This window comes from Exiguobacterium sp. 9-2, from assembly GCF_036287235.1.
GTDB lineage: Bacteria > Bacillota > Bacilli > Exiguobacteriales > Exiguobacteriaceae > Exiguobacterium_A.
In genome coordinates, this window is record NZ_CP142850.1 from 37,501 (window position 1) to 95,171 (window position 57,671).

The window sequence follows — 57,671 nt, forward strand, 5'->3', positions numbered from 1 at the left end:
TGAAACTGTTTTCCCTCCAGAGTGGATCCTGAGTACGGCGGGACACGTGAAACCCCGTCGGAATCCGGGAGGACCATCTCCCAAGGCTAAATACTCCCTAGTGACCGATAGTGAACCAGTACCGTGAGGGAAAGGTGAAAAGCACCCCGGAAGGGGAGTGAAATAGATCCTGAAACCGTATGCCTACAAGTAGTCAGAGCCCGTTAACGGGTGATGGCGTGCCTTTTGTAGAATGAACCGGCGAGTTACGATAACGCGCGAGGTTAAGCCGATGAGGCGGAGCCGTAGCGAAAGCGAGTCTGAACAGGGCGTTCAGTGCGTTGTCGTAGACCCGAACCCAGGTGATCTACCCATGTCCAGGATGAAGGTCAGGTAACACTGACTGGAGGTCCGAACCCACGCACGTTGAAAAGTGCGGGGATGAGGTGTGGGTAGCGGTGAAATGCCAATCGAACCTGGAGATAGCTGGTTCTCCCCGAAATAGCTTTAGGGCTAGCCTCGAGGTTGAGAGTTCTGGAGGTAGAGCACTGATTGGACTAGGGGCCCCCACAGGGTTACCGAATTCAGTTAAACTCCGAATGCCAGCAACTTATACTCGGGAGTCAGACTGCGAGTGATAAGATCCGTAGTCAAGAGGGAAACAGCCCAGACCGCCAGCTAAGGTCCCCAAGTGTATGTTAAGTGGAAAAGGATGTGGCGCTGCCTAGACAGCTAGGATGTTGGCTTAGAAGCAGCCACCATTCAAAGAGTGCGTAATAGCTCACTAGTCGAGTGGCGCCGCGCCGAAAATGTAACGGGGCTAAACATACCACCGAAGCTGCGGATTCCGTAAGGAAGGTAGGGGAGCGTTCCAAACCGCTGTGAAGCTGTACCGGAAGGAGCAGTGGAGCGTTTGGAAGTGAGAATGCCGGTGTGAGTAGCGAAAAGAGGGGTGAGAATCCCCTCCGTCGAAAGCCCAAGGTTTCCTGAGGAAGGCTCGTCCGCTCAGGGTTAGTCTGGACCTAAGCCGAGGCCGAAAGGCGTAGGCGATGGATAACAGGTTGATATTCCTGTACCGCCGATCCACCGTTTGAACAATGGGGGGACGCAGGAGGATAGTGACGCATGCGGATGGAAGTGCATGTGCAAGTTTCAAGACCGTCTGATTGGCAAATCCGTCAGGCATCACAGTCAAGGAACGATGCGGAGTCCCGTAGGGACGTAGGTCACGATTTCACACTGCCAAGAAAAGCCTCTAGTGAGGGGGAAGGCGCCAGTACCGTAAACCGACACAGGTAGGCGAGATGAGAATTCTAAGACGCGCGGGATAACTCTCGTTAAGGAACTCGGCAAATGGTCCCGTAACTTCGGGAGAAGGGACGCTCTACACATGTAGAGCCGCAGTGAATAGGCCCAAACGACTGTTTAGCAAAAACACAGGTCTCTGCTAAATCGCAAGATGACGTATAGGGGCTGACGCCTGCCCGGTGCTGGAAGGTTAAGGGGATGGGTTAGCGCAAGCGAAGCTTTGAACCGAAGCCCCAGTAAACGGCGGCCGTAACTATAACGGTCCTAAGGTAGCGAAATTCCTTGTCGGGTAAGTTCCGACCCGCACGAAAGGCGTAACGATTTGGGCACTGTCTCAACGAGAGACCCGGTGAAATCATAGTACCTGTGAAGATGCAGGTTACCCGCGACAGGACGGAAAGACCCCATGGAGCTTTACTACAGCCTGATATTGAGGCTTTGTGCATGATGTACAGGATAGGCGGGAGACGTCGAGCCCGGAGCGCCAGCTTCGGAGGAGTCACCCTTGGGATACCGCCCTTCATGCATAGAGTCTCTAACTCTCGCAGCCGTGATCCGGCTGGAGGACCGTGTCAGGCGGGTAGTTTGACTGGGGCGGTCGCCTCCTAAACAGTAACGGAGGCGCCCAAAGGTTCCCTCAGAATGGTTGGAAATCATTCGTAGAGCGCAAAGGCAGAAGGGAGCTTGACTGCGAGACCTACAAGTCGAGCAGGGACGAAAGTCGGGCTTAGTGATCCGGTGGTTCCGCATGGAAGGGCCATCGCTCAACGGATAAAAGCTACCCTGGGGATAACAGGCTGATCTCCCCCAAGAGTCCACATCGACGGGGAGGTTTGGCACCTCGATGTCGGCTCATCGCATCCTGGGGCTGGAGTAGGTCCCAAGGGTTGGGCTGTTCGCCCATTAAAGCGGTACGCGAGCTGGGTTCAGAACGTCGTGAGACAGTTCGGTCCCTATCCGTCGTGGGCGCAGGAAATTTGAGGAGAGCTGTCCTTAGTACGAGAGGACCGGGATGGACGCACCGCTGGTGTACCAGTTGTTCCCGCCAGGAGCATCGCTGGGTAGCTACGTGCGGACGGGATAAATGCTGAAAGCATCTAAGCATGAAGCCCCCTCCAAGATGAGATTTCCCTTTGAGTAATCAAGAAAGACCCCTCAGAGACGATGAGGTAGATAGGTCACGGGTGGAAGCATGGCGACATGTGGAGCTGAGTGATACTAATCGGTCGAGGCCTTGTTCTAGCAGATGCTTGTTGATGACTTCAGTTTTGAGGGCGCGAGCCCGTCGTCTGGTGACGATAGCCAAGTGGTCACACCCGTTCCCATGCCGAACACGGAAGTTAAGCACTTGAACGCCGAAAGTAGTTGGGGGCTTCCCCCTGTGAGGATAGGACGTTGCCAGGCACTTGACCGATCTGCAGATTGCAGGTCGGTCTTCTTTTGTGTAATTATTTTAAAGGAAAAGGAGCTTTTTCATGAAACACGAACTTCCTATTGTACATGCACTTCAACGTCACTTAGATCGAACGCCCATCTCATGGCATGTTCCTGGACATAAGAATGGAACTCTGACACCTCTTCCTGACTTTTTTAAATGGGACGTCACAGAATTACCTGGTCTAGATGATTTTCATCATCCGGAAGAGGCTATTGCAGACGCAATAGCTTTGCTTCAAAAAGTCTACGATGCAAAAGCGAGTCATTTCCTTGTGAATGGTTCGACTGTTGGGAACTGGGCGATGCTTGCAGCTGTAGCAATAAGAGGAGAGCGTGTTTATGTACAGCGTAATTCGCATAAATCGGTATTTAATGCACTCGAATGGTTAGGAATCGAACCGATCTTTCTTGAACCAGATACCCATAAAGAAACGGGAATCAGTGGTCATGTTTCACGTGAAACATTAAAGGAAGCGTTTACGAAATATCCAGGAGGAGTTAGCGTGTTTATCACTTCACCGACATATTACGGAGAAGTGGCTGATATCACGTCACTCGTTCAGCTCACGACGTCGCACGGACTCCCTTTATTAGTGGATGAAGCACACGGTGCACACTTCGGTAAAGCATTTGGTGTTCGTTCTGCATTTGAATTAGGAGCAACTGCTGTTGTCCAGTCTGCCCATAAAACGCTTCCTGCACTGACGATGGGAGCATGGATGCACGAGCGATTTTCGGAAAAGATGAGAAGAAAGTTACAGCGAGCGCTCCAAGCGTTTCAAACCTCAAGTCCTTCGTATTTGTTACTGGCTTCATTAGACTATGCCCGTTCCTATCGTGAACAATGGACAGTTGAAGGTATGTCAGATATTCAGGTTAGTCACGATGCGTTTATCGAATCACTTCAACGGTTCGATCATATGACCGTCCTTCGCTTCGATGATTGGTCACGGATGACATTAACGTATGAGGGATATTCAGGAGATGCGTTGTTGCACGCGTTACGAGCTGTTCAACTCGATGCGGAATTTGCTCTAGGAGATCACGTCGTCTGTATTTTGCCACTTCGTCCGCTAGCAAAGTCTGAGCAGGATGACTGGGTTCATCGTGTCGAACGCGCCATTCAAATGATGAAATCAGAAGGAATTCCTTTGAAAAGGTATATCGAGCAACCAATTATGGGTAAAATACAGGTATCTGCTTTAGCTTGTTCTTATGAACAGTTAGAACAAGCAACAGGTACGTTCCGTCAGCTGGATGAGTGTATCGGTCATGTTTCACTCGAAACCATTATTCCGTACCCGCCAGGCATTCCGTTGATCGTCAGAGGCGAACGCATTACGGCGGAACAGGTACTACGTTTACGACATTATCAAACCGTAGCCGTTCATTTGCAAGGGGGCGAACAATTGCAACAAGGAGCGTTACGCGTCATAGAGGAAGGGTTTGAAAGATGAAAGGTACGTTCATTACTGTCGAAGGACCGGATGGTGCCGGGAAAACGACACAACTACAATTGCTTAATGATGTGTTAAAAGAAAAGGGCTATAATGTCATGATGACCCGTGAGCCAGGTGGCACACGCGTTGGGAACGAAATTCGTCGTCATTGATTTTAAATCCTGATTTTGAAGAAATGAAAGAGATGACGGAAATTCTGCTGTATGCAGCGTCTCGTGCCCAGCATGTCGAAGAATTGATTCGACCGGCGTTAGAGGCAGGCACAATCATCTTATGTGACCGATTCGTTGATGCCTCACTTGCCTATCAAGGATATGGACTTGGACATCCGATTGATCTCGTGCGTCATATTAATGATTCTGCAACAGGTGGATTAGCGCCAGACCGGACGTATTTATTTGATTTAACGGTAACGGATTCTAAAAAACGAATGATGGACCGGGGAGCACTTGATCGAATCGAGCAACGAGATGATGCGTTTCGTGCCCGTGTCTATGATGGTTTCAAACAGATTGCGGCATCGGACCCAGAACGGGTACAGATTGTACAAGCCAATCGATCGATTGAAGTGATTCATCAGGACTTAGTGGAAGATGTCATTACGTATTTAGAAGAAAAGGAGAGATTCTCATGAAAATGGTCATTACGATTGTTCAAGATAAAGACAGCTTACGTTTGGCGGAAGCGCTTGTCGAGCATGATTTCCGAGCAACGAAACTAGCAACGACAGGTGGTTTTCTTAAAGAGGGAAACACGACGTTCATGATTGGTGTACAGAGTGAGCGTCTCGATGATCTGTTAAGATTGATCAAAAAGAATTGTTCGAGTCGTGAACAGATGGTCTCTCCAATCTCACCAATGGGTGGTCATGCCGATTCTTATATCCCGTACCCTGTTGAAGTCCAGGTAGGCGGGGCAACGGTCTTCGTCTTGCCAATCGAAGGGTTTCACCAATTCTGATGCAGACGTTTCATGAACTGGAACAGACACAATCGGTCATTTCGACGATTCTTCAAAATTCGTTACGAAACGATCGAATCAATCACGCTTATATCTTCACTGGAGACTATGAGCCGCTTCTACTTGAAGCGGCTCACTTGTTCGCGAAAAGCCTTTTTTGTGAGACCCCGGTCGATGTGGAGCCATGTGGTGTCTGTCGTAGCTGTCGGCGGATGGAAAGTGGTAACTTGGTCGATTATTATGAAATCGAACCAGATGGCGCGACCATCAAAAAAGAACAGATTCAACAATTGATGCATGATCTCTCACTCCGAGGACTTGAAGGCGATCGTCAGATTTATGTCATTACACAGTCCCATAAGATGACTCCCCAAGCAGCGAACAGTTTGCTGAAGTTCTTTGAGGAACCAGGAGAAGGAAAAGTTGCCTTATTGTTGACGAATCAACCTCAACTCCTTTTACCTACGATTCGATCGCGGGGACAGTTATTAAGTTTTCGTCCAGCAGATCGTCAAATGATTGGCGAGGTTTTATCTGAAAAAACGGGACGGGACCACGAGTTGACGCAACTGGCAGCGCGTGTCTATCCAAAAGTCGAGGATGCAGAAGAAGCATTACTCGAAGACTGGTTTGTAAATGCGCGAGCGTCAGTGTTACAATTGATGGAGGAATTAGCGAATCTCGTCCGGCTGATTTACCACTGTTCGTACAAGAGAAATGGATGGGACAATTCAAGAACCGTCAGGATGTCCGAATTGGTCTTGAACTCGTCACTTGTTTCTTCGAGGATGTCTTACGCCTGAAACTGAATCCGGCGTGGGAAGGTATGACCTATACGAATAGTAAACCCCAACTTGAACAGATGGGGTCCAAGAGCCAGACGACGATCACCCCCTGGTTACAAGCTGTGCTTGCCGCAGTCCGACGGGTCGAAGCGAATGTTAATCCCCAATTAACAGTTGAGCGTCTCATGTTTGACTTACAGAAAGGGTAGAGCGACATGCTAGAAGTAGTAGGCGTTCGCTTTAAAGAAGCGGGCAAAATTTATTATTTTGCACCTGGACAAGAGTCATTATCACGAGGACAAGCAGTCATCGTTGAGACGGTACGGGGCATTGAATATGGCGAAGTGGTCATCGCCGATAAACAAATGGACGAAGAAGATGTGGTGTTGCCACTGAAATCCATTCTTCGAATTGCTGACGATAAAGATGCAATGATCGTCCGCGAAAATAAAGTCGCAGCGCTTGATGCGCATGCGGTATGTGTCGAAAAAATCCGTGAACATAAACTCGATATGAAATTGGTCGATGTCGAGTACACGTTTGACCGCAATAAGGTCATCTTCTACTTCACGGCAGAAGGACGTGTTGACTTCCGTGAGCTCGTCAAAGATTTAGCGGCTGTTTTCCGGACACGCATCGAACTCCGTCAAATCGGTGTTCGAGATGAAGCGAAGTTACTTGGAGGCATTGGACCATGTGGTCGTGTCTTATGTTGTTCATCTTTCCTTGGTGAGTTCGAACCGGTCTCGATCAAGATGGCAAAAGATCAAAACCTATCGTTGAATCCGACGAAGATTTCAGGGGTGTGTGGTCGTTTAATGTGCTGTCTAAAATATGAGAACGATACGTATGAAGAGATGCGCCGTGACTTGCCGGACTATGGAAAACGTTTGACGGACCTGAAGGCGAAGGACGCGTCGTTGGCTTGAACATCCTCGATCAAGTCGTTCAAATTGAACTGAAGGATCGTTCCCGCGTCTTGACGTATTCGATGGAAGAACTATTATCCGTTGGTGCCGTAAAACCAAAACGACCAAAAGAATAACGGGGTGCATACGCGTGGAGAGAGTCGATAAAAAAAAAATCATTACGCGTGTCGATGCGATTGAGCAACAGATTCATTTGCTGACTGAGCATCTGAGCGTGTTAAAGGATCAGCTGGCTTACATGATGGAAGAGAACCAACATCTGTATCTGGAGAATCATCATCTTCGGGAAAAAGTCGAACGCGATGAACAACAGCCGGTCACGGAAGCGGAAGAAGCGGAAGCAGGCATTGGTGCGGGCTATGACAATCTCGGACGATTGTACCAGGAAGGGTTCCACATCTGTAACTTGCATTATGGACAAGTACGAAAAGACGGCGATTGTCTCTTCTGCTTATCCATGTTAACGAAACATTGAGAGGCTGACTTCTACATGAGTCAGTCTTTTTTTCGGAAAGGAAGGCACGACATGTTTGAACTATTACCAGACGAACGACTTGATTATCTCTTAGGACAAGAAGGGAAAATCATTCAAAGTCCATCCGTCTTCTCCTATTCACTCGATGCGGCATTGCTCGCACGATTTGCATGGGTTCCAATTCAACAGGGGCGGATTGCCGATCTTTGCTCTGGGAACGGTGCGATCCCACTCTTTTTATCCTACCGGACGAAAGGGCAGATCACGGGTCTTGAAATTCAGCCGCGACTAGCGGAGATGGCGCGACGTAGCATTAACTTGAATGAACTGAACGACCAGATTGAGATGATTGATGGTGACGTCAAAGAGGCGGGGGCACGTCTTGGATACGGCATCTATGATGCTGTCACCTGTAATCCGCCTTATTTTTTAGCCAACGAGACATCAAACCAAAACCAAAGTGAACATTATACGATCGCAAGGCATGAAGTCCTCTGTACACTTGAAGACTGTATTCGTGGTGCATCTGATTTGTTAAAACAAGGCGGAAAGGCAGCGTTCGTGCATCGACCGGAACGACTGCTCGATATCGTCACTTTGATGCGAACATACCGCTTGGAACCGAAACGGATGCAGTTGATTTATCCGAAGGCAGGGAAGGAAGCGAACATGCTTTTGATCGAGGGGATCAAGGACGCAAAACCTGGACTGAAGGTTCTTTCCCCGTTCATCGTCTATGAAGCGGACAACTCGTATGCGGCTCAGATGAAGGAACTGTTCGATGTCTGAGCATGCAGTCTATATCGTTCGTTGCCAAGATGATACGTATTATACGGGTTACGCGGTAGACGTCACGCAACGCATCGCAACACATAATGCAGGCAAGGGGGCGAAGTATACACGTGCCCGTCTGCCGGTCGTCCTCGTTCATGAGGAAATTTTCGCGACAAAATCAGAAGCGATGAAGCGGGAATACGCGATTAAACAATTGACACGTTCACAGAAAGAGCGTTTGATTCAAGGAGGAACCTCATGAAAGCGACAAGTAGCTATCAACAGCAAGGAGTCGGTCTCTATATCGTCCCGACACCAATCGGCAATTTAGAAGACATGACGTATCGAGCCGTCCGGATCTTACAGGAATCTGATATCGTCGCAGCAGAAGATACTCGGCAGACGATGAAACTGTTTCGGCATTTTTCGATTGAGACGAAGCTTGTCAGTTACCACGAACACAATAAACAAACAAGTGGCGAACGACTACTCGCTGATTTAGAGGCGGGAAAGCAAATTGCCCTCGTCTCCGACGCCGGGATGCCCGGTATTTCGGACCCGGGAAGCGATTTGATCCGCCAAGCGATCGCAGCAGATATTCCTGTCATCGTTCTTCCGGGTGCGAACGCTGCATTGACAGCCCTTGTGGCGTCCGGTCTGTCGACAGAACGCTTTTTGTATTATGGTTTTTTGCCACGAAAGAAAAAAGAACGCCGCGAAGTGTTAGAGCAATTGAAATACGAATCAGGAACACTCATCTTTTATGAAGCACCGCATCGATTGAAAGAGATGTTGCAAGGGATCGAAGAAGTACTTGGTGATCGCCAGGTGACGTTAGCCCGAGAACTAACGAAACGGTATGAAGAGTATATTCGTGGAAGTGTGAGTGAATTACGCGCTTGGGCAGCAGAAGACGTTCGAGGTGAGTTCGTCGTCCTTGTCGAAGGATCAAACGAAGAACGACCGGATGCCGTCATTCAAGACAGTGATCCGCTCGAGCAAATCCGTCGGTATATCGAAGAGGGCGAAAAGCCGAATGCAGCGTTGAAGCGTGTCGCAAAAGAACGAGGACTGGATCGTCAGGAACTGTACCTCGCGTTTCACGAAGCAGATTAAAAAAAGAAGCCCCGTTAAGGAGCTTCCTTTTTTGTTTATTCGTTGCTTGCGTAATGACGATCGAGGAAATCTTTTAATTCAACGAGAACGCGTTGTGCGCCATCTGGTGAAAGAATCAATTTACCATCAGCCAATTTGAAGTTATCTTCTGATACTTCACCTGTCACTTGGCAAGTCATGTTTGGTTTATATTTTTTAAGGATGATCTGTTCGTTGTCGACATAGATCTCGAGGGCATCCTTTTCTGCGATTTGAAGTGTACGGCGTAATTCGATTGGAATTACGACACGACCGAGCTCGTCTACTTTACGTACAATACCTGTTGATTTCATTTTGTTGTTCCTCCTTTGATGTCATGGATCTCTTTTTCTTTTGAAAAATCGTCAAAATTCGACATCGTTTCTATAGAATGTAGAATACTAGACTTTCCAAAAGTAGTCAACCAATCTGAATAGCTTGAAATCAAAATGTCATTTATTTCTCAAAAAACCCATATTTGAAACGATTTATTAATATATTTTCCCTTTTTAAAGGAAATGAAACTATAGAGTGTGTTTTTTTGTAATTTGATGTCTGATGTCAAAAAATGTTTCGATTCGACAAAAAGTGAATTTCGACATCAGTCCCGTAACAGCGTATAATAGCCTATAATGAAGATGGAAATAAGAGAACGGAGGAATAACATGGCAAAGACATTTTATATCACGACCCCGATTTATTATCCAAGTGCAAAACTACATATCGGTCACGCGTATACGACGGTGGCTGGAGATGCAATGGCACGGTACAAACGACTTCAAGGATTCGACGTCCGGTATTTGACAGGTAGCGATGAGCACGGTCAAAAGATCCAGGAAAAAGCAGCAGAAGCAGGTATCTCGGAACAGGCATTCGTCGATGGTGTCGTCGAGCAGATTAAAGTCTTATGGGATCGTCTCGACATCTCGTACGATGATTATATCCGGACGACAGAACCACGTCACAAGAAAGTCGTCGAAAAAGTGTTCGAGACACTTCTTGAATCAGGCGATATCTACCTAGGTGAATACGAAGGTTGGTATTCGATTCCGGATGAGACGTACTATACGGAATCACAACTCGTCGACGGAAAGAGCCCCGATAGTGGACACCCAGTCGAACTCGTTCGCGAAGAATGTTACTTCTTCCGGATCAGCAAGTACGCGGACCGTCTGCTTGAGTACTTTGAAGCGAATCCGTCATTTATCTTGCCAGAATCACGTAAACACGAAATGATCAATAACTTCATTAAACCGGGTCTCCAAGACTTAGCGGTCTCACGGACGACATTCAACTGGGGTGTACAAGTCCCATCGAATCCGAAGCACGTCGTCTACGTCTGGATCGATGCGTTGACGAACTATATCTCGTCACTCGGTTATGGTACGGACGATCATGGTAATTTCGATAAGTACTGGCCAGCAGATGTTCATCTCGTTGGAAAAGAAATCGTTCGTTTCCACACGATCATTTGGCCGGCACTCTTGATGGCACTTGATCTCCCATTACCGAAGAAAGTCTTCGCACACGGTTGGTTGTTGATGAAAGACGGAAAAATGTCGAAATCAAAAGGGAACGTCGTTGATCCGATCCCATTGACGGATCGTTACGGTCTTGACGCCCTTCGTTATTACTTGTTACGCGAAGTTCCATTCGGTTCAGATGGTATGTTCACACCTGAAGCATTCGTTGAGCGGATGAACTACGATTTAGCAAACGACCTTGGGAACTTACTCAACCGAACGATCGCGATGGTCACGAAATACTTTGACGGTGAGATCCCAGCCTATACAGGCAATGTGACACCGTTTGATGCGACACTCTCGGATCTTGCAAAAGAAACGGTCACGAAAGTCGAAGCATCGATGGAACACATGGAATTCTCTGTCGTGCTATCGAACATTTGGCAATTAATCAGCCGTGCCAATAAATACATCGATGAGACACAACCGTGGGTTCTTGCAAAAGACGAATCCAAAACGGCGGAACTCGGTTCGGTCATGGTGCATCTCGTCGGCGTCTTACGTCACGTGGCGATCATGTTGCAACCGTTCATGACGCGTTCACCAAAAGAGATCTTCGCGCAACTTGGTCTCTCCGGACAAGCGATGGACTGGGCAGCGCTCGAGAAATTCGCAGACATCACACCAGGAACAAAAGTTGGTACAGCGACACCGATTTTCCCACGTCTCGATGTCAAAGAAGAGGTCGAAGCAATCGTCGACATGATGCATCAAGCTTCTGCAGCACGTGTGGAAGAAGAGGAAGTCGAAGAGGCTGATGAAGACATTCGTCCGGAAACGACGATCGATGTCTTTGATCAGATCGAGTTACGTGTCGGTGAAGTCGTGACGGCTGAAAAGATCAAGAAGGCGAAAAAACTACTGAAGTTACAAGTCGATATGGGCAAAGAAACACGCCAAATCGTCTCTGGTATCGCGCAATGGTATGAGCCGGAAGATTTAGTCGGACGTAAGGTCATCGTCGTAGCGAACTTAAAACCGGTCACGTTACGTGGCGAACTCTCCCAAGGAATGGTCCTTGCTGCTGAGAAAGCAGGAAAACTTGAACTCGCGACGGTCCCATCAACGATGGCAAACGGCGCAAGCGTAAAATAAAACCGATGCCTGTGGACTTCATGTCACAGGCATTTTTTTAAAGAAGGAGTCGAATAAGATATGTTAATCGATACACACACTCACTTGAATGCAGACCAATTCGCGGAAGACGTTCATGAAACGATCGAGCGGGCACGTGCAAACGGCGTTTCACCGATGATCGTCGTCGGATTTGATCATAAGACAATCGACCGCGCGATGGAACTCGTCGAAGCGTACGATGATCTTTATGCGGTCATCGGATGGCATCCCGTCGACTCGATTGATTTTGATGAGGAAGCCTATCAAAAGGTCGAACGATTGATGGATCATGAAAAAGTCGTTGCGCTTGGAGAAATCGGACTCGACTACCACTGGGATACGTCACCGAAAGACGTCCAACAGGAAGCTTTCCGCAAACAGATCCGTCTCGCGAAGCAGAAGAAAAAACCGATCGTCATCCATAACCGGGAAGCGACAGAAGATACGTTACGAATCCTCGAAGAAGAGGATGCAAAAGAAGTCGGTGGTATTTTGCATAGCTACAGTATGAGTGCTGAATTGTTACCGCGTTGCCTAGCGATGAACTTCTATATTTCACTTGGTGGACCTGTTACGTTCAAAAACGCGAAAATGCCAAAACGTGTTGCACAGGAAGTACCGCTCGATCGTTTACTCGTTGAGACGGACTGTCCGTATCTGACACCAACACCACACCGCGGTAAACGCAACGAGCCGGCTTACGTTCGGTTCGTCGCTGAAGAAATTGCGCAGCTCCGTGGCATGATGTATGCCGATGTGGAAGCAGCAACAACGGAAAATGCAAAACGGGTCTTCCGTTTGCCATGATGCGTTCGTTGACGTTCATTACAATCGGGTGCAGCCTGCTACTTGCGGCTGCACTCGTCTATGGGATGATGGATCATCCACGAACCGTGACAGTTTTGATTGATGGACAAGAGCAGCAGGTGAAGACAACGGCTGATTCCGTTTATGGCGTTCTCAAAGAAGCCGGCATTACGACGCGTGACAATGATGTGATTGAACCGGCTCTTAGTGCCGACCTGCCGAAAAAACGATTAATCGTCATTCAGCGGGCAAAAGAAATCACATTGATCATGGGCTACGGTGAGTCCCGTCGCGTCCGGACGCAGGCGCGTCAAGTAAAGGATCTACTTGCAGAGCGCGGTATCAAGAAAGCCGACACGGATGATATCTATCCGTCTTCTGACGCGGTATTGACGAGTGGTATGACGGTGCGGTACCGCGAAGCTTTTCCCGTTGATCTCGTCGTCGGGGGAAAAGCCCGACAACTCTACACGTATGAAACGACGGTCCGCGAATTGTTAGAACGGGAAGGAATCCGTCTTCAAAAGGAAGATCGGGTCGCTCCAAATCCCGATACCCGCGTGACGGAAGGGACGTTGATTACGGTCAACACGACACGTCGTGCGACGTTGACACAGGATCAACTCGTTCCGTTTGAGATCGAAGAAGTCGAGGATCCGACCTTACCGGAAGGCGAGCAACTGGTGACGACATCAGGTCGTCCGGGTGTCCGAACGAAAAAGTATCAATTGACGTTAGCTGACGGTCTTAGTAAAGAGAAAAAACTGATTGATGACCAAGTGACACGGACGCCGATCAAACAAGTCGTCAAAGTCGGGACAAAACCGATTGAGACACCAATCGAAGCGCCCGTCTTCAACGAAAAACAAGCGACTAATCCGCTAAGTGAAACACCGAAAGCCGATGCGGATCTTGATTTTGAGAGTGCGAAGAGCTTGATGGTCGAAGCGACGGCGTATACGAACGACCCAGCTTCGAACGGCAGTCGTTTGTACAATGGTCGTGCCTTGACAGCGACCGGGTATGACGTGACCGATACGATCACCTATCAAGGTTTGCCGATCATCGCGGTTGATCCGAAGGTCATTCCGCTTGGCACGAAGGTCTACGTCGAAGGGGTTGGTCTTGCGATCGCTCTCGATACAGGTGGTGCCATTAAAGGCAATAAGATTGATATTTTAGTCGATGGTGAACAAAAAGCAAAGACGTTCGGTCGAAAACAACTGCAAGTCTGGGTCATTCCTAGTGCAACGGAAGCGGACACGTGACGCTTCCTTGTTTTTTTCGTGGAAACAGGTACAATTACGAGAGTGTTTGAAGAAGGTGGAGAGATCATGCGGAAACGCTTAAAAGAAGTCATCGTCGTCGAAGGACGAGATGATACGACACGATTACAAGAAGTCTTTGATGTCGATACAATTGAAACGAACGGTTCAGCCGTTAATGAACAGACGATGCAACGCATTGAGAAGGCCCTCGAACGACGCGGTGTCATCATTTTCACGGATCCTGATTTTCCAGGAGATCGTATCCGTGCCCGAATCAATGAACGTGTACCAGGCTGTAAACATGCCTATCTTCCGCGTGCTCAAGCAAAAGATAAGCGCGGTAAAATTGGTGTTGAACATGCCTCACCTGCCGCAATCGAAGAGGCGCTCGCTGCTGTCTATGAGACGGAAGAAGCGCCGGTTGCCGAAGTGACACGTGAGATGATTTTAGCAGCTGATTTGATTGGTGGACCAGCAGCCTCGATCCGTCGTCGTCGTCTCGGTCAGATTCTTGCGATTGGTGAACCGAATGCAAAACAACTCGTCAAACGTGTCGCATCGATCCGAATCACGCTGGCGGAATGGGAAGCAGCGTTGAAACAACTAGAGGAGGAAGAAGTTTGAAAGACATTGCTACATTGCACCGGACGAAAGAAATTTTAGCGAAACATGGCTTTTCGTTTAAAAAATCGTTAGGGCAAAACTTTTTAATCGATTTAAATGTATTAGGAAACATCGTCGGAGCAGCTGGATTAACGCCTGAGAGTGGTGTACTCGAGATCGGACCAGGAATCGGCTCATTGACGGAACAATCGGCGAAACAGGCGAAAAAAGTCGTTGCTCTTGAAATCGATCAACGATTGTTACCGATTCTTGATGATACACTTGCACCATATCCCCATACGAAGGTCATTCACGGTGATGCTCTTGAACTCGATCTTTCGACGATCGTTGCTGAAGAGTTCACGCAAGAAGGCATCACCGACATTGCCGTCGTCGCGAACCTCCCGTATTATGTCACGACACCGATTATCATGCGGATCCTTGAAGCGAAAGCACCGTTTCGGACGCTCGTCATGATGATTCAAAAGGAAGTCGCTGAACGAATCGGTGCAAAACCAGGCACGAAAGCATATGGATCTCTATCGATTGCGATTCAATACTATGCGGAAGCTGAAGTCTGCTTCACGGTCCCAAAACAAGTCTTCATTCCAGCACCAAACGTCGATTCAGCAGTCATCCGCTTGAACATTCGAAAAGAGCCGGCGGTACAGACACAGGATGAGACACTCTTCTTTGAAATCGTCCGAGCAAGTTTTGCACAACGTCGGAAAACGATTTTAAACAACTTGACGACACACTTCGGGAAAACGGAAAAAGCAGCGGTCGAAGCGGCGTTGTTAGAAGCTGGGGTTGAACCACGTCGTCGCGGAGAAACGCTCAGCCTGCAGGAATTCGCACAGTTAGCAGATGCACTTTTGCCAATTAAAAAACGTTGACGGATACGATTAGAACAGATATAATATTTCCCCTTTCTAATATTTATTTAATATGCTATAATAAATATTAGTGAGGTGAAGCGTATGCCAAAGACGTTGAACGAAATCAGACATGTTTTCGAAACACATGTTGGTGAAAGACTGACGCTAAAAGCAAGCGGCGGTCGTAAAAAGGTCGTAACCCGAATCGGAACGCTCGTTGAGACGTATCCTTCGGTGTTTGTAGTCAAGCTAGACGCAGAGCGCCACAATGTCGAGCGAGTTTCTTATAGCTACGCCGACGTGCTAACAGACTCCGTACAAATCGAATTTGCGAATTCGTAAACTTACCTTCCGAAGCGGACAAAATGTTCGCTTCTTTTTTTGTGGAAAGGTTGATACAATTCCTACAGGAAACGAACTAGAGGAGGAACGGCACGATGACGATTATTGTAAAGGCTCCGGCCAAGATCAACCTAGTCCTGGATGCGACGGCAAAGCGCCCGGACGGCTATCACGATGTACATATGGTGATGACGACAGTCGATTTGGCAGACCGTCTAGAATTGACGGAGCTGCCGTCAGGAGAAATTCGAATGAATGCCCAGCATGCTTACGTTCCGAACGACGAACGTAATCTTGCTTATAAAGCAGCAGCGATCTTAAAAGAAAAATACGACGTCAAGACAGGAGTAGAGATCTTCTTAGAGAAACACATTCCAGTTGCAGCCGGACTCGCTGGTGGATCCAGTGACGCGGCAGCGACGTTACGCGGATTAAATGAGTTGTGGCAACTCGGTTTGACGCTTGAAGAGTTGGCGGAAGTCGGCGCAGCAGTGGGCTCTGACGTCCCGTTTTGTGTCATGGGTGGAACAGCGATTGCAACGGGTCGCGGAGAGAAGCTAGAAAAACTTGTCTCACCACCCCCATGCTGGGTTGTTCTTGCTAAACCGACGATCGGTGTTTCAACAGCTGACGTCTATGGTGCCCTCGACTTGAACACGGCAAAACGTCCGAACGTCGAAGCAATGATTGATGCGGTGAAGGCGCAAGATTTCCAAGCCATCTGCCAATCACTCGGTAATGTTCTCGAAGCGGTCACGTTGCCGATGCACCCAGAAGTCGAGCAAATCAAGGAATTCATGGCAAGTTGTGGCGCAGAAGGCGTCTTGATGAGCGGAAGTGGTCCGACGGTCTTTGCTCTAACGGAGCATGAAAATCGGGCACAACGTCTCTATAATGGATTACGCGGCTTTTGTAACGAAGTCTACGTCGTTCGTCTTTTAGGCGAAAACCATTGATAATATCCGTATGAAAATGATATATTCACTATTGAATATTCGGAATTACGGAGAGGTGGAACGAAACAAATGAAAATTCGGAGAAGTGGTCGATTGGTCGACATGACGCGGTACTTGCTTGACCATCCCCATCATCTCGTCTCATTGACGATTTTTGCAGAACGTTATAAATCGGCGAAATCGTCGATCAGTGAAGATTTAGATATCGTCAGCGAGATGTTAGAACATGAGGGAACAGGTCGTCTCGTTACAGTACCAGGTGCTGCGGGTGGCGTCATGTTCATTCCGACGTGGAGCAGTAAGAAGGCGTTACCGTTCATCGATGATCTATGTGAACGTGTCGCTCGTCCAGACCGACTGTTACCGGGGGGATACCTTTATTTGACGGACTTACTTGGAGATCCGAAGATGGTCAAACAAATGGGACAAGTGTTTGCATCTGTCTTTAGCCAAAAGAAAGTCGATGTCGTCATGACGATCGCAACGAAGGGGATTCCACTTGCTTATGCAGTCGCTGAGCAACTTGGTGTACCGTTCGTCATCGTGCGTTCAGATAGTCGTGTTACGGAAGGATCAACAGTCAGCATCAACTATGTCTCGGGTTCTTCAAAAGCGATCCGGACGATGGCACTCGCGCGTCGAAGTTTACCACGTGGAGCGAATGTCTTATTGATTGATGACTTCATGAAAGCCGGCGGAACGATTCGCGGAATGATGAGTCTCTTAAGCGAGTTCGAAGCAAAGGTCGCAGGTGTTGGTGTTTTGATCGAGGCAGAAGGTGCTGAGAAGAAGATGGTCAACGAATACGTCAGCTTAATGAAATTAGCGGACGTCGACGTCGACCTTGGTCAAATCCAAGTTAAGCGTGGAAACGTCGACCACTATTTCTCGGAAGCTGAGACTACCTGAAATTGACAGCCGCATGGATTGTAACTATACTGTAATTATCAAACTTTTGGAAATTATGCGTAAAAAGATTGGGAAAGACTAAACCTTTGTTTGTTTTAAGCCGTAAGTAGAAGTAGACAACGAAGAGTTGTGACAACGGTTAAAGGGGTGCGGACAAAATGAACGTTACGGACGTTAAAATTCGTCGCGTCGTAGCAGAGGGTCGAATGAAAGCACTTGCCTCTATTACGCTCGACCACGAATTCGTGGTACATGATTTGCGTGTCATCGAAGGGAACAGTGGTCTCTTCGTCGCCATGCCAAGTAAACGAACGCAAGAAGGTATCTTCCGGGATGTCGCTCATCCAATCAATGCATTAATGCGAAAAAAGGTCGAAGATTCAGTACTCGAAGCCTATACGGCACGTGAGGATCAAGAAGAAGGCGTCTGTTACGAAGTCTCTTCTGCCCAAACGACAGATCAAGCATAAGAAAAAGACAGGTTTCTCTTCTTGGGAAAACCTGTCTTTTTCTCGTTTTTTCATCGATTCCGCTTCGTCCCATCATTGAATAACGATGCCATTTTCGTTATAGTTGGAACGAGTGTACTATTTCAGAACGAAATCAACACTAATTTACGTGGAGGAGCGACAAGGATGAATCATTTCGCGGTAATTCTAGCAGCGGGTAAAGGAACTCGGATGAAATCTAAGCTTTACAAAGTACTTCACCCAGTCGCTGGGAAACCTATGGTACAGCACGTCGTCGATCAATTAGCGACGCTCGGCGTCAAGCGACAGGTCGTCATCGTCGGTCACGGTGCGGAATCCGTCAAAGAAGTGCTTGGCACATCGGTGGAATACGCACTTCAAAGTGAGCAGCTTGGCACAGGACATGCTGTTCAAATGGCAGAACCCGTACTCGGGAACGAACAGGGAGCAACGCTCGTCGTCTGTGGCGATACACCACTCTTGACGAGTGACACACTGGCTTCATTGTTACAACATCATGCGGAGACAAACGCAAAAGTGACCGTCTTGACGGCACTCGCTGACGATCCGACAGGTTACGGACGTATCGTTCGTGGCGAAGACGGAAACGTCTCGAAAATCGTCGAGCATAAGGATGCGAATGCAGAAGAGCTCGCGATTCGTGAAATCAATACCGGTACGTATGTATTCGATAATGAGATGTTGTTCGCGACGCTGAAGCAGGTTAAGAACGATAATGCGCAAGGTGAGTATTACTTACCAGACGTGATTGAGATTGCAAAGGCAGCAGGCGAGACGATTGCAGCGTATGCGGCACCTACGTTCGAAGAGACGATCGGTGTCAATGACCGCGTCGCACTTGCACAAGCAGAAACATCGATGCGCAAGCGAACGAATGAGTACTGGATGCGTCAAGGTGTCACGTTCGTTGATCCGTCTTCGACGTACATCGGACCAGACGTCACGATTGGTTCAGATACTGTTCTCTATCCTGGTACGCAGTTGCTCGGTCAGACGGTCATTGGTTCAGAATGTACGATTGGTCCGAACTCGGATATCCGTAACAGTGAAGTGGCAGATGGCGCCATTGTTCGTCAATCCGTCGTCACGGATAGCAAGATTGGTCCAGCGGCACAAGTCGGTCCATTTGCGCATTTACGTCAGCAAGCGGTTCTCGGTGCGAACACACGCGTCGGAAACTTCGTTGAGATCAAGAAATCAACATTTGGCGAAGGTAGCAAATCAGCCCACTTGAGCTATGTCGGAGATGCAACAATCGGAGAGAACGTCAACCTCGGTTGTGGATCGATCACGGTCAACTATGATGGAAAAAATAAATTCCAGACGATCATTGAGGACGATGCCTTCATCGGCTGTAACGTCAACTTGATTGCACCGGTCACGGTCGGCAAGAATGCCCTTGTTGCTGCCGGATCAACCGTCACAGACGATGTGCCGGAAAACGGTCTCGCGATCGCACGGGAACGTCAAACGACGAAACCCGATTATCGTTAATTCATTACTTGTCGCTCTACTCGTCTAAACCCAAACAAATGGAGGCCACCTACACATGTCTACTGTCTTAGAACATGAAATTCGTATTTTCGCACTCAACTCGAACAAACCACTGGCAGAGGAAATCGCTAAAGTCATCGGAATCCCGGTGAGCGAAAGTTCAGTCAAACACTTCAGTGATGGCGAAATTTCGATGAACATCGAAGAAAGTGTCCGGGGGGATGATATTTACATCATTCAATCGACAAGCCAACCAGTCAACGAAAACCTGATGGAACTTCTCATCATGATCGATGCACTGAAACGGGCGTCTGCACGGACGATCAACGTCGTCATTCCGTATTACGGTTATGCGCGTCAAGATCGCAAAGCACGTTCACGTGAGCCAATCACGGCGAAACTCGTTGCGAACTTGCTTGAAGTAGCAGGGGCGACACGCGTCGTGACGATGGATCTCCATGCAGCACAAATCCAAGGGTTCTTCGATATTCCAGTAGATCAATTGATGGGTGTACCGCTTCTCGCTTCATATTTCGAGAAAAAGAACATCGATCCAAACGAACTCGTCATCGTTTCTCCAGACCATGGCGGTGTCACACGGGCACGTAAATTAGCAGAGCAATTAAAAGCACCAATCGCAATCATCGACAAACGCCGCCCGAAACCGAACGTCGCAGAAGTCATGAACATCGTTGGTCAAGTCGATGGCAAGATTGCCATCATCATCGATGACATCATCGATACAGCGGGTACGATCACACTTGCAGCGAACGCTTTGATCGAAAACGGAGCGAAACAAGTCTATGCATGTTGTACACACCCTGTTCTTTCAGGTCCGGCAATGGAGCGAATTGAGAACTCAGCGATCGAAGAACTCGTCGTCTTGAACACGATCGATTTAACACAACGCGAATGTGCAAGCAAAATCAAACAAATCTCTGTGGCACGCTTGCTTGCAGAAGCAATCATCCGTGTACACGAACAGAAATCAATCAGCCCGCTCTTCAGCTGATTGCTTATGCATACGAACGATGTGGTCCGGTTTATTGAAATCGGACCCTTGTTCGTTTACTTTTTTAAACAGAAATGAGGAATCGATATGAAATGTATCGTCGGATTAGGGAATCCTGGCGCGAAGTATGCGAATACGCGCCACAACATCGGTTTTCTTGCGATCGATGCCTTAGCGGAGAAACACGGGATCACGCTTTCAGAATCGAAGTTTAAAGCCCTCTTCGGAACGGGAATGATAAACGGAGAACGTGTCGTGCTCGTCAAGCCATTGACGTATATGAATTTATCAGGTGAAGCGGTGCGACCGTTACTTGATTTCTACAAGATCGCGGTCGAGGATGTGCTCGTCATCTATGATGATCTGGATTTACCACTTGAGAAATTGCGCTTGCGTTCGAAAGGCAGTGCAGGCGGTCATAACGGCGTCAAGTCGTTGATCCAGCACCTCGGTACGCAGGAAATCAAGCGTCTTAAACTCGGTGTTGGTCGACCACCGGCACCAATCCAAGTCATCGACTGGGTGTTAATGAATTTTTCGAAGGCGGAACAAGGAAGTCTGCAACACGTACTCAATGCGTCTGTCGATGTAGCGACGGACTTTATAGACACACCGTTTCTCGCTTTGATGAATCGGTATAACTGAACGCAACGCTTTGGGGGTTCCAAAGCGTTTTTGCTGTCGTGTTTTAGGAGGAAGAAGATGAAACAATTACAAGAACTCTTATTAGCGATTCCTGAAATCAAGACGGTTCGGGAACGCTTCCGGGACGGTGTCAACGCTCAGTTGATCACTGGTCTGATGAATAGTGGAAAGGCATTGTTCGTCGCCGGGATTTATCAGGAGACGAAACGTCGATTCGTACTCGTGACACATAATATGTTCCAAGCGCAAAAGTTGTACGATGATTTGATTGAACTCGTGCCGGAAGAAGACGTCATGCTCTATCCGGTTGATGAGACATTAGCCGCGGAACTCTCCTATGGGGCGAGTCCGGAACTGCGGGCAACACGGATCGAAACTCGTCACCGTTTATTGACGACGGACGACGGGATCCTAATCATTCCGCTCGTTGGCTTACGCCGATATGTTCCGGGTGCAGAGACGTTCTTGTCGCACGTCAAACAGGTGAAGCCAGGCGATATCTTGTCGATTCCAGACTTCGTCCAGGATTTAGTTGATGCGGGGTACGAGCGGACAGCGACCGTGACGACACCAGGTGAGTTTGCCGTTCGCGGGAGTATCATCGATATTTATCCGCTCACGGTTGAACGCCCGTACCGGCTCGATCTATTCGATGAGGAAATCGACTCGATCTATACATTCGATGCGGAGACCCAACGTTCGCTCGGTGTTGTCGCAGAAGCATGTTTGATGCCAGCAGCCGAACACTTCGCGACCAAGGATCAGTTAAAGGAGGCTGGCGAAAAAGTCCGTCGTCTTTATGAGGTGACGAAAGAGCGCGTCCAAAGTACGGAAGTCCTCGCGGCACTCGAAGAGGGGATCGCTTACGACGTCGAGTTGTTAGAAAACGGCGATCGTCCGAAACAGTTCGCGAAGTATGCACCAATCCTCTACACGTCGACGTTACGTCAAGACGTGACGGGCAGCGTCTTGATCGTCGATGAAGTCGCGCGGGTCGAAGAAGCGGCAGAAGTCCAGGATGCAGAGGAAGCAGAATGGATGGCGTCGCTCATTGAACGCGGACAAAGCGTCAGTGATTACGTCCTGTCCGTTCCGATGACACATGTCTTTGAAGGACAACCATTGTTGTACCTCTCGCTCCTTCCGACTCGTCGGAGCGGTGTACCGGAAAGTGCGGCAATCCATTTCAGCATCAAACCGATTGCGCCGTTCCATGGTCAGATGGAACGCCTGAAGCAAGAAGTCGAGCGATATCGTCGCGCTGACATGTGGATAGTCTTCTTAGCGAGTAACCGAGAACGTGCCGAGCGGATGCGCCAGACGTTATCCGATTATGGGGTTGAAGCCTCGATTGTAACGAAAGAAGGTATCACTCGTGGTCAACCAGCGATCTTGATTGGCGGAATTCATGGTGGATTCGAGATGACGAATGCGCGCCTCGTCGTCATCACAGAAGAAGAAGTCTTCAAGCAACCGGCGCGTCGCCGGAAGCAGACGACGAAGCTGACGAACGCTGAACGGATCAAGAGTTACCAAGAATTGAAGACAGGTGATTACGTCGTTCATATTCATCATGGAATTGGGCGGTACCATGGCATCAAGACGATTGATGTAGCCGGTAATCATCAGGATTATCTCCATCTCGTCTACGCAGGAGAGGACTCGTTGTATGTTCCTGTCGATCAGATCGACTTGATTCAAAAGTACGTCGGGGCTGAAGGGAAAGAGCCGAAAATCTATAAACTCGGTGGAACGGAATGGAAAAAGGTCAAAGCGAAGGTTCAAAAATCGGTCGAGGATATCGCTGATGAATTGATCAAGCTCTATGCGGCTCGTGAAGCTGCCGTCGGTTTTGCTTTCCCAGAGGATGACGATAACATGCAAGCGTTCGAGGCTTCCTTCCCATATGAGGAAACGGTCGATCAATTGCGATCAATTGCCGAGATCAAGAAAGATATGGAACGTCCGCGTCCGATGGATCGTCTATTATGTGGCGACGTCGGGTACGGGAAAACGGAAGTGGCGATTCGTGCAGCCTTTAAAGCAGTCATGTCTGGAAAACAAGTGGCATTGCTCGTACCGACGACCGTCCTTGCGCAACAACACTACGAAACAATGCTTGAACGATTCAGTGAATGGCCGATTCGTGTGTCGGTCATGAGCCGGTTCCGTTCGCCAGCAGAATTAAAGGCAACGAAACAAGGGTTAAAAGAAGGAACGATTGATGTCGTCGTTGGGACACACCGTGTGCTGTCGAAAGACGTCCAATTCGCTGATATCGGATTGTTGATCATTGATGAAGAGCAACGATTCGGTGTTAAACACAAAGAACGTCTGAAACAGTTGAAGACAAACGTCGATGTCTTGACGTTGACAGCGACACCGATTCCGCGGACATTGCACATGTCGATGATCGGAATCCGTGATCTCTCTGTCCTTGAGACACCACCGGAAAACCGTTATCCGGTCCAGACATACGTCATGGAATACGACGGAATCGTCATGCGGGAAGCACTCGAACGGGAACTCGGACGTGGTGGACAAGCATTCTTCCTCTACAACCGTGTCGAGGGCATCGAGCGAAAGGCAGAAGAGATTCGCGCCCTCGTACCGGAAGCACGAATTGTCACGGCTCACGGTCGAATGACGGAAACCGAACTCGAAAGTCAGCTAATCGCCTTCTTCGAAGGAGATGCCGACGTCCTTGTCAGTACGACGATCATTGAGACGGGGATTGATATCCCGAATGTCAATACGTTGATCGTTCATGACGCCGATCAAATGGGCTTATCACAGCTTTATCAATTACGTGGCCGTGTCGGTCGTTCAAGTCGCGTCGCCTACTCGTACTTTACGTACCGTCCGCAAAAACGATTGACGGAAGTGGCAGAAAGTCGTCTGCAGGCGATCAAGGAGTTCACGGAGCTCGGTAGCGGTTTTAAAATCGCAATGCGTGACTTGTCGATTCGCGGTGCCGGGAACTTACTCGGTTCGCAACAATCTGGATTCATCGATTCTGTTGGTTTCGATCTCTATTCGCAGATGCTTGCAGAAGCAGTCGAGGAGCGGAAAGAACGGATGAAAGGTAAAAAACGCATCCAGAAATTCGTTCCTGAGTTCACATTCAGCCTTGATGCCTATATTCCATCGCACTACATGACAGACTCCGAGCTGAAAATCGAGTTCTACAAACGTTTGAAATATGTTGATACCGTCGATAGTCTCGAACAACTCGAAACGGAAATGCTTGAACGATTCGGTGAGTTTCCGGATGAGGTCGCGCGTTTGATCCAGTTGACGCGAATGCGCATTTTCGCTGAACGGGCGCGTGTCGAGCGTGTTAAACAAACCGATCCGAAAATTGAGATCGTCTTATCGCTCCAATCGACACAACAACTCGATGTGGCGGACTTCGTTAAATGGACTGTTCCACTGGGACGTGGTCTTGGAATGGGACAACAAGAGGAGAAACTCGTCTTAACCCTCAACCGCAACAAACAGTCGACGCAACAGATGACGATGCAGGCAGAACAATTATTGGCGGAACTTGATCGCCGGCTCGTCGGGCGATGAATAGACGAACGATTGCGCAAGGCGCAGCACTGCTTGCGATCTCTAGTTATATCTCAAAATTGCTCAGCTTCTTTTACCGGATTCCGTATCAGAACCTCGCTGGTGATTTCGGATTGTACGTCTATCAGACCGTCTATCCATTATTTGCGATTGCGGCAGCGCTCGGCATTTATGCGCTGCCTGTCATCGTGGCGAAGTTGACGCTTCACCACCCGGATGAGAAACGAGAAGTTCTCTGGTCGATTTTTTATGTCTTACTTGCCATGACCGTCTTTTTCGGTCTGCTCGGATGGTGGATCGCCCCGACGCTCGCTGGGTGGTTCGGGGATGCAAAACTGGTTGTGCCCCTGCGTGCGGTAACATGTACGTTTTATTTACTACCCGTGATTGCTGTTCTACGAGGAATGTTCCAAGCAGATCTTGAGATGCGACCGACGGCTGTATCCCAAGTCTCTGAAAATGCCGTCCGTGTCGGACTATTGTTGCTTGTGACGTATATCGGTGTCTCGATGCAGGCGGACCCCTACTGGATTGGTGCGAGCGCTCATTTAACGGCGATTGGCGGCAGCATCGTTTCGTTATTCGTCCTGTTACGCTTTGCGAAAGGGAAAATCGGTCGTCCGGTATTTTCGAGTATTCATATAAGACGTGTCGGAAAAGTGCTGGTGACAAGCGGTGTAGCAGTTAGTATCGCGTCACTTGCATTGTTGCTGATGCAATTGATTGATGGATTAACGTTCGTCAATCTACTTGGCAATACGACGGAAACAAAAATCGAAAAAGGAATACTCGACCGTGGGTATCCGTTACTGCAATTTGCGATTCTGTTTGCGACGTCGATGAGCCTTGCGAGTGTGCCAGCCTTGTCGACCGCATACCGGAAACACGATCCACAGATGATGCGTCAACAACTCGAGACATTACTCCGTTCCGGTTTATTGATTGCCGCTGCAGCGACGATCGGGCTAATGGGTGTGATGCGTCCGCTCAATATTGCGTTATATCAAAATGATCAAGGAACAGCGGGATTGATTTGGCTCGCAGCGACGGCATTTGCCGCATCGATCGCGATGATGATCGTCTCTTGTCTCCAGTCGGTTGATGCCGAGAAGTATGCGCTTGTTGGTGTTCTTATCGGATTAGGGGCGAAGCTTACTCTGAACCTCTATTTCATTCCCCGATATGGTATGATCGGGGCGGGTATGGCGACATTTGGCGGTTTTGCCGTCATGGCGGCAGCACAATGGATTTTATTGAACCGGAAGTTCGGTCGTGTATCTGCGGGAACTGTTTTTTATCGAAGACTGGTCTTACCTGTGCTTACCATGGGTGTGTTTCTGTATCTGATCGAGACGTTTTTCCAGCTGTTTGAGCTTGAGACACGAATCGGTGCGGCACTCGAAGTCGGCGTTCTTGTCGTCGGTGGTGCCATCATTTATGGCAGTATGGCGTTACGCTTTCGTGCCTTATCAGAACAAGAGTGGGCGTTATTGCCTTTAGGAGATAAGTTATATCAGATGTACCAACGTAGGAGGAGCATATGACACACCGAATTACGATCGTCGGCCTTGGCGTCGGCGAACTCGAACAATTGCCGTTTGGCATCTATCGATTATTAAAAAACACGACACAACCTGTCTATTTGCGGACAGTGGATCATCCAGTCGTTTCAGAACTTGCAGCAGAGGGAATGAACTTTACATCATTTGACTCAGTTTATGAACGACATAGTCGGTTTGAAGACGTATATACAGAAATCGTCGAGGAATTGCTTCGTCTTTCTGAAACGACGGATATCATCTATGCCGTTCCAGGACATCCATTAGTCGCTGAGAGTACTGTGCAACAGTTGTTGCAACGGACAGACAATGTCGATGTCGTAGGGGGACAAAGTTTTCTCGATCCGATGTTCGCTGCACTTGGCGTGGATCCGATTGAAGGATTCCAGTTACTTGATGCAACGGCATTTGCTGTCGATGAAGCACAGATTCGTCAACATCTACTGATTGGGCAAGTCTATGACGCGCTCGTCGCTGGCGACTTAAAAGTCCAGTTGATGGAACGGTATCCGGACGAACATCTCGTCACTCTTGTCACAGCAGCAGGTACGAGTCAGCAAACCGTTCAAAACGTACCGTTATATGAACTCGATCATGTGACGACGCTCAGTAACTTAACGACGGTCTATGTACCACCGGTTACGGATGAGCAGACGTTGAATCGTGACTTCGCGACTTTAAAAGAGATTATCGCGCGATTACGCGGTGAAGGTGGTTGTCCGTGGGATCAAGAGCAGACGCATGAGTCCTTAAAACGACATTTAATCGAAGAATCTTACGAATTACTGGAAGCAATCGACCTTCAGGACGATAACTTAATGATAGAAGAACTAGGAGACGTCCTCTTACAGGTTATGCTCCACGCACAAATTGGTCTAGATGAAGGGTATTTTGATATTCGAGACGTCATCGGAAGCGTCAGCGATAAGATGATTCGTCGCCATCCCCATGTCTTCGGGGAAACGACTGTTGATTCTTCAGCAGACGTTGTGTCGAACTGGCAAGACATCAAAGCACAAGAAAAACCGGAGCGGACTTCTTTACTTGATGGTGTGACAAAAGGAGCACCTGCTTTGATGCGCGCAGAAGACATTCAAAAGAAAGTGGCGAAAGTCGGTTTCGAGTGGGAAGACGTCGAGGGGGCACTTGAAAAAGTGATCGAAGAGTTACATGAATTGAAAGAAGCAGCCCCAGAAGAACGACTCGGAGAATTTGGAGACGTCCTGTTCTCGATAACACTCGTCGGAAAATACCTCGGTCTATCGGCAGAAGAAGGATTACAACGAACGAATGATAAATTTATTCGCCGTTTTACACGGATGGAACAACTAGCGGATCGACCGCTCGTTGAGATGACGCTTGAAGAGCAAGATTCACTCTGGCATCAAGCGAAGCAGGAGGAACAGTCATGAGACTTGATAAATTTTTAAAAGTATCGCGTCTGATCAAACGACGGACGCTTGCGAAAGAAGTCGCCGATCAAGGTCGGATTACGATCAATGGTAATGTAGCGAAAGCAAGTAGCACGGTAGCAGCAGGTGATGAGATGACGATTCGGTTCGGAAATAAGATCGTGACAGTTGCGATTTCAAGCATTAAAGAACATGCGAAAAAAGAAGAAGCATCTGATATGTATGAAATCATCCGTGAAGAAAAGGTGAATTCCGAAGAATCGATGTAATTTACCGGAAAAAGGAAGTATACTAAAGAGTGTCAGGGATGACCACTCAGAAAGAGGAGGGATGATATGCCAACACCGCTCGAATCAGGGCGTCAAACGCCAAAGATCAAGCCGCTCAATGACCGTAAGAAGCAATTGAGTCAGAATGCTATTGAAAACCGTCGACGTCTCAAAAATCGCTTTTTCTTGTGTCTGACCGTCTTTTTGCTCATCTTTTCCCTCATGGGGTGGTCATACATGGAAAAACGGCAATTGATCGCAGAACAAAAGCAGTCATTTCAAGTAGCTGAACAGGAGCAGACGAAAGCAAAAAAAGAGACTGCTCGTCTGAAAGAAGAAATCAATCGTCTCAATGATAAAGAATATGTGGCGAACTTAGCCCGGAGCGAGTTGCTCTATTCGAAAAAAGGGGAAACGATCTTCTACTTTTCACCTGAAGACTAATTGAAGGTTGCCGATTGATTGAAAAAAGAATGAATCACTCGTATAATAAGAAACGAATCAACTAAAAAGGAGCAATACAATTTATGTCGATTGAAGTAGGCAGCAAAGTGCAAGGGAAAGTAACAGGCATCACGAATTTCGGAGCGTTCGTTGAGTTACCAACAGGGAAAACTGGTCTTGTTCACATTAGTGAAGTGGCAGATTCTTATGTTAAGGACATCAATGATGTATTAACGGTTGGTCAAGAAATCACCGTTAAAGTCTTAAGTGTTGAAAACGATGGTAAGATTGGTCTTTCCATTAAAAAAGCCGTCGATCGTCCAGAAGGTGAACGCCCACGTCCAGCACGTCAGTTCGATCGTGGACCACGTCCAGCAGGACAAGATCGCGGACCACGTTCGTTCGATAACAAAGGACCGCGTGGAGGCGGTAATCGTGGAGGCTTCAACAAAGGTGGCCGTAATACACCACCACCGCGCAAAGAACAATCGTTCGATACGTTGATGTCTAGTTTCCTGAAAGATAGTGAAGATCGTCTTGCTACATTGAAACGTCAAACGGATTCAAAACGTGGCGGGCGCGGCGCAAAACGTCAATAACTTGCTGACCTGTTCTTTATAAGAATAGAGATGGAATGACGCCGTTCATTCCATCTTTTATTTTTTTAAAATTATTTTTATAAAAAGCGTTGACTTTCATTTGACCTGCCCGTATTATAGAAAATGTGCTTAAGACGCACGAGTTAAAAATATGGCGGTGTAGCTCAGCTGGCTAGAGCGTACGGTTCATACCCGTGAGGTCGTGGGTTCGACTCCCTCCGCCGCTACCATATTTTTTTTGGCCCGTTGGTCAAGCGGTTAAGACACCGCCCTTTCACGGCGGTAACACGGGTTCGAATCCCGTACGGGTCATTCTCAAAAAGCTATCTCTATTATATAGAGATAGCTTTTTTTAGGTTTTAACGGAAAGGGGTGAAGTCGTAATGGAAGGTGTGCCGTTTGAACCGCTCCTAGTCGGAGTGTCTGGAGGATGTGACTCGATGGTACTCGTCGATCGGTTGTATCGAGAAGGGTATGACATTGCAATTGCACATGTGCATCACGGATTACGAGAAGCATCCGACGAAGAAGCACATTTTATCGAAGACTGGGCAGCAACTCGAAAGATTTCGTTTTTCATGACACGTTTAGACTGGGCAGGGCGTACGAGCTCTCAAGCAGCATGTCGTGAGGAACGGTATGCATTTTTTGAGCGCATCATGGAAGAGACCGGACGCTCGCGTCTTGTTCTCGCCCATCATCAAGATGATCAAATCGAGACGTTGCTCATTCAGCTCGTTCGAGGAGAAGCACAAGTTGATGGGATTCCTGTCATTCGTCCGTTTGGTAACGGCTGGTTACATCGACCGTTACTACATGAATCGAAGCAAGCATTACTCGATTATGCATGGCAACATGAGGTACCGTGGCGAGAGGATGCATCAAATGCAGAAACGACCTATTTACGAAATCAAATTCGGCATAAGATTCTTCCGCCACTACGAGACATTCGTCCTGGTTTTGAACAGGCAACAGCAGCAGCAGCACATGCGCGACAGCAAATCATGCGTGAGCAGGCAACATTCGTCGCAACCTATCTCGACCGGTGTAAGGAAACAAACGGAATTCCGGTCGCACGTATTTTAGAATTGCCGACGGATTTACAACGGCTCGTCTTGCCGACGTTAACGGGCGATACGTTTTCTTCCGAAACGATTCGTCACTTTGTTACATGGCTTCGGGTGGATAAGGGCTCGGACGAAGTGTATTATGGAAACTGGAGGATGCGACGTGCATATGGCTTTTTGATGCAAGATCGTGTGATACGGTCAATGAATGACGATTTACCGTTTCAAGTAGGGGAGAATTTGGGAACGTATCATTATGGTGAACAAATGCTTCGCTTCTCAATTGGAGCGCACGGGATCCCACTGGACGCGATTACGTTTCCGTTGACGGTACGTCCGCCACGTCCGGGAGATCGGATTCAACTTGCTGTTGGTTCGAAAAAAGTCAGTCGAATTCTGATTGATGCGAAGGTTCCACGTTATCTCCGGGAACAAGTGCCGGTCGTCGTCGATGCAAATGGAGTGATTTTAGCCGTCATTGGACATCGAATTGCAATATTCGGGTCATTTGAACTCCTCGCAAAATCTTATTTAATGATAGAATGGTAATGTAGTGTTTATTATGGAGGAGGAATACCTAGCATGACCTTGATGAACGATATGGAAAAAGTATTGATTTCAGAAGAAGAGATCCAAAATAAAGTGGGCGAACTCGCCGGCGATTTGACAGCGGATTATCACGATCGTTTTCCGTTGCTTGTGTGTGTCTTAAAAGGCGCAATGCCTTTCATGTCCGATCTTGTCAAAAAGATGGATATGCACCTTGAAATGGACTTCATGGACGTTTCGACGTATCACGGTGGGACAACATCAACCGGTGAAGTCAAGATTGAAAAAGATTTGAACACATCGGTAGAAGGACGCGACATCTTGATTGTCGAAGATATCATCGACAGCGGATTGACGCTTGGTTACCTCGTAGACCTCTTCAAGTACCGGAAAGCGAAGTCCGTTAAAATCGTGACATTGCTCGACAAACCGACAGGACGGAAAAATGATTTGCATGCAGATTACAGCGGCTTCGTCATTCCACACGAATTCGTCGTCGGGTATGGTCTGGATTACGAAGAGAAATACCGTAACCTTCCGTATGTAGGTGTCTTGAAACCTGCAGTCTACGGTGGCTAATTATTTTTAATCTCGTCTGTCCCATGATAAGATGAAACCAATTACAAAGCGCGCCCTGTCGCGCCAGGATTCGTATTCATCCATTAGAAAAACGAGATGGATGCGGAGAGGAGGCATAAGATGAACCGAGCAGTGAAGAATACCCTCGTGTTTGGGGTCATTTTTCTAGCTTTGATCTTGTTTCTGCAATACTTGCAGAGTCCAGTGAACAAAAGCAAAGAAATCAATTACACACAGTTTGTCGAGTCTGTTGAAAAAGGTGAAATCAAGACGGCTACCTTCCAGTATGAAGGCCAGACGTATAATGTGACAGGAGATTTGCGTGCAAAAGATTCGACGTATGAAACAGTCGTACCGGCTGTTGATACGGAACTAACGGATCTCTACACGCAATTGAAAAGCCAAGGAGTCAAGATGGACTTCAAGGCAGCAGAAACGAATGGTGGTTGGATCGCGTTACTAACGACGATCGTTCCATTCATCATCATCTTCATCCTCTTCTTCTTCTTGATTAATCAAGCACAAGGTGGCGGTGGTGGCGGTCGCGTCATGAACTTCGGGAAATCGAAGGCACGCCTCTACGATACAGAGAAGAAAAAGATTACGTTTGATGATGTAGCCGGCGCAGACGAAGAGAAACAAGAACTCGTCGAAGTCGTCGAATTCTTAAAAGATCCGCGTAAATTCGCGAAGCTCGGTGCCCGTATTCCGAAAGGGGTTCTCCTCGTGGGTCCTCCAGGTACAGGTAAAACGTTGCTCGCGCGTGCTGCAGCTGGTGAAGCTGGCGTACCATTCTTCTCGATTTCAGGTTCTGACTTCGTTGAGATGTTCGTTGGTGTCGGGGCATCACGTGTTCGTGACTTGTTCGAAAACGCGAAGAAAAACGCACCATGTATCATCTTCATTGATGAAATCGATGCTGTCGGTCGTCAACGGGGCGCAGGTCTCGGTGGTGGACATGATGAGCGTGAGCAGACATTGAACCAACTTCTCGTCGAGATGGATGGATTCAGTGAAAACGAAGGCATCATCATGATCGCAGCAACGAACCGTGCTGATATTCTTGACCCTGCGTTACTCCGTCCAGGTCGTTTTGACCGTCAAATCACGGTTGATCGTCCAGATGTCGTCGGTCGTGAAGCAGTCTTGAAAGTACACGCGCGGAACAAACCGCTTGATTCAACGGTTGATTTAAAAGCCATCGCACAACGGACGCCTGGCTTCTCGGGTGCGGATCTTGAAAACCTTCTAAACGAAGCAGCACTTGTTGCCGCTCGGGCAGATCGTGATAAGGTCTCGATCGTTGATCTCGAAGAAGCGATTGACCGTGTTATCGCTGGACCAGCGAAGAAGAGCCGGATCATCTCGCCGAAAGAGAAAAAGATCGTCGCATGGCATGAAGCTGGACATACGATCATCGGTGTCACGCTCGACGATGCGGACGAAGTACACAAAGTAACAATCGTTCCTCGTGGTAACGCGGGCGGATACGTCGTCATGTTGCCAAAAGAAGATCGTTACTTCATGACGAAGCCGGAACTCGAAGATAAGATTACTGGATTGCTCGGTGGTCGCGTTGCAGAGGACATCGTCTTCGGAGAAGTCTCGACTGGAGCAAGCAATGACTTCCAGCGTGCGACAGGTCTTGCACGGAAAATGGTCATGGAGTTCGGAATGAGTGAAAAACTCGGACCGCTTCAATTCGGATCAGGTCAAAGCGGTAACGTCTTCCTCGGCCGTGATTTCCAAAACGAACAGAATTACTCGGATGCGATTGCACACGAGATCGATACGGAAATCCAAGCGATCATCAACCGCTGTTACCAAAAAGCGAAAGATATCTTGACTGAGAAACGCGATCAGCTCGACTTGATTGCAACGACGTTGCTTGAAGTCGAAACACTTGATCAAAAACAAATTCACCATCTCTTAGAGACAGGCGAATACAAAAAACATGAACCAGAAGCAACGACTCCAAAAGCAGAAGAGAAAGCACCGGAATCGACAGATGCAACCGTCGATCAACCGACAGAGTCTCCAACGCAAATGGGTTCAGTCGTTGACGAAGGACAAAATGTAGATACGGATACACCAGATACGCCGCGTCGCGACGATCAAGTGTAAACGGATGGAACGGATTCGATCTCGCATCGAATCCGTTCTTTTTTGTTACAGATCGAGCGAATACACATCGGTAGGTGTGACCATACGAGCATGGTATAATCACAACGTATATCATTCCGAGCGTGAAACGACGGAATATAAAAAAAAGCATGAAAATCGAGAAGAAGCGGGGAAATAAGCAAATGATTTTAGTCATCGATGTCGGAAATACGAATATCGTCTTAGGTGTCTATCAAGGACAAGAGTTGATCGAGCATTGGCGGATTGCGACAGACCGGACACGGACGACGGACGAATACGGTATGCTCGTCAAAGCGTTGTTTCGTGACGCAGAGCTAAACGTGGAAGAAATCGAGGGAATCGTGTTATCATCTGTCGTACCCCCCGTCGTGTTTCCACTAGAAAATATGTGTGTGCGTTACTTTAAACGCCGTCCGTTTTTGATTGGACCAGGAATCAAGACAGGACTCGATTTAAAAGTCGATAATCCACGGGAAGTGGGAGCCGATCGAATCGTCAATGCAGTAGCGGCGACGGCGAAATACGAGGGACCGATGATCATCGTCGATTTTGGAACAGCGACGACGTACTGTTACATCGATGCACAAAAACGGTATTACGGTGGCATCATCTCACCGGGTGTGATGGTTGCGACCGAGGCACTCTATAATAAGGCAGCAAAATTGCCGCGAATTGAAATTGCGAAACCGCAGTCAACCATCGGACGAAATACGATCCATGCGATGCAATCGGGTACGTATTTCGGATATGTGGCGCAGGTGGACGGACTCGTTCACCGGATGAAAGAAGAAATGGGTGAAGCGAAGGTCATTGCGACCGGTGGTTTAGCCCGACTAATCAGCGAGGAATCCACGATGATTGAGATCGTCGATCCATTCTTGACATTAGATGGATTACGGATTATCTACGAACGAAATAAGTGAGGGATTAAGATGAAACGGGAAGAATTATTAGCACAATTAAAAGATGACTATTTAGTACGGGCGTTAGGCTTCAACGGAGAAGTTCGTGCATTTGCGATCCGTTCGACAAAAACGGTCTATGAAGCACAACTTCGTCACCAGACGACACCGGTCGTCACGGCAGCGCTCGGTCGGACACTAACAATCGGCGCGATGATGGGTACGATGCAAAAAGGCGATACACGTGTCACATTAAAAGTCGAAGGCGATGGACCAATCGGAAAAATCATCGTCGATGCCGATGCAAAAGGGGTCGTTCGTGGATATGTCAGTCGTCCCCGCGTCGAGATGGATACGTACGTCAATGCAGACGGTCTGACGAAATTAAAAGTCGGTGAAGCGGTCGGTCGCGGAAACATCTCTGTCATCAAGGATCTCGGGTTGCGTGACTTTGTCGGTGGTCAATCTCCGATTCAAACCGGTGAGATCAGCGAAGACTTCACGTATTACTTCGCTGTATCGGAACAAAGTCCATCAGTCGTTGGAGCTGGCGTTCTCGTTTACCCAGAAGACGAATCGGTCATTGCAGCAGGTGGGTTGATCGTTCAATTGATGCCGGGTGCATCGGAAGAGACGATCGCAGCGCTTGAAAAACGTGTCGGAGCTCTTAAACCAATCTCCATTCTCGTCGGTGAGGAAAAAACACCCGAAGAAATGTTAGAACTCGTTCTCGGTGACTACGAACATCTTGATACGATTCCGGTGTCATTCGAATGTACGTGTGACCGCGACAAATTAGCAACAGCGATTATTGCCCTTGGACCAGATGAGATTCAAGCGATGATTGATGAAGATGGTGGCGCGGAAGCTGTTTGTCACTTCTGTTCAGAGCATTATCACTATGATGTTCCAGAATTAGAGGAACTTCGCGAAAAATCACTCGAAAGAGCATAAGAGGGATCCGATATGGGGAATGTACAACCTAAGTACTTGTGGATGTTGATCTTCATCTTATTGTTGACGAATTTCATGACCGGCGCTTATGCCTTCATGGGTGAGCTCCCTAAGGTCGATTCTCCTAAAATCGTTCAGGACAGTATTGGTGGTCCGCTTGAGGATGTCATCGCCGAAGTCGGTGATGAAAAAATCACCCGAGCAATGGTCTATCAGACGATGCGAACGGAACAAGAGAAGCAGACAATCGATCGTTTGATTCAAGAAGCGGTCGAGCGCCAGACAAAGGATGGAAAAAAGCCGGAAGTTAAACGCTTTGATTGACAGATTTCATCCAGTCCGCTGATAATTAATCTATCGGATTACTTGGAATTCAAGCGGTTCACTAATGAGGAGGAATGGTCATGCGTATTGCGAATTCAGTATTAGATTTAGTCGGTCGGACACCGATCGTCAAGTTACATCATCTAACGGGTCCTGAGGATGCAGATGTATATCTGAAACTGGAGTACATGAACCCTGGATCGAGCGTAAAAGACCGGATCGCGTTATCAATGATTGAAGCGGCAGAAGAAGCAGGTCAACTTAAAGAGGGAGATACGATCATCGAGCCGACGAGTGGGAACACGGGTATCGGACTAGCGATGGTCGCTTCGGCGAAGGGATACCGTTCCATCCTCGTCATGCCGGAAACAATGAGCATGGAACGTCGGACGTTGCTTCGCGCCTATGGTGCGGAATTGATTTTGACGCCAGGTCCTGAAGGGATGAAGGGTGCGATCGCTCGCGCGACAGCGGAAGCGGAAGAGCACGGTTACTTCATGCCGCAACAATTCAATAACGGTGCCAATCCAGTCGTTCATGAAAAAACGACAGGTCCTGAAATCGTCGAAGCGTTCGAAGGCATGCAACTCGATGCGTTCATCGCGGGAATCGGAACCGGTGGAACGATCACGGGTGCTGGTAAAGTGTTGCGCGATGCTTTCCAAGGCATTGAAATCATTGCTGTTGAACCAACGGATTCACCGGTCTTATCAGGTGGTAAACCGGGGCCGCATAAACTGCAAGGTATCGGTGCTGGATTCGTACCGTCGATTCTCGATACAGATATTTATGATGGTGTCGAGCAAATCACGACGGAAGAAGCATTTGATCACGCACGCCAAGCAGCGAAGACGAACGGTGTCTTAGGCGGTATCTCGTCAGGTGCTGCGATTGCAGCGGCACTGAAGACGGCAAAACGTCTCGGCAAAGGAAAAAATGTTCTCGCGATCATTCCTTCGAACGGTGAGCGGTACTTAAGTACACCGCTGTATCAAGTCGAGGAAGAAGCAGATCAATCGAAGTAATCCATCATACGTACACGGAAGTCATTCGGCTTCCGTGTACTTTTTTGCGTATAATGAGAGCAGAATAGTGTGAAGTGGGGGACGCGTATGCGACAGACGAAATATAAAGCAATACCATGGACGAAAGAACAATTCTACAATCGGTATGTCGAACAGACGATTGGAACAACAGGACACGTCTGGCTCGAAAGCGGTCGAATCGGACGGTATACGATGGCGGCGACTCGTCCTGTCGGATACGTCCGGACAAAGGACGGGATGACGACGATTGAGACAGATGGAAAAGTCGAGACGTCGACGGCAAACCCGTTTGATCTACTCGAACGACTCCGCGTCGAACGTGAATCCATCCGACCGGATGGAATGCCGCCATTCTTTGGTGGATTTGCCGGATATGTCAGTTATGATGCTGTCCGTTATTTAGAAAAGCTACCGGAGCAAGCGATGGATGATCTACAAACACCTGATCTATCGTTCTACTGGTACGATGAAGTTGCCGTGTTTGATGAGGAAACGAAACAATTGTTCATTGCCGTGACGCGAGACACAGCAGAGGAAGCAACACAGATTCTTGAAGAAGAAGTCGCGCGTTGGTGCGTCAAGACAAATAGACCGCAGTTTACAACAACCGGTTCATCCGGCGAACGAGAACGAGCTTTCGGACAGGAAGCGTTCATGACAGCGGCACACCGGATTAAATCGTATATTGAGGATGGTGACGTCTTCCAAGTCAATTTGTCCGTCCGTCAACAAGAACCGCTTGGGACGACAGCGGAACATCTGTATGATGTATTACGACAAATTAATCCTTCTCCATACATGGGTTACTTCGCAGATGAGGATTTAACACTTGTGTCAGCCTCACCTGAGTTGCTCGTCGAAAAAATCGGTGATGCGTTAGCAACGCGTCCGATTGCGGGAACACGGCCACGCGGGAAGGATGAAGCGGAGGATCTACGACTCGCGAAAACCTTACTCGATAACGAAAAAGAACGGGCAGAGCATGTGATGCTCGTTGATTTAGAGCGTAATGATTTAGGGCGCGTTAGTCGTTATGGTACGGTCCATGTCGATGAGCTGATGGTGATCGAGAAATACTCCCACGTGCAACATATCGTCTCAAATGTCAGAGGCGAAGTGGCTCCGGAACACTCCGGGAGTCAAGTGCTCGCCGCAATGTTCCCAGGTGGGACGATCACCGGCGCGCCAAAAATCCGGACGATGGAAATCATTGAAGAACTGGAACCGGTCCGGCGTGGCATCTACACTGGATCGCTTGGCTTCATCAGTTGGGCGGATGATGTCATTTTCAACATCTTGATTCGGACACTCGTTGCAAAAGATGGGATGGCATATGTCCAAGCAGGTGCTGGAGTCGTCACGGACTCGGACGCAGCACGTGAATACGAAGAGTCACTTAGTAAAGCCAAAGCGTTATGGGTGACAAAAGAAACGGCGGAGGGAACACGATGATTGTATTGATTGATAACTATGATTCCTTTACGTATAACTTAGTCCAGTATTTCGGCGAACTTGGACAAGACATCCGGGTATTTCGCAACGACGCGATTACGCTTGCAGAAATCGAAACGCTACAGCCTGATCATCTCGTCATCTCGCCGGGTCCCTGTACACCGAATGAAGCGGGAATCAGTTTAGAGGCGATTGCTTACTTTGCGGGGAAGGTACCGATCCTAGGAGTTTGCTTGGGTCATCAAGCGATTGGGCAAGTATTCGGTGGTAAAGTCGTCCGAGCGAAGGAATTGATGCACGGAAAAGTCTCGCCACTGACGCATGACGGACAAGGGATCTTTGAACGGATCCCACAAGCGACACCGGTGACGCGTTACCATTCACTTGTCGTTGAACGTAAGACATTCCCGGAAGTACTCGAAGTGACAGCGGAAGCCGGCGGAGAGATCATGGCACTCCGTCACCGGACGTTACCGATTTTAGGTGTCCAGTTCCACCCGGAAGCGATTTTGACACGAGACGGTAAACAGATGTTAAAAAATTTCTTGGAGTTGACGCATTATGTATCTCTGGCATGACGGAATCATCAAACGAGAAGAAGAGATAAGAATCTCCCCACTTGATCATGGATTCGTCTACGGGATGGGTATATTCGAGACGTTTCGGACGTATAACGGACATCCGTTTTTGTTCGATGATCATATCGAACGTATGCGGATGAGTTGTGTCGCACTCGGGATACAGTTAGCGTATGACCGGGAAGCCTTACGGCAAGCAATCCAAGATTTATATGAAGCATATGAGGCGAACGATCTCTATATCCGGTTGAATGTTTCGGCTGGTCCGCGTGAGATTGGGTTATCAATTGACCCTTACGATACGCCAACCGTGTTGATCTATGCGAAACCAATCGCTCCGCGAAAACGGGCGGAACGTGCACTCGAGACGATTCGTTTGCCGCGCAGTACGCCGGAAACGACATATCGCTTAAAGTCACATCATTACATGAACAATCTAGTCGCGAAACGTCAATTGTTCAATCCAGAAGCAGAAGGGATGTTCTTGACGAAGGAAGGTCATGTCTGTGAAGGCATTACGTCAAATATCTTTTGGCGTTACGGAAGTACATGGTATACGTCGCCCCTTGAGACCGGTGCATTGAATGGGATTACCCGTCAGTTCCTCATGCAACATTTACCGGTCGAAGAACGTCTGGCATATTTACCACAGCTCGAAGAGTCAGATGAGATCATCTATACGAATTCCGTTCAGGAAGCGGTCGCCATTTCGTCACTTGACGGACGCCCTTTCCCCGGAATAAACGGAACAGGGTATGCGGAGATTATGAAACTCTTCGATCAATCTGTCGAACATGTGACAACAAGGAGGGAACAACCATGACCTACATCATGGGTATTTTGAACGTGACACCGGACTCTTTTTCGGACGGTGGACAATATGTTGATATCGAGCAAGCGATGCGGCAAGCGCGTCAGCTTGTCGCGGATGGAGCAGATGCGATCGATATCGGTGGAGAATCGACACGACCGGGTGCGGCGTTCGTGTCAGTTGAAGAAGAACTCGCTCGTGTCTTACCGATCATTAAGCGCATCAAACGAGAGCTGAACGTCCTCGTGTCGATCGATACGTATAAACCGGTCGTCGCAGAAGCTGCTATTCAAGCAGGAGCGGACATCATCAATGACGTCTGGGGTTCGAAGTGGGGCGATCGTTCGATGGTCAAGGTCGCTGCGCAGTATGAAGTACCAATCATTTTAATGCATAACCGGGAAACGGCGCATGGGACAGATATGCTTGCGGAAGTCCGGGCTGACCTTGAGGAATCAATCCGGTTAGCGAAACAGGCAGGCGTGGCGGAAGAGCACATTTGGCTCGACCCAGGCATTGGATTCATGAAAACGCAGGAAGAGAACTTGTACTTGATGCGTTACCTGTCCATCGTCACGGACTTCGGGTATCCGGTTTTACTTGGAACGTCCCGTAAATCGATGATCGGACTCGCGCTTGGATTGCCAACGGAAGAACGACTTGAAGGAACGATTGCTACGGTTTGCTACGGGATTCAACAAGGATGTGACTGGGTGCGTGTGCATGACGTCAAAGAAGTCAAACGGGCAGCGCAGATGATGGACATCATGTTAGCTGCGACGAAAGGGGAATGACGGTGGATCGAATTCATGTAACAGGAATGCGGTTTTATGGGTATCACGGTGTATTTGCAGAAGAGACGAAACTCGGTCAACGCTTCAATGTCGACTTATCGATCGGACTTGCATTGGCAGAAGCCGGTCGGACGGATGATTTGACGAAAAGTGTCAATTACGCTGAATTGTATGAAGCGACAAAACGTGTCGTCGAAGGAGAACCGCTCCAACTCGTCGAAGCCTTGGCGGATCGTATTGCAAAAGAAGTCTTTGCGTTAGACGGGCGGATTGAAGAAGCATCGATCAAAGTTATCAAACCGGATCCGCCGATTGCTGGTCATTATGAACATGTGGCAGTCGAGATCAATCGACTCCGGGGGGACTATGCATGAAGGAAGCTTACATTGCACTCGGTTCAAACATTGGTGATAAAGCGGCTCACTTAAGAGCAGCGATCGCTCGCCTGAGAGCCTTATCGTCTGTTCATGATGTAAAGGTCTCTTCCATTTATGAGACTGTACCTGTCGGGTATCTCGATCAGGATTTATTTTATAATATGGTCGTCCGGATTCAAACGACGGACGAGGCAGATGTCTTACTTGAGCGACTGCAGGAAATCGAACAGCTAGAAGGACGCGAGCGTCTGTTCAAAAATGGACCGCGGACGCTTGATTTAGATATTTTGTTATATGGGGGAGAACGTATTGACCTTGAAGGATTAACCGTTCCGCATCCGCGGATGCAAGAGCGGGCATTCGTCCTCGCGCCATTACGGGAACTAGCAGCAACATGCGTCATACCTGGTCTTGGGCAAAGTGTCGAGCAATTGTACCAGCAGTTACCAGAGACAGAACGAAACGGTGTGCGACGCTTAGGTGGTCTTTTAGAAGCGGAGGAACAATAATGGAATTTAACATTGGTGATGTCAAATTGAAGAATCAAGTCATCTTGGCACCGATGGCAGGCGTCTGTAATCCCGCGTTTCGGTTGATCGCAAAAGAATTCGGCGCGGGACTCGTCTGTGCGGAGATGGTCAGCGATAAAGGGATCTTGTACGAGAACGAACGGACGCTACAGATGCTGTACGTGGATGAGCGGGAAAAACCGCTGAGTCTTCAAATCTATGGTGGTTCAAAGGAGACACTCGTTCAAGCAGCGCGATATGTCGAAGCGAACACGAATGCCGACATCATTGATATCAATATGGGGTGTCCGGTCCCGAAAGTCACGAAAAGTGATGCTGGAGCGAAATGGTTGCTTGATCCGGATAAGGTCTATGAGATGGTCCATGCGGTGACACAAGCGATCGATAAACCGGTTACGGTCAAAATGCGGACCGGCTGGGACAGTCATCACATCTATTGTGTCGATAATGTCAAAGCAGCAGAAGCGGGTGGTGCGAAGGCTGTTGCCATTCACGGACGGACACGTTCACAAAAATATGAAGGTGTCGCAGACTGGAACATCATCGGTGAAGCAAAAAAAGCGGTTAATATTCCAATCATCGGAAACGGGGATGTTCAAACCCCACAAGATGCTAAACGAATGATTGATGAGATTGGTGTCGACGGTGTCATGATCGGACGGGCCGCTCTCGGAAACCCATGGATGTTGTATCAGACAATCCAGTATCTCGAATCAGGAACGCTTCCGGCAGAACCGACGGCGCGCGAGAAGATTGATATTTGTCTCTTGCACGCTACACGACTGGTCGCGCTAAAGGGAGAAGAACTCGCCGTGCGCGAAATGCGGACACATGTCGCCTGGTACTTGAAAGGAATGAAGGGGAACGGTCGCGTTCGCAATGCGTTATTTAACATCGACACGCATACGGGACTCGTTGAACTGTTACAGCAGTACTTGCAGACACTCGAAGAAGACGTAGCGTATGCCTAACAGGTAAAGTATAGTCGGACAGAGTCGTTTTGTGGTACGCTAGTTGCATTGAAGATGAGCGTATCGGTTTTCTAAAGGGCTGTCGGTCATTCCGGCAGCTTTTTATTCGAGAGAATCGTCGTGAACCATTATTAAAAGGAGTGAAGACAGTGAGTCAGGATATGGAAATGAACGATCAAATGCAGGTGCGTCTCAGTAAGATGAACGCCATGCGTGAACAAGGTCTCGATCCATTCGGCGCACGTTTTGAACGTTCGACGGATACTGCGAGCATTCGTGCATCATTTGGTGAACATACAAAAGAAGAATTGGCTGAACTGAAACCGGAAGTTGCCATCGCAGGTCGTGTCATGACGACACGTCGTAAAGGGAAGGTTGGCTTTACGAATGTTCAGGATGTACAAGGTCAAATTCAGTTGTATGTTCGTAAAGATGACGTCGGTGAAGAGGCGTATGAGATCTATAAGACATGTGACTTAGGTGACATCGTCGGGATCCAAGGATACGTGTTCAAGACGAATGTTGGTGAACTCTCTGTTCACGTCACAGCATTTACGTTATTGACAAAAGCGTTACGTCCGCTTCCGGATAAATATCATGGATTAAAGGATATCGAGCAACGCTATCGTCAGCGCTATCTCGACCTTATTACGAACCAAGAATCACGTGAGACATTCATCGCGCGGAGTAAAGTCATTCGTGGAATCCGTCAATATCTTGATAACCTCGGATACTTGGAAGTCGAAACACCAATGTTGCATACGATCGCGGGTGGAGCATCGGCGCGTCCGTTCATCACGCATCATAATGCACTCGACATGACGCTTTACATGCGGATTGCGATTGAGCTTCATTTGAAACGTTTGATTGTCGGTGGACTTGAGAAAGTCTACGAAATCGGTCGTGTATTCCGTAATGAAGGAATCTCAACACGTCATAACCCAGAGTTTACGATGATCGAACTCTATGAAGCGTATGCGGATTATAAAGACATCATGAACTTAACAGAGAATCTGATTGCTCACGTCGCACAAGAAGTACTCGGTACGACACAAGTCACTTACGGAGAAGACGTCATCGATTTATCTGTCGGTTGGAAACGAGCGCACATGGTAGATCTCGTTAAAGAAGCAACAGGTGTCGACTTCTTCGAACAGATTTCGAACGAACGTGCCCTTGAACTCGCGCATGAACACGGTGTTGAAGTCCAGTCGCACATGACGACGGGACATATCTTGAATGAGTTCTTCGAACAAAAAGTAGAAGAAACACTCGTTCAACCAACATTCGTCTATGGTCATCCTGTTGAAGTATCACCACTTGCGAAGAAAAATCCAGAAGATCCACGCTTTACGGATCGCTTTGAATTATTCATCGTCCGTCGTGAGCATGCGAATGCCTTCACGGAATTGAACGATCCAATCGATCAACGTGAACGTTTCGAAGCACAACTCGTCGAAAAAGAAGCAGGAAACGACGAAGCACATGAAATGGATACAGACTTCATTGAAGCACTCGAGTACGGTATGCCGCCAACGGGTGGTCTTGGCATCGGGATCGATCGTCTCGTCATGTTGTTGACGAATGCACCATCGATTCGTGATGTTTTACTCTTCCCAACGATGCGTCACCAGCAAAATTAATAAGTAGAGCTCCGTTCTTTCTATACTGTATAGAAGGAACGGAGCGTTCTTTTTGAAGTCAATGTAGGGATAAACGAGTCAAAAAACGGGTAAATAAAAGTTTTTAAATGTTTTTCTAATAAAATGCTTGTACGATTCAAAAAGCCATGGTATATTACTTCTTGTGCCGCGAATGGTCGTGACACACAAAAATAAATATCAAAAAAGTTGTTGACAATCGGGTTGATAACTTGTTAAGATATTAAAGTCGCTGAAAACGACACGACGAACTTTGAAAACTGAACGATGAGGCAAAAATCGTATTCTACGGAATACAAAAACGAATGAAGCGCAAGCTTCGTCAATCGTGACTCCGGTCACAACAACGAGCAAGTCAAACACTTTATGGAGAGTTTGATCCTGGCTCAGGACGAACGCTGGCGGCGTGCCTAATACATGCAAGTCGAGCGCAGGAAGCTGACGGAACTCTTCGGAGGGAAGGCAGTGGAATGAGCGGCGGACGGGTGAGTAACACGTAAGGAACCTGCCTCAAGGATTGGGATAACTCCGAGAAATCGGAGCTAATACCGGATAGTTCAACGGACCGCATGGTCCGCTGATGAAAGGCGCTTCGGCGTCACCTTGAGATGGCCTTGCGGTGCATTAGCTAGTTGGTGGGGTAACGGCTCACCAAGGCGACGATGCATAGCCGACCTGAGAGGGTGATCGGCCACACTGGGACTGAGACACGGCCCAGACTCCTACGGGAGGCAGCAGTAGGGAATCTTCCACAATGGACGAAAGTCTGATGGAGCAACGCCGCGTGAGTGATGAAGGTTTTCGGATCGTAAAACTCTGTTGTAAGGGAAGAACACGTACGAGAGGGAATGCTCGTACCTTGACGGTACCTTACGAGAAAGCCACGGCTAACTACGTGCCAGCAGCCGCGGTAATACGTAGGTGGCAAGCGTTGTCCGGAATTATTGGGCGTAAAGCGCGCGCAGGCGGCCTTTTAAGTCTGATGTGAAAGCCCCCGGCTCAACCGGGGAGGGCCATTGGAAACTGGAAGGCTTGAGTACAGAAGAGAAGAGTGGAATTCCACGTGTAGCGGTGAAATGCGTAGAGATGTGGAGGAACACCAGTGGCGAAGGCGACTCTTTGGTCTGTAACTGACGCTGAGGCGCGAAAGCGTGGGGAGCAAACAGGATTAGATACCCTGGTAGTCCACGCCGTAAACGATGAGTGCTAGGTGTTGGGGGGTTTCCGCCCCTCAGTGCTGAAGAAGCTAACGCATTAAGCACTCCGCCTGGGGAGTACGGCCGCAAGGCTGAAACTCAAAGGAATTGATGACGGGGACCCGCACAAGCGGTGGAGCATGTGGTTTAATTCGAAGCAACGCGAAGAACCTTACCAACTCTTGACATCCCATTGACCGCTTGAGAGATCAAGTTTTCCCTTCGGGGACAATGGTGACAGGTGGTGCATGGTTGTCGTCAGCTCGTGTCGTGAGATGTTGGGTTAAGTCCCGCAACGAGCGCAACCCCTATCCTTAGTTGCCAGCATTCAGTTGGGCACTCTAGGGAGACTGCCGGTGACAAACCGGAGGAAGGTGGGGATGACGTCAAATCATCATGCCCCTTATGAGTTGGGCTACACACGTGCTACAATGGACGGTACAAAGGGCAGCGAGACCGCGAGGTGGAGCCAATCCCATAAAGCCGTTCCCAGTTCGGATTGCAGGCTGCAACTCGCCTGCATGAAGTCGGAATCGCTAGTAATCGCAGGTCAGCATACTGCGGTGAATACGTTCCCGGGTCTTGTACACACCGCCCGTCACACCACGAGAGTTTGCAACACCCGAAGCCGGTGAGGTAACCGCAAGGAGCCAGCCGTCGAAGGTGGGGTAGATGATTGGGGTGAAGTCGTAACAAGGTAGCCGTATCGGAAGGTGCGGCTGGATCACCTCCTTTCTAAGGAAAACGTCCCTTACGGGACATGCCCATCGTTCAGTTTTGAGAGCTCGTCTCTCAGTCTCGCAAGAGACACTCGCACCTTGAAAACTGAAGACATCAACAAGACATCAAACTTTTAATTAACCATGTCATTAGACGTGTGTTCTTAGAATACCAACGCTAGATCAAGGTATGAAGGGCGTACGGTGGATGCCTTGGCACTAGGAGCCGATGAAGGACGCGACGAACAGCGATATGCTTCGGGGAGCAGTAAGTATGCTTTGATCCGAAGATTTCCGAATGGGGGAACCCACCATCTGTAATGGGATGGGACATGTTACATGAATACATAGTGTAGCGTGAGGCAGACCCGGGGAACTGAAACAAACATAAGTAGTACCCGGAGGAAGAGAAAGCAAATGCGATTCCCTGAGTAGCGGCGAGCGAAACGGGAACAGCCCAAACCGGAGAGCATGCTCTTCGGGGTTGTAGGACACTCTATACGGAGTCAAAAAGGAAGACAGTAGGTGAAGGACCTGGAAAGGTCGGCCGAAGAAGGTGACAGCCCTGTAGCTGAAACTGTTTTCCCTCCAGAGTGGATCCTGAGTACGGCGGGACACGTGAAACCCCGTCGGAATCCGGGAGGACCATCTCCCAAGGCTAAATACTCCCTAGTGACCGATAGTGAACCAGTACCGTGAGGGAAAGGTGAAAAGCACCCCGGAAGGGGAGTGAAATAGATCCTGAAACCGTATGCCTACAAGTAGTCAGAGCCCGTTAACGGGTGATGGCGTGCCTTTTGTAGAATGAACCGGCGAGTTACGATAACGCGCGAGGTTAAGCCGATGAGGCGGAGCCGTAGCGAAAGCGAGTCTGAACAGGGCGTTCAGTGCGTTGCGTTGTCGTAGACCCGAAACCAGGTGATCTACCCATGTCCAGGATGAAGGTCAGGTAACACTGACTGGAGGTCCGAACCCACGCACGTTGAAAAGTGCGGGGATGAGGTGTGGGTAGCGGTGAAATGCCAATCGAACCTGGAGATAGCTGGTTCTCCCCGAAATAGCTTTAGGGCTAGCCTCGAGGTTGAGAGTTCTGGAGGTAGAGCACTGATTGGACTAGGGGCCCCCACAGGGTTACCGAATTCAGTTAAACTCCGAATGCCAGCAACTTATACTCGGGAGTCAGACTGCGAGTGATAAGATCCGTAGTCAAGAGGGAAACAGCCCAGACCGCCAGCTAAGGTCCCCAAGTGTATGTTAAGTGGAAAAGGATGTGGCGCTGCCTAGACAGCTAGGATGTTGGCTTAGAAGCAGCCACCATTCAAAGAGTGCGTAATAGCTCACTAGTCGAGTGGCGCCGCGCCGAAAATGTAACGGGGCTAAACATACCACCGAAGCTGCGGATGCGGATTCCGTAAGGAATGGTAGGGGAGCGTTCCAAACCGCTGTGAAGCTGTACCGGAAGGAGCAGTGGAGCGTTTGGAAGTGAGAATGCCGGTGTGAGTAGCGAAAAGAGGGGTGAGAATCCCCTCCGTCGAAAGCCCAAGGTTTCCTGAGGAAGGCTCGTCCGCTCAGGGTTAGTCTGGACCTAAGCCGAGGCCGAAAGGCGTAGGCGATGGATAACAGGTTGATATTCCTGTACCGCCGATCCACCGTTTGAACAATGGGGGGACGCAGGAGGATAGTGACGCATGCGGATGGAAGTGCATGTGCAAGTTTCAAGACCGTCTGATTGGCAAATCCGTCAGGCATCAAAGTCAAGGAACGACGCGGAGTCCCGTAGGGACGTAGGTCACGATTTCACACTGCCAAGAAAAGCCTCTAGTGAGGGGGAAGGCGCCAGTACCGTAAACCGACACAGGTAGGCGAGATGAGAATTCTAAGACGCGCGGGATAACTCTCGTTAAGGAACTCGGCAAAATGGTCCCGTAACTTCGGGAGAAGGGACGCTCTACACATGTAGAGCCGCAGTGAATAGGCCCAAACGACTGTTTAGCAAAAACACAGGTCTCTGCTAAATCGCAAGATGACGTATAGGGGCTGACGCCTGCCCGGTGCTGGAAGGTTAAGGGGATGGGTTAGCGCAAGCGAAGCTTTGAACCGAAGCCCCAGTAAACGGCGGCCGTAACTATAACGGTCCTAAGGTAGCGAAATTCCTTGTCGGGTAAGTTCCGACCCGCACGAAAGGCGTAACGATTTGGGCACTGTCTCAACGAGAGACCCGGTGAAATCATAGTACCTGTGAAGATGCAGGTTACCCGCGACAGGACGGAAAGACCCCATGGAGCTTTACTACAGCCTGATATTGAGGCTTTGTGCATGATGTACAGGATAGGCGGGAGACGTCGAGCCCGGAGCGCCAGCTTCGGAGGAGTCACCCTTGGGATACCGCCCTTCATGCATAGAGAGTCTCTAACTCGCAGCCGTGATCCGGCTGGAGGACCGTGTCAGGCGGGTAGTTTGACTGGGGCGGTCGCCTCCTAAACAGTAACGGAGGCGCCCAAAGGTTCCCTCAGAATGGTTGGAAATCATTCGTAGAGCGCAAAGGCAGAAGGGAGCTTGACTGCGAGACCTACAAGTCGAGCAGGGACGAAAGTCGGGCTTAGTGATCCGGTGGTTCCGCATGGAAGGGCCATCGCTCAACGGATAAAAGCTACCCTGGGGATAACAGGCTGATCTCCCCCAAGAGTCCACATCGACGGGGAGGTTTGGCACCTCGATGTCGGCTCATCGCATCCTGGGGCTGGAGTAGGTCCCAAGGGTTGGGCTGTTCGCCCATTAAAGCGGTACGCGAGCTGGGTTCAGAACGTCGTGAGACAGTTCGGTCCCTATCCGTCGTGGGCGCAGCAGGAAATTTGAGGAGAGCTGTCCTTAGTACGAGAGGACCGGGATGGACGCACCGCTGGTGTACCAGTTGTTCCGCCAGGAGCATCGCTGGGTAGCTACGTGCGGACGGGATAAATGCTGAAAGCATCTAAGCATGAAGCCCCCTCCAAGATGAGATTTCCCTTTGAGTAATCAAGAAAGACCCCTCAGAGACGATGAGGTAGATAGGTCACGGGTGGAAGCATGGCGACATGTGGAGCTGAGTGATACTAATCGGTCGAGGCCTTGTTCTAGCAGATGCATTGTTGATGACTTCAGTTTTGAGGGCGCGAGCCTTTCAAAAAAATGAAAAAAAGTCTTGACGTTATGTGAACATAATGTTAAGATAATAAATGTCTGGTGGCGATAGCCAAGTGGTCACACCCGTTCCCATGCCGAACACGGAAGTTAAGCACTTGAACGCCGAAAGTAGTTGGGGGCTTCCCCCTGTGAGGATAGGACGCTGCCAGGCGATACATATGGAGGATTAGCTCAGCTGGGAGAGCACCTGCCTTACAAGCAGGGGGTCGGCGGTTCGATCCCGTCATCCTCCACCATTTTTATTACACTTGCCGGTGTAGCTCAGCTGGTAGAGCAACTGACTTGTAATCAGTAGGTCGCGGGTTCGACTCCTGTTGCCGGCACCATTTTCATCTTCAATGATCACCAGAATTCAATTATGAATGAAGGTTCTACCTTTTATATCCCTGCCGGGGTGGCGGAACTGGTAGACGCACAGGACTTAAAATCCTGCGGGGGTTTCCCCGTGCCGGTTCGATTCCGGCCCTCGGTACCATTTTCATTTTGATGTTTGCTGTTTGATCCTTATATTCCGCACCCTTAGCTCAGCTGGATAGAGTACTTGACTACGAATCAAGGGGTCGGGAGTTCGAATCTCTCAGGGTGCATTTTCGGGAAGTAGCTCAGCTTGGTAGAGCACTTGGTTTGGGACCAAGGGGTCGCAGGTTCGAATCCTGTCTTCCCGACCATCTTCAATTTCATCCCTTTAATGGGGCCTTAGCTCAGCTGGGAGAGCGCCTGCCTTGCACGCAGGAGGTCAGCGGTTCGATCCCGCTAGGCTCCACCATTTTTATGACGAACTTTGAAAACTGAACGATGAGGCAAAAATCGTATTCTACGGAATACAAAAACGAATGAAGCGCAAGCTTCGTCAATCGTGGCTTCGGTCACACAACGAGCAAGTCAAACACTTCATGGAGAGTTTGATCCTGGCTCAGGACGAACGCTGGCGGCGTGCCTAATACATGCAAGTCGAGCGCAGGAAGCTGGCGGAACTCTTCGGAGGGAAGGCAGTGGAATGAGCGGCGGACGGGTGAGTAACACGTAAGGAACCTGCCTCAAGGATTGGGATAACTCCGAGAAATCGGAGCTAATACCGGATAGTTCAACGGACCGCATGGTCCGCTGATGAAAGGCGCTCCGGCGTCACCTTGAGATGGCCTTGCGGTGCATTAGCTAGTTGGTGGGGTAACGGCCCACCAAGGCGACGATGCATAGCCGACCTGAGAGGGTGATCGGCCACACTGGGACTGAGACACGGCCCAGACTCCTACGGGAGGCAGCAGTAGGGAATCTTCCACAATGGACGAAAGTCTGATGGAGCAACGCCGCGTGAGTGATGAAGGTTTTCGGATCGTAAAACTCTGTTGTAAGGGAAGAACACGTACGAGAGGGAATGCTCGTACCTTGACGGTACCTTACGAGAAAGCCACGGCTAACTACGTGCCAGCAGCCGCGGTAATACGTAGGTGGCAAGCGTTGTCCGGAATTATTGGGCGTAAAGCGCGCGCAGGCGGCCTTTTAAGTCTGATGTGAAAGCCCCCGGCTCAACCGGGGAGGGCCATTGGAAACTGGAAGGCTTGAGTACAGAAGAGAAGAGTGGAATTCCACGTGTAGCGGTGAAATGCGTAGAGATGTGGAGGAACACCAGTGGCGAAGGCGACTCTTTGGTCTGTAACTGACGCTGAGGCGCGAAAGCGTGGGGAGCAAACAGGATTAGATACCCTGGTAGTCCACGCCGTAAACGATGAGTGCTAGGTGTTGGGGGGTTTCCGCCCCTCAGTGCTGAAGCTAACGCATTAAGCACTCCGCCTGGGGAGTACGGCCGCAAGGCTGAAACTCAAAGGAATTGACGGGGACCCGCACAAGCGGTGGAGCATGTGGTTTAATTCGAAGCAACGCGAAGAACCTTACCAACTCTTGACATCCCATTGACCGCTTGAGAGATCAAGTTTTCCCTTCGGGGACAATGGTGACAGGTGGTGCATGGTTGTCGTCAGCTCGTGTCGTGAGATGTTGGGTTAAGTCCCGCAACGAGCGCAACCCCTATCCTTAGTTGCCAGCATTCAGTTGGGCACTCTAGGGAGACTGCCGGTGACAAACCGGAGGAAGGTGGGGATGACGTCAAATCATCATGCCCCTTATGAGTTGGGCTACACACGTGCTACAATGGACGGTACAAAGGGCAGCGAGACCGCGAGGTGGAGCCAATCCCATAAAGCCGTTCCCAGTTCGGATTGCAGCAGGCTGCAACTCGCCTGCATGAAGTCGGAATCGCTAGTAATCGCAGGTCAGCATACTGCGGTGAATACGTTCCCGGGTCTTGTACACACCGCCCGTCACACCACGAGAGTTTGCAACACCCGAAGCCGGTGAGGTAACCGTAAGGAGCCAGCCGTCGAAGGTGGGGTAGATGATTGGGGTGAAGTCGTAACAAGGTAGCCGTATCGGAAGGTGCGGCTGGATCACCTCCTTTCTAAGGAAAACGTCCCTTACGGGACATGCCCATCGTTCAGTTTTGAGAGCTCGTCTCTCAGTCTCGCAAGAGACACTCGCACCTTGAAAACTGAAGACATCAACAAGACATCAAACTTTTAATTAACCATGTCATTTAAGACGTGTGTTCTTAGAATACCAACGCTAGATCAAGGTATGAAGGGCGTACGGTGGATGCCTTGGCACTAGGAGCCGATGAAGGACGCGACGAACAGCGATATGCTTCGGGGAGCAGTAAGTATGCTTTGATCCGAAGATTTCCGAATGGGGGAACCCACCATCTGTAATGGGATGGGACATGTTACGTGAATACATAGCGTAGCGTGAGGCAGACCCGGGGAACTGAAACATCTAAGTACCCGGAGGAAGAGAAAGCAAATGCGATTCCCTGAGTAGCGGCGAGCGAAACGGGAACAGCCCAAACCGGAGAGCATGCTCTTCGGGGTTGTAGGACACTCTATACGGAGTCAAAAAGGAAGACAGTAGGTGAAGGACCTGGAAAGGTCGGCCGAAGAAGGTGACAGCCCTGTAGCTGAAACTGTTTTCCCTCCAGAGTGGATCCTGAGTACGGCGGGACACGTGAAACCCCGTCGGAATCCGGGAGGACCATCTCCCAAGGCTAAATACTCCCTAGTGACCGATAGTGAACCAGTACCGTGAGGGAAAGGTGAAAAGCACCCCGGAAGGGGAGTGAAATAGATCCTGAAACCGTATGCCTACAAGTAGTCAGAGCCCGTTAACGGGTGATGGCGTGCCTTTTGTAGAATGAACCGGCGAGTTACGATAACGCGCGAGGTTAAGCCGATGAGGCGGAGCCGTAGCGAAAGCGAGTCTGAACAGGGCGTTCAGTGCGTTGTCGTAGACCCGAAACCAGGTGATCTACCCATGTCCAGGATGAAGGTCAGGTAACACTGACTGGAGGTCCGAACCCACGCACGTTGAAAAGTGCGGGGATGAGGTGTGGGTAGCGGTGAAATGCCAATCGAACCTGGAGATAGCTGGTTCTCCCCGAAATAGCTTTAGGGCTAGCCTCGAGGTTGAGAGTTCTGGAGGTAGAGCACTGATTGGACTAGGGGCCCCCACAGGGTTACCGAATTCAGTTAAACTCCGAATGCCAGCAACTTATACTCGGGAGTCAGACTGCGAGTGATAAGATCCGTAGTCAAGAGGGAAACAGCCCAGACCGCCAGCTAAGGTCCCCAAGTGTATGTTAAGTGGAAAAGGATGTGGCGCTGCCTAGACAGCTAGGGATGTTGGCTTAGAAGCAGCCACCATTCAAAGAGTGCGTAATAGCTCACTAGTCGAGTGGCGCCGCGCCGAAAATGTAACGGGGCTAAACATACCACCGAAGCTGCGGATTCCGTAAGGAATGGTAGGGGAGCGTTCCAAACCGCTGTGAAGCTGTACCGGAAGGAGCAGTGGAGCGTTTGGAAGTGAGAATGCCGGTGTGAGTAGCGAAAAGAGGGGTGAGAATCCCCTCCGTCGAAAGCCCAAGGTTTCCTGAGGAAGGCTCGTCCGCTCAGGGTTAGTCTGGACCTAAGCCGAGGCCGAAAGGCGTAGGCGATGGATAACAGGTTGATATTCCTGTACCGCCGATCCACCGTTTGAACAATGGGGGGACGCAGGAGGATAGTGACGCATGCGGATGGAAGTGCATGTGCAAGTTTCAAGACCGTCTGATTGGCAAATCCGTCAGGCATCACAGTCAAGGAACGATGCGGAGTCCCGTAGGGACGTAGGTCACGATTTCACACTGCCACTGCCAAGAAAAGCCTCTAGTGAGGGGGAAGGCGCCAGTACCGTAAACCGACACAGGTAGGCGAGATGAGAATTCTAAGACGCGCGGGATAACTCTCGTTAAGGAACTCGGCAAAATGGTCCCGTAACTTCGGGAGAAGGGACGCTCTACACATGTAGAGCCGCAGTGAATAGGCCCAAACGACTGTTTAGCAAAAACACAGGTCTCTGCTAAATCGCAAGATGACGTATAGGGGCTGACGCCTGCCCGGTGCTGGAAGGTTAAGGGGATGGGTTAGCGCAAGCGAAGCTTTGAACCGAAGCCCCAGTAAACGGCGGCCGTAACTATAACGGTCCTAAGGTAGCGAAATTCCTTGTCGGGTAAGTTCCGACCCGCACGAAAGGCGTAACGATTTGGGCACTGTCTCAACGAGAGACCCGGTGAAATCATAGTACCTGTGAAGATGCAGGTTACCCGCGACAGGACGGAAAGACCCCATGGAGCTTTACTACAGCCGATATTGAGGCTTTGTGCATGATGTACAGGATAGGCGGGAGACGTCGAGCCCGGAGCGCCAGCTTCGGAGGAGTCACCCTTGGGATACCGCCCTTCATGCATAGAGTCTCTAACTCGCAGCCGTGATCCGGCTGGAGGACCGTGTCAGGCGGGTAGTTTGACTGGGGCGGTCGCCTCCTAAACAGTAACGGAGGCGCCCAAAGGTTCCCTCAGAATGGTTGGAAATCATTCGTAGAGCGCAAAGGCAGAAGGGAGCTTGACTGCGAGACCTACAAGTCGAGCAGGGACGAAAGTCGGGCTTAGTGATCCGGTGGTTCCGCATGGAAGGGCCATCGCTCAACGGATAAAAGCTACCCTGGGGATAACAGGCTGATCTCCCCCAAGAGTCCACATCGACGGGGAGGTTTGGCACCTCGATGTCGGCTCATCGCATCCTGGGGCTGGAGTAGGTCCCAAGGGTTGGGCTGTTCGCCCATTAAAGCGGTACGCGAGCTGGGTTCAGAACGTCGTGAGACAGTTCGGTCCCTATCCGTCGTGGGCGCAGGAAATTTGAGGAGAGCTGTCCTTAGTACGAGAGGACCGGGATGGACGCACCGCTGGTGTACCAGTTGTTCCGCCAGGAGCATCGCTGGGTAGCTACGTGCGGACGGGATAAATGCTGAAAGCATCTAAGCATGAAGCCCCCTCCAAGATGAGATTTCCCTTTGAGTAATCAAGAAAGACCCCTCAGAGACGATGAGGTGGATAGGTCACGGGTGGAAGCATGGCGACATGTGGAGCTGAGTGATACTAATCGGTCGAGGCCTTGTTCTAGCAGATGCTTGTTGATGACTTCAGTTTTGAGGGCGCGAGCCCGTCGTCTGGTGACGATAGCCAAGTGGTCACACCCGTTCCCATGCCGAACACGGAAGTTAAGCACTTGAACGCCGAAAGTAGTTGGGGGCTTCCCCCTGTGAGGATAGGACGTTGCCAGGCACTTGACCGATCTGCAGATTGCAGGTCGGTCTTTTTGTGTTTTCTAAAAAGCCTTATCAGTTGCATTTCTTTTTTTAGATGATTACTATTAAATCAAACAATAGTCAAAGATGGTCAGAGAGGTGGTGCCAATGCAAAACATCACAGATATCATCGAAGCCTATTTAAAGCAAATTTTACACGACGAAAAGACGATTGAAATCAAACGTCAAGAAATTGCACAACGTTTTGACTGTGTTCCATCACAAATCAATTACGTCATTAATACTCGTTTTACGGTCGAAAAGGGTTATTTTGTTGAAAGTAAGCGGGGCGGCGGTGGATACATTCGGATTCAAAAAATCGTTGTGCTCGATAGTCACGATCTATTAGACGAAGTCAGTTCATGGATCGGTGATCATTTGACGGAACAAGCTGCAGAAGATTATTTGATTCGTTTGATGAACGAACAATTACTGACGCGGCGGGAAGCTATTTTGATTCAATCGCTGTTGCAAAAAGAGAGTTTGCCAATGGCGGTCGAAGATCAACACCGGATGCGTGCCCACTTGATGCGGACGCTTCTTCAAACCATGAAGCGACTCTAGTCGTCGGACATTGGAGGAATGCACGATGCGTTGTCAACGATGTGGCGAACGAGAAGCAATCGTCCGTGTCAAACTTCCACAAGAATCGGAAACCGATGAGAAGTTCTTATGCTCGGTTTGTGTGCGGGAGTTAGCACGTGAATACCAAGGGACGGCATGTCCGTCTTGCGGTATGACCCGTCAACAATTGCTTCATCTTCGTAAAGTCGGTTGCCCGACTTGTTATTCATTTTTCAAAGACGAAGTCGACGGTATGGTTCGTCAGTTCCAACACGGTCATACGCAACATTATGGCTCACGACCTGATGAGGAATCCGTTGAAAAACGATTGAACCAGCAACTCAGTCGACTCAAAGAACAACTTAACCGCAAAATCTTAGCAGAAGATTATGAAGAAGCAGAAATCATAAAACAACAGATTGAGAGTGTCGAGGAGGATTTGCGTCATGTTTGAAGAGTTGCTCCAACACCCTTTAAGCGAATCGATGAATCAATCTTCTCCCTTTGACGACATCGTCGTTTCGACACGGATCCGATTGGCACGTAATACGACACGTTATCCGTTCTCAACGATGTTGTCAGAAGCACAAGCTAATGCGCTCATTGAAGAGACCGAACGTCAACTAAACGGGATGAAAGGGTTCCGGTTTGGTCGCGTCGATCAAGCAGATGTCCTGACTCGAACCGCTTTAGTAGAAAAGCATCTGATCAGTCCAGCGTTAGCCAGTCATCCACGGACAGGACTCTTCATTAGTGAGGATGAGCAGATCAGTGTCATGGTAAACGAAGAAGATCATTTTCGAATCCAGACATTATTTCCTGGGCTACAGCTTGAAGAAGCGTTTCGGATCGCAAAACAAGTCGATCGCTTGATCAGTGAACGATTTAAAATTGCTTTTGATGATACGCTTGGTTATTTAACGACGTGTCCGAGTAACGTCGGAACAGGTCTTCGTGCTTCCGTGATGTTGCACTTACCGGGACTGGTCCTGACGAATCAGATTCAAGGCTATATTAAACACTTACGACAGCTCGGATTCGCGATTCGTGGGCGTTACGGCGAGGGAAGCGATGCTTCTGGTCGCATGTTCCAACTTTCGAACCAACGGACGCTTGGAGCAAGTGAGGATATGCTGATTACGGACTATCAATTTGCGGTCGAAGCATTAATTGAAGCAGAACAGGCAGCACGAAAAGGATTATTGGAGATGTATCAAGAAGAACTAGAGGACAGACTATATCGTTCCTATGGCATCCTGACATCAGCTCGACTGATTACAGCGCGGGAAGCAACGGAACGGTTATCGGATGTTCGCTTAGCGGACAGTCTGGGACTAGAGGTCAATCTACCTCCAAATCTTTTTCACCAACTGCTCGTCTCGCTACAAACAGGTTTTCTACAAAAGCATTTCGGGAAACAATTAACATCTAGAGAACGGGACATCGAACGGGCGAAACGAATCCGGACGATGTTAACCGAACAAACAAACAGGGATCACACACAAGGAGGTTTTGCATAATGATGTTTGGACGATTCACAGAACGTGCACAACGTGTATTGGCACTTGCTCAAGAAGAGGCAGTACGGTTGGGGCACCACAATATCGGAACAGAACACATTTTACTCGGACTTGTACGTGAAGGAGACGGAATTGCTGCGAAAGCATTAACAGCACTCGGTCTCAGTTCAGATAAAATTCAAATGGAAGTCGAAGCATTGATCGGTCGCGGACAAGATGGTGCAACGACGATTCACTATACACCACGTGCGAAAAAGGTCATTGAGTTATCAATGGATGAGGCACGTAAACTTGGTCATTCTTACGTTGGGACAGAACACCTCTTGCTCGGATTGATCCGAGAAGGAGAGGGCGTTGCTGCTCGTGTCTTAAATAACTTAGGCATCAGTCTTTCAAAAGCCCGTCAGCAAGTACTCCAGTTGCTTGGGAACAGCGAAACAACAGCAAACGCATCGCAAGCAGGTTCAGGTGTCGCAACACCAACACTTGATGGTCTTGCTCGTGATTTGACTCAACAAGCGCGTGAAACACGTCTTGACCCAGTCATTGGTCGCGCAAAAGAGATTCAACGCGTCATCGAAGTCTTGAGCCGCCGGACGAAGAATAACCCAGTCTTGATCGGGGAACCAGGGGTCGGTAAAACGGCTGTCGTCGAAGGTCTTGCTCAACAAATCATCAACAATGAAGTACCGGAGACCTTACGCAATAAACGCGTCATGGTACTCGACATGGGAACACTCGTCGCCGGTACGAAATACCGTGGTGAGTTCGAAGATCGTTTGAAAAAGGTCATGGATGAGATTCGTCAAGCGGGTAACATCATTCTCTTCATCGATGAGTTGCATACATTGATTGGAGCAGGTGGAGCAGAAGGTGCGATC

Annotated in this window: 45 protein-coding genes, 8 tRNA genes, 8 rRNA genes and 2 pseudogenes (2 of these 63 only partly in view); 62 read left to right on the forward strand and 1 reads right to left on the reverse strand. The window is 49.1% G+C overall.

Translation table 11 applies throughout. The features are described from left to right. The 11 genes and pseudogenes from VJ374_RS00225 to rsmI form a co-directional block, all read left to right on the forward strand. Window positions 1-2,529 (forward strand): 23S ribosomal RNA (locus VJ374_RS00225) (it extends 386 nt beyond the left edge of the window). Between the two features lie 46 nt (window positions 2,530-2,575). Beyond that, window positions 2,576-2,691 (forward strand): 5S ribosomal RNA (gene rrf, locus VJ374_RS00230). A 71-nt stretch (window positions 2,692-2,762) separates the two neighbouring features. Continuing rightward, entirely contained in the window at window positions 2,763-4,181 is a 1,419-nt protein-coding gene (locus VJ374_RS00235; RefSeq protein WP_329469678.1) for an aminotransferase class I/II-fold pyridoxal phosphate-dependent enzyme, read from the forward strand. Further along, a pseudogene (gene tmk / locus VJ374_RS00240) lies at window positions 4,178-4,818 on the forward strand (dTMP kinase). Before VJ374_RS00235 ends, tmk begins: the two are co-directional and overlap by 4 nt. After that, the gene (locus tag VJ374_RS00245) at window positions 4,815-5,144 is read left to right on the forward strand and encodes a cyclic-di-AMP receptor (protein ID WP_023466519.1); all 330 of its coding nucleotides are present in this window, start codon (window positions 4,815-4,817) and stop codon (window positions 5,142-5,144) included. The pseudogene tmk and the gene VJ374_RS00245 overlap by 4 nt, the downstream one beginning before the upstream one ends. Continuing rightward, window positions 5,144-5,947 (forward strand): hypothetical protein, encoded by an 804-nt coding sequence (locus VJ374_RS00250; protein ID WP_329469687.1) that lies wholly within the window; start codon window positions 5,144-5,146, stop codon window positions 5,945-5,947. Before VJ374_RS00245 ends, VJ374_RS00250 begins: the two co-directional genes overlap by 1 nt. A 197-nt stretch (window positions 5,948-6,144) precedes the next feature. Next, window positions 6,145-6,974, forward strand: a pseudogene (locus VJ374_RS00255) (PSP1 domain-containing protein). Between the two features lie 8 nt (window positions 6,975-6,982). Continuing rightward, window positions 6,983-7,333: a DNA replication initiation control protein YabA gene (gene yabA, locus VJ374_RS00260; RefSeq protein ID WP_329471000.1), complete on the forward strand. Its 351-nt coding sequence runs from the start codon at window positions 6,983-6,985 to the stop codon at window positions 7,331-7,333. Between the two features lie 51 nt (window positions 7,334-7,384). Then, window positions 7,385-8,122 carry a tRNA1(Val) (adenine(37)-N6)-methyltransferase gene (locus VJ374_RS00265; protein WP_056061982.1) on the forward strand — a complete coding sequence of 246 codons (738 nt, stop codon included), beginning with the start codon at window positions 7,385-7,387 and terminating at the stop codon, window positions 8,120-8,122. Next, entirely contained in the window at window positions 8,115-8,369 is a 255-nt protein-coding gene (locus VJ374_RS00270; protein ID WP_035413209.1) for a GIY-YIG nuclease family protein, read from the forward strand. The genes VJ374_RS00265 and VJ374_RS00270 overlap by 8 nt, the downstream gene beginning before the upstream one ends. Further along, the gene (gene rsmI, locus VJ374_RS00275) at window positions 8,366-9,223 is read left to right on the forward strand and encodes a 16S rRNA (cytidine(1402)-2'-O)-methyltransferase (protein WP_290787785.1); all 858 of its coding nucleotides are present in this window, start codon (window positions 8,366-8,368) and stop codon (window positions 9,221-9,223) included. Before VJ374_RS00270 ends, rsmI begins: the two co-directional genes overlap by 4 nt. Window positions 9,224-9,258: 35 nt before the next feature. On the opposite strand, the gene VJ374_RS00280 is transcribed toward rsmI, so the two are convergent. Beyond that, window positions 9,259-9,555, reverse strand: coding sequence for a transition state genes transcriptional regulator AbrB (locus VJ374_RS00280; RefSeq protein ID WP_023466531.1), 297 nt, complete (start codon window positions 9,553-9,555; stop codon window positions 9,259-9,261). 324 nt (window positions 9,556-9,879) lie between these two features. Between VJ374_RS00280 and metG the strand changes: the two genes are divergently transcribed. The 51 genes from metG to clpC all read left to right on the forward strand — a co-directional run. Further along, a complete protein-coding gene (gene metG / locus VJ374_RS00285) occupies window positions 9,880-11,859 on the forward strand; it encodes a methionine--tRNA ligase (RefSeq protein WP_255344378.1) in 1,980 nt (659 codons plus the stop codon). A 60-nt stretch (window positions 11,860-11,919) separates the two neighbouring features. Continuing rightward, entirely contained in the window at window positions 11,920-12,687 is a 768-nt protein-coding gene (locus VJ374_RS00290; protein WP_035413217.1) for a TatD family hydrolase, read from the forward strand. Further along, the gene (locus tag VJ374_RS00295) at window positions 12,684-13,955 is read left to right on the forward strand and encodes a ubiquitin-like domain-containing protein (RefSeq protein WP_329469696.1); all 1,272 of its coding nucleotides are present in this window, start codon (window positions 12,684-12,686) and stop codon (window positions 13,953-13,955) included. Before VJ374_RS00290 ends, VJ374_RS00295 begins: the two co-directional genes overlap by 4 nt. A 66-nt stretch (window positions 13,956-14,021) precedes the next feature. Further along, a complete protein-coding gene (rnmV, locus tag VJ374_RS00300; protein ID WP_035413223.1) occupies window positions 14,022-14,579 on the forward strand; it encodes a ribonuclease M5 in 558 nt (185 codons plus the stop codon). Then, window positions 14,576-15,454 (forward strand): 16S rRNA (adenine(1518)-N(6)/adenine(1519)-N(6))-dimethyltransferase RsmA, encoded by an 879-nt coding sequence (gene rsmA / locus VJ374_RS00305; RefSeq protein WP_329469699.1) that lies wholly within the window; start codon window positions 14,576-14,578, stop codon window positions 15,452-15,454. The genes rnmV and rsmA overlap by 4 nt, the downstream gene beginning before the upstream one ends. 84 nt (window positions 15,455-15,538) lie before the next feature. After that, complete coding sequence (locus VJ374_RS00310) at window positions 15,539-15,778, forward strand: Veg family protein (RefSeq protein WP_012368950.1); 240 nt, start codon at window positions 15,539-15,541, stop codon at window positions 15,776-15,778. Between the two features lie 95 nt (window positions 15,779-15,873). After that, a complete protein-coding gene (ispE, locus tag VJ374_RS00315; RefSeq protein WP_035413228.1) occupies window positions 15,874-16,734 on the forward strand; it encodes a 4-(cytidine 5'-diphospho)-2-C-methyl-D-erythritol kinase in 861 nt (286 codons plus the stop codon). A 69-nt stretch (window positions 16,735-16,803) separates the two neighbouring features. Further along, the gene (gene purR, locus VJ374_RS00320) at window positions 16,804-17,643 is read left to right on the forward strand and encodes a pur operon repressor (RefSeq protein ID WP_023466544.1); all 840 of its coding nucleotides are present in this window, start codon (window positions 16,804-16,806) and stop codon (window positions 17,641-17,643) included. A 158-nt stretch (window positions 17,644-17,801) separates the two neighbouring features. Next, window positions 17,802-18,113 (forward strand): septation regulator SpoVG, encoded by a 312-nt coding sequence (gene spoVG / locus VJ374_RS00325; RefSeq protein ID WP_329469708.1) that lies wholly within the window; start codon window positions 17,802-17,804, stop codon window positions 18,111-18,113. Between the two features lie 165 nt (window positions 18,114-18,278). Beyond that, a complete protein-coding gene (gene glmU, locus VJ374_RS00330; RefSeq protein WP_290787796.1) occupies window positions 18,279-19,628 on the forward strand; it encodes a bifunctional UDP-N-acetylglucosamine diphosphorylase/glucosamine-1-phosphate N-acetyltransferase GlmU in 1,350 nt (449 codons plus the stop codon). Window positions 19,629-19,683: 55 nt separating this feature from the next. Continuing rightward, window positions 19,684-20,640, forward strand: coding sequence for a ribose-phosphate diphosphokinase (locus VJ374_RS00335; protein ID WP_012368955.1), 957 nt, complete (start codon window positions 19,684-19,686; stop codon window positions 20,638-20,640). A gap of 87 nt (window positions 20,641-20,727) precedes the next feature. Further along, window positions 20,728-21,285, forward strand: coding sequence for an aminoacyl-tRNA hydrolase (gene pth / locus VJ374_RS00340; protein WP_035413235.1), 558 nt, complete (start codon window positions 20,728-20,730; stop codon window positions 21,283-21,285). A gap of 57 nt (window positions 21,286-21,342) precedes the next feature. Beyond that, window positions 21,343-24,858, forward strand: a complete 3,516-nt coding sequence (gene mfd / locus VJ374_RS00345; RefSeq protein WP_329469711.1) for a transcription-repair coupling factor — start codon at window positions 21,343-21,345, stop codon at window positions 24,856-24,858. Continuing rightward, window positions 24,855-26,402, forward strand: coding sequence for a putative polysaccharide biosynthesis protein (locus VJ374_RS00350; RefSeq protein ID WP_056062004.1), 1,548 nt, complete (start codon window positions 24,855-24,857; stop codon window positions 26,400-26,402). The genes mfd and VJ374_RS00350 overlap by 4 nt, the downstream gene beginning before the upstream one ends. Continuing rightward, the gene (gene mazG, locus VJ374_RS00355; RefSeq protein WP_056062007.1) at window positions 26,399-27,829 is read left to right on the forward strand and encodes a bifunctional methyltransferase/pyrophosphohydrolase YabN; all 1,431 of its coding nucleotides are present in this window, start codon (window positions 26,399-26,401) and stop codon (window positions 27,827-27,829) included. The genes VJ374_RS00350 and mazG overlap by 4 nt, the downstream gene beginning before the upstream one ends. Continuing rightward, window positions 27,826-28,098, forward strand: a complete 273-nt coding sequence (locus tag VJ374_RS00360) for an RNA-binding S4 domain-containing protein (protein WP_023466556.1) — start codon at window positions 27,826-27,828, stop codon at window positions 28,096-28,098. The genes mazG and VJ374_RS00360 overlap by 4 nt, the downstream gene beginning before the upstream one ends. Window positions 28,099-28,164: 66 nt before the next feature. After that, window positions 28,165-28,542, forward strand: coding sequence for an FtsB family cell division protein (locus VJ374_RS00365; protein ID WP_035413247.1), 378 nt, complete (start codon window positions 28,165-28,167; stop codon window positions 28,540-28,542). 83 nt (window positions 28,543-28,625) lie between these two features. Continuing rightward, window positions 28,626-29,141, forward strand: coding sequence for a S1 domain-containing RNA-binding protein (locus tag VJ374_RS00370; RefSeq protein ID WP_035413250.1), 516 nt, complete (start codon window positions 28,626-28,628; stop codon window positions 29,139-29,141). 153 nt (window positions 29,142-29,294) lie between these two features. Then, a tRNA-Met gene (locus VJ374_RS00375) sits at window positions 29,295-29,371 on the forward strand. Window positions 29,372-29,381: 10 nt separating this feature from the next. Then, window positions 29,382-29,453 (forward strand) — tRNA-Glu (locus tag VJ374_RS00380). Window positions 29,454-29,524: 71 nt separating this feature from the next. After that, complete coding sequence (gene tilS / locus VJ374_RS00385) at window positions 29,525-30,757, forward strand: tRNA lysidine(34) synthetase TilS (RefSeq protein WP_329469715.1); 1,233 nt, start codon at window positions 29,525-29,527, stop codon at window positions 30,755-30,757. Window positions 30,758-30,790: 33 nt separating this feature from the next. Beyond that, window positions 30,791-31,336 carry a hypoxanthine phosphoribosyltransferase gene (hpt, locus tag VJ374_RS00390; protein ID WP_035413256.1) on the forward strand — a complete coding sequence of 182 codons (546 nt, stop codon included), beginning with the start codon at window positions 30,791-30,793 and terminating at the stop codon, window positions 31,334-31,336. A 120-nt stretch (window positions 31,337-31,456) separates the two neighbouring features. Beyond that, complete coding sequence (gene ftsH, locus VJ374_RS00395; RefSeq protein ID WP_035413259.1) at window positions 31,457-33,460, forward strand: ATP-dependent zinc metalloprotease FtsH; 2,004 nt, start codon at window positions 31,457-31,459, stop codon at window positions 33,458-33,460. A 182-nt stretch (window positions 33,461-33,642) separates the two neighbouring features. Further along, a complete protein-coding gene (locus VJ374_RS00400; RefSeq protein WP_035413293.1) occupies window positions 33,643-34,404 on the forward strand; it encodes a type III pantothenate kinase in 762 nt (253 codons plus the stop codon). Window positions 34,405-34,413: 9 nt separating this feature from the next. Then, entirely contained in the window at window positions 34,414-35,337 is a 924-nt protein-coding gene (hslO, locus tag VJ374_RS00405) for an Hsp33 family molecular chaperone HslO (RefSeq protein WP_023466563.1), read from the forward strand. 12 nt (window positions 35,338-35,349) lie between these two features. Further along, on the forward strand, window positions 35,350-35,661 hold the full coding sequence (locus VJ374_RS00410; RefSeq protein ID WP_035413262.1) for a hypothetical protein: 312 nt from the start codon (window positions 35,350-35,352) through the stop codon (window positions 35,659-35,661). Window positions 35,662-35,741: 80 nt separating this feature from the next. After that, on the forward strand, window positions 35,742-36,686 hold the full coding sequence (gene cysK, locus VJ374_RS00415) for a cysteine synthase A (protein WP_035413265.1): 945 nt from the start codon (window positions 35,742-35,744) through the stop codon (window positions 36,684-36,686). Window positions 36,687-36,773: 87 nt separating this feature from the next. Beyond that, on the forward strand, window positions 36,774-38,159 hold the full coding sequence (locus tag VJ374_RS00420; protein WP_035413268.1) for an anthranilate synthase component I family protein: 1,386 nt from the start codon (window positions 36,774-36,776) through the stop codon (window positions 38,157-38,159). Further along, window positions 38,156-38,737 (forward strand): anthranilate synthase component II, encoded by a 582-nt coding sequence (locus VJ374_RS00425; protein WP_290787812.1) that lies wholly within the window; start codon window positions 38,156-38,158, stop codon window positions 38,735-38,737. Before VJ374_RS00420 ends, VJ374_RS00425 begins: the two co-directional genes overlap by 4 nt. Then, window positions 38,721-39,560: an aminotransferase class IV gene (locus VJ374_RS00430; protein ID WP_329469718.1), complete on the forward strand. Its 840-nt coding sequence runs from the start codon at window positions 38,721-38,723 to the stop codon at window positions 39,558-39,560. The genes VJ374_RS00425 and VJ374_RS00430 overlap by 17 nt, the downstream gene beginning before the upstream one ends. Further along, on the forward strand, window positions 39,557-40,342 hold the full coding sequence (folP, locus tag VJ374_RS00435) for a dihydropteroate synthase (protein WP_035413278.1): 786 nt from the start codon (window positions 39,557-39,559) through the stop codon (window positions 40,340-40,342). Before VJ374_RS00430 ends, folP begins: the two co-directional genes overlap by 4 nt. A 2-nt stretch (window positions 40,343-40,344) precedes the next feature. Further along, window positions 40,345-40,716 carry a dihydroneopterin aldolase gene (folB, locus tag VJ374_RS00440; RefSeq protein ID WP_035413281.1) on the forward strand — a complete coding sequence of 124 codons (372 nt, stop codon included), beginning with the start codon at window positions 40,345-40,347 and terminating at the stop codon, window positions 40,714-40,716. Then, on the forward strand, window positions 40,713-41,228 hold the full coding sequence (gene folK / locus VJ374_RS00445; protein ID WP_308102499.1) for a 2-amino-4-hydroxy-6-hydroxymethyldihydropteridine diphosphokinase: 516 nt from the start codon (window positions 40,713-40,715) through the stop codon (window positions 41,226-41,228). Before folB ends, folK begins: the two co-directional genes overlap by 4 nt. Beyond that, window positions 41,228-42,220, forward strand: a complete 993-nt coding sequence (gene dusB / locus VJ374_RS00450; protein ID WP_035413287.1) for a tRNA dihydrouridine synthase DusB — start codon at window positions 41,228-41,230, stop codon at window positions 42,218-42,220. Before folK ends, dusB begins: the two co-directional genes overlap by 1 nt. A 161-nt stretch (window positions 42,221-42,381) precedes the next feature. Then, window positions 42,382-43,863, forward strand: coding sequence for a lysine--tRNA ligase (gene lysS, locus VJ374_RS00455; protein WP_155960241.1), 1,482 nt, complete (start codon window positions 42,382-42,384; stop codon window positions 43,861-43,863). A 381-nt stretch (window positions 43,864-44,244) separates the two neighbouring features. Beyond that, window positions 44,245-45,812: ribosomal RNA gene (locus tag VJ374_RS00460) — 16S ribosomal RNA — on the forward strand. A 165-nt stretch (window positions 45,813-45,977) separates the two neighbouring features. After that, window positions 45,978-48,912, forward strand: a 23S ribosomal RNA gene (locus VJ374_RS00465). A 102-nt stretch (window positions 48,913-49,014) separates the two neighbouring features. Further along, a 5S ribosomal RNA gene (rrf, locus tag VJ374_RS00470) occupies window positions 49,015-49,130 on the forward strand. A 9-nt stretch (window positions 49,131-49,139) separates the two neighbouring features. After that, window positions 49,140-49,215: transfer RNA gene (locus VJ374_RS00475), tRNA-Val, on the forward strand. Between the two features lie 14 nt (window positions 49,216-49,229). Continuing rightward, window positions 49,230-49,305: transfer RNA gene (locus tag VJ374_RS00480), tRNA-Thr, on the forward strand. 62 nt (window positions 49,306-49,367) lie between these two features. After that, a tRNA-Leu gene (locus VJ374_RS00485) sits at window positions 49,368-49,454 on the forward strand. A 38-nt stretch (window positions 49,455-49,492) separates the two neighbouring features. After that, a tRNA-Arg gene (locus VJ374_RS00490) sits at window positions 49,493-49,566 on the forward strand. A gap of 4 nt (window positions 49,567-49,570) precedes the next feature. Further along, window positions 49,571-49,647, forward strand: a tRNA-Pro gene (locus tag VJ374_RS00495). 22 nt (window positions 49,648-49,669) lie between these two features. Further along, window positions 49,670-49,745 (forward strand) — tRNA-Ala (locus VJ374_RS00500). A 124-nt stretch (window positions 49,746-49,869) separates the two neighbouring features. Next, a 16S ribosomal RNA gene (locus VJ374_RS00505) occupies window positions 49,870-51,434 on the forward strand. 167 nt (window positions 51,435-51,601) lie between these two features. Further along, window positions 51,602-54,521 (forward strand): 23S ribosomal RNA (locus VJ374_RS00510). Between the two features lie 46 nt (window positions 54,522-54,567). Then, window positions 54,568-54,683: ribosomal RNA gene (gene rrf, locus VJ374_RS00515) — 5S ribosomal RNA — on the forward strand. Together the 16S, 23S and 5S rRNA genes with 6 tRNA genes alongside form the textbook arrangement of a ribosomal RNA operon. A gap of 131 nt (window positions 54,684-54,814) precedes the next feature. Next, window positions 54,815-55,270 carry a CtsR family transcriptional regulator gene (locus VJ374_RS00520; protein ID WP_023466578.1) on the forward strand — a complete coding sequence of 152 codons (456 nt, stop codon included), beginning with the start codon at window positions 54,815-54,817 and terminating at the stop codon, window positions 55,268-55,270. A gap of 25 nt (window positions 55,271-55,295) precedes the next feature. Next, on the forward strand, window positions 55,296-55,724 hold the full coding sequence (locus VJ374_RS00525) for a hypothetical protein (RefSeq protein WP_029343073.1): 429 nt from the start codon (window positions 55,296-55,298) through the stop codon (window positions 55,722-55,724). Continuing rightward, on the forward strand, window positions 55,717-56,790 hold the full coding sequence (locus VJ374_RS00530) for a protein arginine kinase (RefSeq protein WP_329469725.1): 1,074 nt from the start codon (window positions 55,717-55,719) through the stop codon (window positions 56,788-56,790). The genes VJ374_RS00525 and VJ374_RS00530 overlap by 8 nt, the downstream gene beginning before the upstream one ends. Then, window positions 56,790-57,671: the beginning of an ATP-dependent protease ATP-binding subunit ClpC gene (gene clpC / locus VJ374_RS00535; protein ID WP_035413120.1), read on the forward strand. 1,566 nt of this gene lie beyond the right edge of the window; only the first 882 of its 2,448 coding nucleotides appear in the window; it begins with the start codon at window positions 56,790-56,792; its stop codon lies off the right edge, out of view. The genes VJ374_RS00530 and clpC overlap by 1 nt, the downstream gene beginning before the upstream one ends.

Excerpts from the sequence above, each read along its gene's own strand:
- VJ374_RS00365 (WP_035413247.1), top strand. The coding sequence starts at position 28,165 with ATGCCAACACCGCTCGAATCAGGGCGTCAAACGCCAAAGATCAAGCCG.
- folP (WP_035413278.1), top strand. The coding sequence starts at position 39,557 with ATGACCTACATCATGGGTATTTTGAACGTGACACCGGACTCTTTTTCG.
- VJ374_RS00245 (WP_023466519.1), top strand. The coding sequence starts at position 4,815 with ATGAAAATGGTCATTACGATTGTTCAAGATAAAGACAGCTTACGTTTG.
- spoVG (WP_329469708.1), top strand. The coding sequence starts at position 17,802 with ATGAACGTTACGGACGTTAAAATTCGTCGCGTCGTAGCAGAGGGTCGA.
- VJ374_RS00250 (WP_329469687.1), top strand. The coding sequence starts at position 5,144 with ATGCAGACGTTTCATGAACTGGAACAGACACAATCGGTCATTTCGACG.
- VJ374_RS00410 (WP_035413262.1), top strand. The coding sequence starts at position 35,350 with ATGGGGAATGTACAACCTAAGTACTTGTGGATGTTGATCTTCATCTTA.
- VJ374_RS00270 (WP_035413209.1), top strand. The coding sequence starts at position 8,115 with ATGTCTGAGCATGCAGTCTATATCGTTCGTTGCCAAGATGATACGTAT.
- VJ374_RS00280 (WP_023466531.1), bottom strand. The coding sequence starts at position 9,555 with ATGAAATCAACAGGTATTGTACGTAAAGTAGACGAGCTCGGTCGTGTC.
- VJ374_RS00290 (WP_035413217.1), top strand. The coding sequence starts at position 11,920 with ATGTTAATCGATACACACACTCACTTGAATGCAGACCAATTCGCGGAA.
- VJ374_RS00430 (WP_329469718.1), top strand. The coding sequence starts at position 38,721 with ATGTATCTCTGGCATGACGGAATCATCAAACGAGAAGAAGAGATAAGA.
- folK (WP_308102499.1), top strand. The coding sequence starts at position 40,713 with ATGAAGGAAGCTTACATTGCACTCGGTTCAAACATTGGTGATAAAGCG.
- VJ374_RS00400 (WP_035413293.1), top strand. The coding sequence starts at position 33,643 with ATGATTTTAGTCATCGATGTCGGAAATACGAATATCGTCTTAGGTGTC.
- ispE (WP_035413228.1), top strand. The coding sequence starts at position 15,874 with ATGACGATTATTGTAAAGGCTCCGGCCAAGATCAACCTAGTCCTGGAT.
- pth (WP_035413235.1), top strand. The coding sequence starts at position 20,728 with ATGAAATGTATCGTCGGATTAGGGAATCCTGGCGCGAAGTATGCGAAT.
- rsmI (WP_290787785.1), top strand. The coding sequence starts at position 8,366 with ATGAAAGCGACAAGTAGCTATCAACAGCAAGGAGTCGGTCTCTATATC.
- VJ374_RS00370 (WP_035413250.1), top strand. The coding sequence starts at position 28,626 with ATGTCGATTGAAGTAGGCAGCAAAGTGCAAGGGAAAGTAACAGGCATC.
- VJ374_RS00295 (WP_329469696.1), top strand. The coding sequence starts at position 12,684 with ATGATGCGTTCGTTGACGTTCATTACAATCGGGTGCAGCCTGCTACTT.
- hslO (WP_023466563.1), top strand. The coding sequence starts at position 34,414 with ATGAAACGGGAAGAATTATTAGCACAATTAAAAGATGACTATTTAGTA.
- ftsH (WP_035413259.1), top strand. The coding sequence starts at position 31,457 with ATGAACCGAGCAGTGAAGAATACCCTCGTGTTTGGGGTCATTTTTCTA.
- cysK (WP_035413265.1), top strand. The coding sequence starts at position 35,742 with ATGCGTATTGCGAATTCAGTATTAGATTTAGTCGGTCGGACACCGATC.
- mfd (WP_329469711.1), top strand. The coding sequence starts at position 21,343 with ATGAAACAATTACAAGAACTCTTATTAGCGATTCCTGAAATCAAGACG.
- VJ374_RS00425 (WP_290787812.1), top strand. The coding sequence starts at position 38,156 with ATGATTGTATTGATTGATAACTATGATTCCTTTACGTATAACTTAGTC.
- lysS (WP_155960241.1), top strand. The coding sequence starts at position 42,382 with ATGGAAATGAACGATCAAATGCAGGTGCGTCTCAGTAAGATGAACGCC.
- VJ374_RS00335 (WP_012368955.1), top strand. The coding sequence starts at position 19,684 with ATGTCTACTGTCTTAGAACATGAAATTCGTATTTTCGCACTCAACTCG.
- metG (WP_255344378.1), top strand. The coding sequence starts at position 9,880 with ATGGAAATAAGAGAACGGAGGAATAACATGGCAAAGACATTTTATATC.
- VJ374_RS00235 (WP_329469678.1), top strand. The coding sequence starts at position 2,763 with ATGAAACACGAACTTCCTATTGTACATGCACTTCAACGTCACTTAGAT.
- dusB (WP_035413287.1), top strand. The coding sequence starts at position 41,228 with ATGGAATTTAACATTGGTGATGTCAAATTGAAGAATCAAGTCATCTTG.
- VJ374_RS00265 (WP_056061982.1), top strand. The coding sequence starts at position 7,385 with ATGTTTGAACTATTACCAGACGAACGACTTGATTATCTCTTAGGACAA.
- VJ374_RS00525 (WP_029343073.1), top strand. The coding sequence starts at position 55,296 with ATGCGTTGTCAACGATGTGGCGAACGAGAAGCAATCGTCCGTGTCAAA.
- VJ374_RS00350 (WP_056062004.1), top strand. The coding sequence starts at position 24,855 with ATGAATAGACGAACGATTGCGCAAGGCGCAGCACTGCTTGCGATCTCT.
- purR (WP_023466544.1), top strand. The coding sequence starts at position 16,804 with ATGAAAATTCGGAGAAGTGGTCGATTGGTCGACATGACGCGGTACTTG.
- glmU (WP_290787796.1), top strand. The coding sequence starts at position 18,279 with ATGAATCATTTCGCGGTAATTCTAGCAGCGGGTAAAGGAACTCGGATG.
- VJ374_RS00310 (WP_012368950.1), top strand. The coding sequence starts at position 15,539 with ATGCCAAAGACGTTGAACGAAATCAGACATGTTTTCGAAACACATGTT.
- mazG (WP_056062007.1), top strand. The coding sequence starts at position 26,399 with ATGACACACCGAATTACGATCGTCGGCCTTGGCGTCGGCGAACTCGAA.
- VJ374_RS00420 (WP_035413268.1), top strand. The coding sequence starts at position 36,774 with ATGCGACAGACGAAATATAAAGCAATACCATGGACGAAAGAACAATTC.
- VJ374_RS00360 (WP_023466556.1), top strand. The coding sequence starts at position 27,826 with ATGAGACTTGATAAATTTTTAAAAGTATCGCGTCTGATCAAACGACGG.
- tilS (WP_329469715.1), top strand. The coding sequence starts at position 29,525 with ATGGAAGGTGTGCCGTTTGAACCGCTCCTAGTCGGAGTGTCTGGAGGA.
- hpt (WP_035413256.1), top strand. The coding sequence starts at position 30,791 with ATGACCTTGATGAACGATATGGAAAAAGTATTGATTTCAGAAGAAGAG.
- rnmV (WP_035413223.1), top strand. The coding sequence starts at position 14,022 with ATGCGGAAACGCTTAAAAGAAGTCATCGTCGTCGAAGGACGAGATGAT.
- VJ374_RS00520 (WP_023466578.1), top strand. The coding sequence starts at position 54,815 with ATGCAAAACATCACAGATATCATCGAAGCCTATTTAAAGCAAATTTTA.
- VJ374_RS00530 (WP_329469725.1), top strand. The coding sequence starts at position 55,717 with ATGTTTGAAGAGTTGCTCCAACACCCTTTAAGCGAATCGATGAATCAA.